Raw genomic sequence first — 57,671 nt, forward strand, 5'->3', positions numbered from 1 at the left:
TGAATGCGCGGGCAACGGGCAACAGTTCATCGTTAGACAGGTTTTGCAGCGTAGTCAGCAACTCCTGACGATGTTTTTCATTACCTGCGCGGGAAGACTTTGACAACTTGCGGATTGTTTCGACTTTATCAAGGATGTTTTCACCCAGTGCTTCCTTGATGGTATCGCCGAGAAGCTTGCCGAGCATACTGACGTTACTGCGCATTGCGGAATATTGTTCGTTCATAGTTACCCTGACCCATCCCTACCATTTTTGTAAGTTTATTTCACTTGACATATTTTGACGCACTGCCTCCATCTAGCCACGATAAGGCGGGTTCGTCAATTGACGATTCTTTCTTCTCCTTATTCTTTGTACTTGCATTGAGGCGGGCTTGGCAATTTGTGAAATTTAATTACAGAGGCGCGGATATTAGAGGGACTTATTAGCAGGGGAACGTCGCGGGGCGCAGCGGCCCCGCGAGCGCGGTTACGCCTGTTTGGACGCTCTGACGACCAGAATATAAGTCAGAGTAAAAGAAAGCACGATGGCGATAGCCATGCCGGAGACCGCGTAGCTAAAGTACGGGCCGATATAGGCTGGCAGGCTGAAAATACTCGACAAGATGTAGCCATACAGCCGGACACCGAAGTACGCGATAAAGGCCGAGGCGATGGAGCTGGCAATGGTTGCGGAGATAAACGCTTTTTTATACTTCGTCAGTACGCCGAAGAGTGCAGGTTCGGTAATACCGAGCAGCGCAGAAACACCAGCAGACAGCACGACGGATTTATCCTGACGGGTTTTGGCATGGAAGTAGATGGCAAACGTGGAACCCGCAATCGCCATATTAGCCATACACATCATTGGCATCAGCATATCAAAGCCCTGATTGCTGAAATTTTGCAGTGCAATGGGCGTCATCGCGTGATGCATGCCAGTCAGGATAGCGACAGGCCGAATCGCACCGACCACGAAACCAGCAAAGATAGACGACACATCGAACAGGCTCTGAATAAACAGTGCCAGCAGTTTACCGAGGTAGATCCCGAATGGCCCGATCACCGTGAGCGACACCAGTGCGGCGATAAACAGCGTCAGCGTCGGGGTAAACACGGTTTTCAGCACCGAAGGCATAATGCGATCGACCCAGCGGTGGATATAGCTCAGTGCCAGCACAGAGAAAATCACTGGGATGACGCTGGCGGCATAGTTGAACACTGGAATGGGCAGCACACCCATGAAGTAAAAGGCGCTGACCGCATTAGGGCTATTGCTGGCTAGTGCCTTCGCCGCTTCTATCAACGATGGATACATCAGGCAGGCTGCCACAGCCGCTGCTAGATATTCGCTTGTTTTAAAGATCCTGGCTGCGGAGATGGCGAGGAAGAAAGGTAAGAAATAGAACACACCGCTGGCGATCAGGTCGAGGACGATCACGGTATCGGTTTTGGCAGAGACCACTTTCAAGGCGATCAGCCCTGCCAGCAGCCCTTTGATCATACCGGCACCCGCGATGGCAGGCACGATCGGACCAAATACGCCGGAAACCGTATCCATGAACAGCGAAACCAGCCCCTTTTTCTGCTTCTGCACGTCTGGCTGCGATGTCGCTGTAGGCGAAAGCGTTGTGGAGGAAAGCTGGGCGTTCAGCAGTTCGTAATACTCATTGACCTGCGGCCCGATAATAATCTGAAACTGTTCACTCTGGTGTTGGGCACCTAATATGCCTGGCAGACTTTTGATGGCTTCAGTTTGCACTTTACTTTCATCAATTAAATCAAACCGAAGCCGCGTCATGCAGTGCCAGGCTTTATTAATATTTTCGCTTCCGCCAACCAGTTTAATGATTGACTGAATAACGTCATTTTTTCCCATGAAATAAACTCCCCGCATAGCCTTATGTTATTTTTGGCCGAATTATTTCCACCGATATTAAAAACTTAAAGAAGAAAAAACAAACCAATAAAACATGAAGTTCGTCACATGGTTAGTCTATAAGGGGCTTTTTGTTGCCATTATTCGATAATTGGTCTGGTTTTTTAATCAATTTAATGGATTTTTCAAACCAAAATAAATCTTTTAAATAATAGGTTTACAATAAAAGAAAAAATAAGTAGAAAACAAAAAAAGAAACTGATTTTAGACTGTGTTTTTGCCGGGTAAGGCTATTCCGGTAAATGCTCTGGAGGATATTTTTGTGTTGCCGACAATCATTACTGACATTGAATGTCTTGTTACCCGCCCCGACCGTCATAATTTAGTGACGGTGGTGGTTCACACGGATAAAGGCGTGACGGGTTATGGATGTGCGACCTTCCAGCAGCGCCCGCTGGCCGTCAAAGCGATGGTGGACGAGTACCTCAAACCGCTGCTGCTAGGACGAGATGCTAACCACATTGAAGATCTATGGCACATGATGATGGTCAACGCTTATTGGCGTAACGGTCCGGTTATCAACAATGCGGTGGCGGGCGTCGATATGGCGCTGTGGGATATCAAAGGCAAGCTGGCGGATATGCCGCTTTATCACCTGTTTGGTGGGAAATCTCGCGATGCTATTGCCGCTTACAGCCATGCTGCCAGCGATACGCTGGACGGGCTGTATCAGGACGTGGATCGGCTGTATGCGCAGGGCTATCGTCATATCCGCTGCCAGCTAGGATTCTATGGCGGTAATCCCGATGCGCTGCACAGCACGCGGCAGCCAACGGAGGGAGCCTATTACGATCAGGATCAGTACATGGCCAACACGCTCGCCATGTTCCGTGCGCTGCGTGAGAAATACGGCGATCGTTTCCACATCCTGCATGATGTCCATGAGCGTCTGTTCCCGAATCAGGCCGTGCAGTTTGCCAAAGCGGTAGAAGTTTATCGTCCCTATTTCATCGAAGACATTTTGCCGCCTGCGCAAAATGAGTGGCTGGCGCAGATCCGCAGCCAGAGCGCGGTGCCGCTGGCGACCGGGGAGCTGTTTAATAACCCCGCCGAGTGGCAGAATTTGGTGATTAATCGTCAGGTTGATTTCATCCGCTGCCATGTCTCACAGATTGGCGGGATTACGCCAGCGCTGAAACTGGGTGCGTTCTGTCAGAACTTTGGCGTTCGTCTCGCGTGGCATTGCCCGCCGGATATGACGCCGATCGGTGCGGCGGTCAACATTCACCTCAATATCCACCTGCATAACGCCGCGATTCAGGAATTTGTCGCTTACCCGGAAAATACCCGCAAGGTCTTCCCGCAGGCGGTGGAACCGGAGAAGGGCTATCTGTATCCGATTGAGCGCCCAGGTATTGGCGTGGGTATCGATCTGGACGCGGCGCGGCAGTTCCCCGTCGTCTATCGTCCGCACGAATGGACGCAGAGCCGCCTGCCGGATGGCACGATGCATACGCCCTGAGTGAATTATTACGGCGACTGGCGGAAATTCAGGTTATCGCGGTTGAAGGGGATGACGTAGGTGCAGGCGTAGTTGATATCAATGATATCGCTCGATTCGTACACGCGACCACCCTGTAAAATACCGCGATTAAGAATGTGCATCGCCGCTGTGCCTTTCTTGCAGCCCAGTAGCTCAGCCTGTGCTTTAGTGACGTTAACCGCCTGATAATGTGTCAGGTAGTGTGAAATCGCGTAGCCCTTGCTGAGCACATACTGCTGAATAGAGCTTTCAATAATCTTCTGACTCATGTCTGGGAAGTCTGCGGCGGGCATCTTCGATATCTCAATCTGCACCTTACGGTTATCGACATAACGTAATCGGCTGAATTCCCAGATGAACGTATTTTCGCTGATAGCAAAAACCTGCTGCTCTTCCCGAGTCGGCAGCCGCTTATGCAGGCTAAGCAGACGGAATGAAATCTGATTAAATTTCTTTTCGGTAATCGAGTTATACACCAGCGGGTTGCTGCGTACGCCCTGATTGATGAAGTTACCGGAGCCTTGCACCATATGGATTGCGCCGATGCTGGCGAGTTTTTCCAATGCCTGACGAATGGTGAAGCGCGACACGCCGTATTCTTCCGCCAACTGGCGTTCCGGCGGCAGCTTTTCCGGTAGCGGATCGGTGTGCTGATAGATTTTGCTCAGTAGATCCTGTGCGATGAAATCTTTCTTTTTCATTCTCTGTCTCAAAATGACCTTGCCAGCATGGCTGGCAAGGCCGCTTTCGTCGGATCAGTGGTGGCAGAAGTGATGAATCACCTGCGAGATCAGATCCCGCGTTGGTTTAATAAACTTGGTATCAATATATTCATCCGGCTGGTGCGCCTGTTCGATCGATCCTGGCCCCAGAACCAGCGTCGGGCACAGCGTCTGAATAAACGGCGCTTCGGTGCAATAGTTCACGATTTCCGTTTTCGTTCCCAGCAGCTTCTCCACGACGGACACCAGACGGTGATCGGGCGGGCACTCATAGCCAGGAATCGGAGGATGCAGCTCGCTGATGGTCAACCTGCCCGGCCAGCGCTGGCTTACAGGCTCAAGCGCTTCTGACAGCAAACCGTCCAGATCGTTGAGCGTAATGCCCGGCAGCGGACGGATATCCATATGCAGTTCACAGCAGCCGCAGATACGGTTAGCGGCATCGCCGCCGTGAATGTGGCCGAGGTTCATAGTCGGGTGAGGAATGTGGAAAATCGGATTGTGATAGCGTTCCTGTAGCGTGTTACGCAATACCAGCAGATGAGAAATGGCTTCGTGCATCAGCTCAATCGCGTTCACGCCGCGCGACGGATCGCTGGAGTGGCCAGACTGCCCCTGAATGCGGATCGCGTTAGACATATGGCCCTTGTGGGCACGCACCGGTTGCAGTGAGGTCGGTTCGCCGATGATGGCGCAGTCCGGGCGAATCTGCGTGGATTCGGAGAAATACTTGGCGCCGGCCATCGTCGTCTCTTCATCTGCCGTTGCCAGCACGTAGAGCGGTTTCGTCAGCTTGGTCGGATCGATATCGCGCAACGCATCCAGAATAAAGGCAAAGAAGCCTTTCATGTCCGCCGTACCCAGGCCGTACAGCTTGTTGTCATGTTCGGTCAGCGTGAACGGGTCACGCGTCCAGCGACCGTCGTCGAACGGGACGGTGTCGGTGTGGCCTGCTAACAATAAGCCACCTTTTCCTTCACCAATCCGCGCCAGCATATTAAATTTATTGAGGGTGCCGGGGACTGGTTGGACTTCCACGTGGAAGCCGAGATCGCCGAACCAGCCGGCCAGCAGGTTGATTAAGGTATGATTACTTTGATCGAGCGCGCTGTCGGTGGCACTGATGGACGGTGTGGCTATCAATGCCCGATATAGCTCAATAAAAGGGGGTAAATTCATCTTCACTGTTGACAGCCTCTGGTTAGGATAGTATCAATATTCATGCATTTATTTTGAATAAAAATACAATAATGCTCGGCGAAAGGAAACCCAAAGGTACGGCGATGACGATTCGTCACTTTCACTGAGTTTCGCGGGTGAACAGCGTACCGACGCTGGTGAGCCCTGTTACCTGTTCCATAGATAAGTAAGAAGGTATACGGATCCCATGCTGAATACGCTGATTGTTGGTGCAAGTGGTTATACCGGCGCTGAGCTTGCGCTCTACCTGAACCGTCACCCACAGATGAACATAACCGCTTTGATGGTTTCTGCGCAAAGTGTCGATGCAGGAAAATTGATTTCTGATTTACATCCGCAGCTCAAAGGCATCATCGATGTTCCGGTAAAACCGCTGACCGATGCGGAAGAAGCGGCGAAAGGCGTGGATGTCGTTTTTCTGGCGACCGACCACAAAGTCAGCCACGATCTGGCCCCTGTTTTTCTGGCGGCAGGCTGCACCGTTTTTGATTTGTCTGGCGCGTTTCGCGTACAAGATGCCGAATTTTATCGTCGTTACTATGGCTTTGAGCATCAGCACCCTGACTGGCTGGCAAAAGCGGTTTACGGGCTGGCCGAATGGCGTGCGGAAAGCGTAAAACAGGCACAACTGGTTGCCGTGCCAGGCTGTTATCCAACGGCTGCGCAGCTGGCGCTGAAGCCGCTGCTGGATGCCCAACTGCTGAACCCGGCTCAGTGGCCGGTGATTAATGCCGTGAGCGGCGTGAGCGGGGCGGGGCGTAAAGCGTCGCTGACCAGCAGCTTCTGTGAAGTCAGCCTGCAACCGTACGGCATTTTCAACCACCGCCATGAGCCTGAAATTTCAACGCACCTCGGCACGCCAGTGATCTTCACTCCGCATTTGGGCAACTTCGCTCGCGGTATTCTGGAAACTATCACCTGTCGCCTGCAACCGGGCGTAACCCAGCAGGATATCGCTGAGGCTTATCACAACGCTTATCACGATAAGCCGCTGGTTCGCCTGTACGATAAGGGCGTTCCGGCGCTGAAATCCGTTGTCGGCCTGCCGTTCTGCGATATCGGTTTCTCTGTTGATGGTGAGCACCTGATCGTGGTGGCAACCGAAGATAACCTGCTGAAAGGCGCGGCGGCACAGGCTGTGCAATGCATGAATATTCGTTTTGGTTTCCCTGAAACCCAATCGTTAATTTAATCACTACTGGTCCCGACATTTCGAGGCGCGAAGCATAATGAATCCGTTAATTATCAAATTAGGTGGCGTTTTACTGGATAGCGAAGAAGCGCTGGAACGTCTGTTCACTGCGCTGGTAGCTTACCGTCAGGAACACCAGCGTCCGCTGGTGATTGTGCACGGCGGCGGCTGTCTGGTGGATGACCTGATGAAGAAACTGTCGCTGCCCGTCGTGAAGAAAAACGGCCTGCGCGTCACGCCTGCCGATCAGATTGATATCATCACCGGTGCGCTGGCGGGTTCCGCCAACAAGACGCTGCTGTCATGGGCGAAGAAGCATGACATCAACGCGGTCGGCTTGTGTCTGGGCGATGGCGGCAGCACGACGGTCACGCAGTTAGATGAGTCTTTGGGCTTTGTGGGTAAGGCAGAAGCGGGATCGCCTGCGCTGCTGAACACGCTGCTGTCTGCGGGCTATCTGCCTGTTGTTAGCTCCATCGGCATTACGGCACAGGGCGACCTGATGAACGTCAACGCTGACCAAGCGGCGACGGCACTGGCGCAAACGCTGGGTGCGGATTTAATCCTGCTGTCTGACGTTAGTGGCATTCTGGATGGTAAAGGCCAGCGTATTGCCGAAATGACGGCAGGGAAAGCCGAGCAGCTGATCGCTCAGGGCATTATTACCGACGGCATGATTGTTAAGGTCAACGCCGCGCTGGATGCCGCTCGTGCGCTGGGTCGTCCGGTTGATATCGCCAGCTGGCGTCATGTTGAGCAGCTACCTGCGCTGTTCAACGGCGTAGCGATTGGCACGCGTATTCTGGCGTAAGTCGTTTCTGGGTATGGCATGATGCGATACCAACGTGAATTATATTTTTGGGAGTAAGGGTTATGGCTTTGTGGGGCGGTCGGTTTAGTCAGGCAGCAGATCAGCGTTTTAAACAGTTTAATGACTCACTGCGGTTTGATTACCGTCTGGCGGAACAGGACATCGTTGGCTCGATCGGCTGGTCGAAAGCGCTGGTGACGGTAAATGTGCTTAGCGAGCAGGAACAGCAACAGCTGGAACAGGCGCTGAATGCGCTGCTGGTTGAGGTACAGGCCGATCCTGAGATGATCCTGCAAAGCGATGCAGAAGACATTCACAGCTGGGTTGAACTGCGTCTGATTGAGAAAGTCGGCGATTTAGGTAAAAAGCTGCATACCGGTCGTAGCCGTAACGATCAGGTCGCGACGGATCTGAAACTGTGGTGCAAGGCGCAGATTGCTGAACTGCTGCTGTCGGTACGCCAGCTGCGTCAGGCACTGGTTACGACGGCGGAAGCCAATCAGGATGCGGTTATGCCGGGTTACACCCACCTACAGCGCGCACAGCCGGTGACGTTTGCGCACTGGTGTCTGGCCTACCATGAAATGCTGGCGCGTGATGAAAGTCGTCTGGAAGATACGCTGAAGCGTCTGGATGTCAGTCCACTGGGCTGCGGTGCGCTGGCAGGAACGGCTTATCCGATCGACCGTGAGCAACTGGCGGGCTGGCTGGGATTTGCCTCGGCCACGCGTAACAGTCTGGATACGGTTTCCGATCGCGATCATGTACTGGAACTGCTGTCTGATGCTTCGATCGGCATGATCCACCTGTCGCGTTTTGCCGAAGATCTGATCTTCTTCAACAGCGGTGAAGCGGCGTTCGTTGAGCTGTCTGACCGTGTGACATCCGGTTCTTCCCTGATGCCACAGAAGAAAAACCCGGATGCACTGGAGCTGATTCGCGGTAAATGCGGTCGCGTACAGGGCGCGTTGACCGGCATGATGATGACGCTTAAAGGCCTACCGCTGGCGTATAACAAAGATATGCAGGAAGACAAAGAAGGGCTGTTTGACGCACTGGATACCTGGCACGATTGCCTGATGATGGCGGGTCTGGTGCTGGAAGGCATTCAGGTTAAGCGTCCGCGCTGTAAAGAAGCGGCCGAGCAAGGCTACGCGAACTCGACAGAGCTGGCGGATTACCTGGTCGCGAAAGGCGTTCCGTTCCGTGAAGCGCACCATATCGTGGGCGAAGCGGTAGTTGAAGCCATTCGTCAGGGCAAAGCATTGGAAGCGTTGCCGCTGGCCGATCTGCAAAAATTCAGCGCCGTGATTGGCGAGGATGTGTACCCGATTCTGGCGCTACAATCCTGTCTGGATAAGCGTGCGGCACAAGGTGGCGTATCACCGCAGCAGGTTGCCAAAGCGATTAGTGATGCGAAGCAGCACTTAGCCTAAGTTGCCCTCTTCTGTTTCAGTTCCCCCAACGTGGTGTTTCGCGTTGGGGGATTTCTGCGTTACCGATCTGATTCTTCTGCAAATTATCATCTATCCATGTTCATATGGAATGCGGCTCGCATTTTTCTGCTCAGCGTCTTCCCCACCAGAATTGTTTCTGGACATCCATACAGTATCATTTTACCTTGACCGACAGCGTGAAAGGCCTGCGGAGGCAAAGTGGATATCAGCATATTTTATGGTCTGGGCGGCAGTGCGGTCGGGCTATTGGTCGGGTGGTTAATTGCCAGCCTGATTCATCAGCAGAAGTTGTCGCGGCATGACACCGAACAGCAGTTGCTGGCGCAGACATTGCAGCAGGCTCAGCAGTCACTCAGCGAACAGCAGCAGGCAAAACAGCAGGACGAACAGCGGCTACGGCAAAATGAGCTAGAGCTGCGCACGGTTCACGCTCAACTCTCTGCCAGCCATGAAAAGCTGCAACAGCTTGCTGAACTCCGCGAGGAATGTGTGCAGTTAAATCAGGAACTGCGAACGCTGCGTGAAATCAACAGCTCGCAGGAAGCGGAGCTGCGGGAAGTCACCATTCGGCTGGAAGAAACCCGTATGGCGGCGGAAGAAAAGCAGCGTCTGCTGGCAAACAGCGAACAGCGGTTGACGACGCAGTTTGAGAATCTGGCGAACCGGATTTTTGAACATAGCGGCCGCAAAGTGGATGAACAAAATAAACAGAGTCTGGATAAGCTGCTGATGCCGCTGCGTGAGCAGCTTGATGGTTTCCGCCGTCAGGTGCAGGAAAGCTTTGGTGCGGAAGCGCGCGAGCGTCACACGTTGGCGCATGAAATCCGCAATCTGCAACAACTGAACGCGCAGATGGCACATGAAGCTATCAATCTGACGAAAGCACTGAAAGGCGACAATAAGACGCAGGGTAACTGGGGCGAGGTGGTGTTAAGCCGCGTGCTCGAAGCCTCCGGCCTGCGTGAAGGCTACGAGTATCAAACTCAGGTTAGCGTGCAAACAGGCACAAATAGCCGCCTGCAACCGGATGTCATCGTGCGTTTACCGCAGGGCAAAGATGTTGTGATCGATGCCAAAATGTCGCTGGTGGCCTACGAGCGCTATTTTAATAGTGACGATGATGCAGAGCGGAGTGTGGCGCTGAACGAACATTTGCTCTCGGTTCGCAGCCATATTCGGCAGTTGAGCAGCAAAGATTATCAGCAGCTTCCGGGTCTGCGTTCGCTAGATTATGTGCTGATGTTTATTCCGGTCGAACCTGCCTTTCTGGTCGCTATCGATCGCCAGCCCGAATTGATCAACGAGGCGTTAAAGCACAATATTATGCTGGTCAGCCCGACCACGCTGCTGGTGGCATTACGCACCATCAATAATTTATGGCGCTATGAACAACAGAGCCGCAATGCACAGCAGATCGCTGAAAAAGCGTCGCGGCTGTACGATAAGCTGCGGTTGTTCGTAGACGACATGGAAGCGCTGGGGCAGAGTCTGGATAAAGCGCAGGGCACTTATCGTCAGGCGATGAATAAACTTTCCTCTGGGCGTGGTAACCTTATTGGCCAGGCTGAGGGGTTCCGTGCGCTGGGCGTAGAAATTAAACGCACGATCAGCCCGTCATTAGCAGAAAAAGCAACGGCCCATGAGCACGCTGAACGCGATGAATTACCGGATTCCGTAGCACCCGACGCTGTTTCACCAACCGTGGAAACGGAGGGCGAAGAAGGGGAATCCCCCTTAGCGACTCGTAACCTATCCTAAATAATTCGAGTTGCGTGAAGCCAACGCACAAGCAGCTTGAAGTATGACGGATATAAATAGGTATGGATTTCGCGGGCTTGGCTCCAGGCTATGCGAAATTAGTGCAGTGGGGTTTTTATACGGGTCTGGTACACTCTCACCATAAATGGGTAGACCCGAAATTTGACTGAAATAGTAGGCGGATAAGATGGCAAGTGAGCAGGAGAAAACGGCCGACTTTGGTTTTCGGACTGTCGCCAGGGATGAAAAAGAAGTCATGGTGGCTGAGGTTTTTCATTCTGTAGCAGCAAAGTATGACTTGATGAATGACCTGATGTCCTTTGGTATCCACCGTGTCTGGAAGCGTTTCACTATCGAATGTAGTGGGGTACGACGTAACCAGCGTGTTCTGGATCTTGCCGGAGGAACAGGAGATTTAACTGCCAAATTCTCCCGTATGGTTGGCGAAGGTGGTGAGGTCATTCTGGCGGACATCAACGCATCAATGCTGAAAGTGGGCCGCGAAAAACTGCGTAATAAAGGCATTATCGACAACATCAACTACGTGCAGGCCAATGCTGAAGCGCTGCCGTTCCCTGATGACTTCTTCGACTGCATTACTATCTCCTTTGGTCTGCGCAACGTGACGGACAAAAACAAAGCGCTGCGCTCAATGTACCGCGTGCTGAAGCCAGGTGGTCGGTTGCTGGTGCTGGAGTTTTCCAAGCCGATCATTAAACAACTGAGCACCGTTTATGATGCTTATTCATTCCATATCCTGCCGAGGATTGGCGAAGCCGTGGCGAGTGATGCTGGGAGCTACCGCTATCTGGCGGAATCTATCCGCATGCACCCCGATCAGGAAACGCTGAAAGGGATGATGGTCGATGCCGGTTTTGACAGTGTTAACTATTTCAACCTCACCGGTGGAATCGTTGCGCTGCATCGTGGGTTTAAATTCTGATTGGAAACGCCAATGCTGATAACGTCTTTTCTGACCGCTACGCTGGAAACCGCGCTGAATCAGCTGCTTTTTCACGATACAGTTTCTTGCGATCGTAGCATGAAGTCTGCACGCCAGCGCTTGCAGGGGAAAACACTTCAGATCGAGTTGGCTGAACTGGATGTGCCCTTGGTGCTGGTGTTTAACGAACAGCGGCTGGATGTGATCAGCCAATGGGGCGAGCCTGCGGATTGCTGCCTGAAAACACGCGTTCCGGTTCTGATGAAATTACGCGATCGTCAGCAGCTATCGTCGCTGATGCGCAGCGGCGAGCTGGTGATAGAAGGCGATATTCAAGTTGTTCAACAGTTCATCGTGCTGGTTGATCTGGCGGAGTTCGATCCGGCGGAGTGGTTGTCCCCCTATCTGGGCGATATTGTTGCTCAGGGGCTTACCCAAACGGCACAGAAAACCCTGAGTTTCCTGAGACGCTCATTACATCAGCAGCAACATTTCTTGTCTGAGACGCTAACGGAAGAATGGCGACTGGCCCCGGGAAAACTGGAAAACGCCTGGTTCCATGAGGAAATTGTTGCGCTGGATAAATCCGCCGATACGTTGTCCGAACGGCTGGCGAAGCTGGAGGCTTTACGATGACGCCCAGTGAATTACGCCGCCTTTACAGCATTGTGCGTGTGCTGTTGAGCTATGGTCTGGACGAGCTTATTCCTAAAATGCGACTGACGCTGCCGCTACGTGCGGGTCGTCATCTGTTGTTCTGGTTACCCAATCGTCACCGCAATAAGCCTTTAGGGGAACGCCTGCGTTTGGCGCTTCAGGAACTGGGGCCCGTGTGGATTAAGTTCGGACAAATGATGTCTACACGCCGCGATCTGTTCCCACCGGCTATCGCCGATCAACTGGCGATGTTGCAGGATAAGGTTGAGCCGTTTGATGGAAAACTGGCACGCGAACAGATTGAGCTGTCGATGGGCGGAATCCCTCTTGAAGAGTGGTTTGACGATTTTGATATTAAACCGCTGGCCTCTGCCTCAATTGCGCAAGTGCATACCGCCTGCCTGAAAAGTACCGGAAAAGAGATCGTTATCAAGGTCATTCGCCCGGATATTTTGCCTGTCATCAAGGCGGATATGCGCCTGATGAAACGCCTGGCGGGGTGGTTGCCTCACCTGTTGCCAGATGGTCGCCGCCTGCGTCCGCGCGAAGTGGTGCTGGAATATGAAAAAACGCTGCTTGATGAGCTGAACTTGCTGCGAGAAGCGGCAAACGCTATCCAACTGCGGCGTAATTTTGAGAATAGCCCGATGCTGTATGTGCCGGAAGTTTATTCGGATTATTGCAGCGAAAGCATGTTGGTGATGGAGCGAATCTACGGTATTCCTGTTTCTGATGTCGACACGCTGAAAGCTAATGGCACGGATATGAAGTTACTGGCAGAACGCGGCGTTCAGGTTTTCTTCACGCAGGTGTTCCGCGACAGTTTCTTCCACGCAGATATGCATCCCGGCAATATCTTTATCAGCTATGAGCACCCGGAGGACCCGCAATACATCGGTATTGATTGCGGTATCGTCGGTTCGTTGAACAAAGAAGATAAGCGCTATCTGGCTGAGAATTTCATTGCCTTCTTCAACCGTGATTATCGCAAAGTTGCCGAACTGCATGTGGATTCGGGCTGGGTGCCTGCGGACACGAATGTTGCAGATTTTGAGTTTGCTATTCGTACGGTCTGTGAGCCGATCTTCGAGAAGCCGTTGGCGGAAATTTCGTTCGGTCATGTATTATTGAATTTGTTTAATACGGCGCGTCGCTTCAATATGGAAGTCCAGCCGCAGTTAGTGCTGCTGCAAAAAACGCTGCTGTATGTTGAAGGCGTGGGTCGGCAGCTTTATCCGCAGCTCGATCTGTGGAAAACCGCCAAGCCGTTTCTGGAAAACTGGCTGAAACAACAGGTCGGTTTGCCTGCGGTTTTCCGTGCGCTCAAAGAAAAGGCGCCGTTCTGGGCTGAAAAATTGCCGGAAGTCCCTGAGCTGTTTTATGACGGGCTACGTCAGCATAAGATGTTAAAGCAAAGCGTCGATAAGCTGGCCTATGAGTTAAAGACGCGGCAGTCTCGTCAAGGACAGTCACGATATCTTTTGGGTATTGGCGCAACGCTGCTAATCAGTGGTACGTTGTTACTGATCAGCCGTGTTGAAGCCGATATGGTTCCCTCGGGATTGATGGCCGCAGGAATTGTTGCCTGGATTATCGGTTGGCGTCGAACTCGTTGAAGCAGATCATGATGCACGCCAGAATTACCCGATATAATAACGAGAATTCTGTCGTTCCCCTTTTCGAAAAGAGGTAAATGTTATGGGTGGTATTAGTCTCTGGAACCTGTTGATTATCGCAGTCATCGTCATCTTACTGTTCGGAACCAACAAGCTGAGAACGCTGGGTTCGGATCTGGGTGCATCCATCAAAGGTTTTAAGAAAGCGATGGGTGACGATCAACCGTCCACTAGCGCAGACAAAACGCAGCCAGATGCCGATTTCTCTACCAAGTCTATCGCTGACAACCAATCAGACGTCAAGCCGGGCGAAACGAAGAGCCAGCATAAAGAGCAGGTGTAATCTGTGTTCGATATCGGTTTTGGTGAATTGCTATTGGTGATGGTTCTCGGCCTGATTGTTCTCGGGCCGGAGCGTTTGCCTGTGGCAGTCAGAACGGTGGCAAGCTGGATCAGGACGCTGCGTTCGCTGGCGTCTACGGTTCAGAATGAACTGTCGCAGGAGCTGAAACTCCAGGAGTTTCAGGAAAGCCTGAAGAAAGTCGAAAAAGCCAGTTTGCAGAATCTGTCGCCTGAGTTGAAAGCCTCAATGGATGAACTTAAAGAAGCGGCAGAAGCGATGAAACGCGGCTATACCGAGACAGTGTCGCCGCAAAAGGTAGATGGGCACCAAACGCCAGAGGGTCATCGTGCAACGGTGGAACCGCAGCACAACATTCCGCTGAGCGATCCCGAAGCGGCCTATGATGGGGTTATTGAAGCGGAAACCGCTGTACGTCCACGTCCTGCAGCCAGCCAGCCTAAACCTGAAAGCTCTGCTGCTGAACACCACCATGATGATCGCAACGCCGCAAGTGCTGACGCTGTCGGCAACGATAATGTCAAACCTGAGCAGGCCCAGTTTTCTGCTGTTTCTGCCCGCCAACCGAGTGATAGTCGTTAGTTTATGGCCAATGAAGAGACTCAACCGCTAATTAGCCACCTGATTGAGCTACGCAAGCGGCTACTGAACAGCATTATCTGTGTGCTGGCGGTATTTATTGCGCTGGTGTTCTTTGCCAACGACATTTATCAACTGGTTTCTGCTCCGCTCATTGAGCAATTGCCTGCGGGTGCCAGCATGATCGCGACCGATGTCGCCTCACCTTTCTTTACGCCGATAAAGCTGACGATGATTGTCTCAGTATTTGTCGCTGCGCCGCTGGTGCTGTATCAGGTGTGGGCATTTGTGGCTCCAGCCTTGTATAAACACGAGCGTCGCTTAATGATGCCGTTGCTGGTTTCCAGCAGTCTGCTGTTTTATTCGGGCATGGCGTTCGCGTATTTTGTGGTGTTCCCGCTGGCGTTTGGTTTTTTTGCGAAAACCGCGCCGGTTGGCGTATTGATTGCGACAGACATCAATAACTACCTCGATTTTGTTATGGCGCTGTTCATGGCGTTCGGCATATCGTTTGAGGTGCCCGTTGCCATCGTGCTGCTCTGCTGGAGTGGTGTGGTGACGCCAGAAGACCTGAAGAAGAAACGCCCTTATATTTTGGTGGGCGCATTCGTTGTCGGGATGCTGCTGACGCCGCCGGACGTTTTCTCACAGACGCTACTGGCGGTTCCGATGTATCTGCTGTTTGAAATCGGTGTATTTTTCGCGCGGTTTTATGTTGGCAAAGGCCGACGAGCTGAAGCGGAAGAGCCATCGCCGTAACTAACGGTTCCCTGCGGCAGGACGGTAAAATGACCTCTCTTTGAGAGGTCTTATTTTTTATTCGCCAGAGTGAGAGTCATGTTTGATATCGGTGTCAACCTAACCAGTTCTCAGTTTGAAAAAGATCGGGAGCAGGTCGTCATCCGGGCAAAGCAAGCGGGTGTCAGTGGCATCTTGATCACGGGCACCAATGCCCAGGAAAGCCATCAGGCCATGTTACTGGCGCAAGCCTATCCCGATTACTGTTGTTCAACGGCGGGCGTTCATCCGCATGATGCCAGCCAATGGAATGGCGCTATCGCCGAACAACTCCACCAAATGGCAAACGCTGCTTGCGTGGTTGCTATTGGTGAATGCGGGTTGGATTTCAACCGTAACTTTTCGACGCCAGAAGAACAGGAAGGGGCATTCAGCGCACAGTTAGCGATAGCGGCTGAACGGTCCATGCCGGTTTTCCTTCACTGCCGCGACGCACATCCCCGCTTTATTTCTCTGCTGATGCCATGGCTGAGCCAGTTACCTGCCGCCGTGGTCCACTGCTTTACCGGTAATCGTCATGAATTGGATGAGTGTCTGGCTGCGGGGTTGATGATTGGCATCACTGGCTGGGTTTGCGATGAGCGTCGCGGACTTGAGCTGCGTGCCTTATTGCCGCATATTCCTGCCGATCGGCTGTTGGTGGAAACCGATGCACCTTATCTGTTACCCCGGGATTTACGCCCTAAACCGGCCTCCCGCCGTAACGAACCCTGTTATCTGCCTCATATTATTCGCCAGATTGCGGAGTGGCGTGGAGAAGATGCCACATGGTTGGGACAGACAACAGATGAAAATGCCCGCCGGGTTTTCCGGCTGGCCTGATTCAGGAGAATAATGACATGAGCACTGCTTTTCCCGGCACTTTCCCTGGCCGACGTATGCGCCGCATTCGTCGCCATGATTTCAGCCGTCGCCTGGTTGCTGAAAATCAACTGACGGTGAATGATTTGATTTATCCCGTTTTCGTGATGGAAGGGACAAATCATCGTCAGGAAGTTCCCTCCATGCCGGGGGTATACCGGATGACTATCGACGTGCTTCTGAAAGAAGCCGAAGAGATCGCTAAGCTCGGCGTTCCGGTACTGTCGCTGTTCCCCGTCATTGAAGCGGATAAAAAATCACTCTATGCCGAAGAAGCCTATAACTCGGATGGTCTGGTTCCTCGCACGATCCGCGCGCTGAAAGACGCTGTCCCTGAGCTGGGTTTGCTGACGGATGTGGCGCTCGATCCCTATACCACACACGGGCAGGACGGGATTATCGATGCGGATGGTTATGTGATTAACGACGTCACCAAGGAGATTTTGGTACGTCAGGCGCTGTCCCATGCAGAAGCCGGCGCAGAAATCATTGCGCCTAGCGACATGATGGACGGCCGCATCGGCGCTATTCGTGACACCCTTGAAGCACAAAACCTGATCAATACCCAGATCATGGCGTACTCGGCTAAATATGCATCGTGCTATTACGGGCCTTTCCGTGACGCCGTGGGCTCAGCGGGCAACCTGAAAGGTGGCAACAAGAAAACCTACCAGATGGACCCAGCTAACAGTGATGAAGCCTTGCAGGAAATCGCGCAGGATTTGCAGGAAGGCGCGGATATGGTGATGGTCAAACCGGGGATGCCTTATCTGGACGTGGTGCGTCGCGTCAAAGAGTCGTTCGGCGTGCCGACCTTTGCTTATCAGGTATCTGGCGAATATGCGATGCACATGGCGGCGATTCAGAACGGCTGGTTGCAAGAACAACCGGTAGTGATGGAGTCTCTGCTGTGCTTTAAACGCGCGGGTGCAGATGGTGTGCTGACCTATTTTGCCAAGCGTGCCGCACAGTGGCTGCACGATCAGCATATGCAACGCTAGGTCTGTTCTCATCCGGCGCGGGATAAACGCGCCGGGTAGGGCAAAGAGGCAAGGAGCGTCGGGCTATTTTTTCAAAGGATTAGGCTTTACGAAACTCACGGTTATCAATGCTCTGTCTGACCTGTTTGTTCAGCATATTCAGCAACAGCATCGAGCGGGCTTCGCCATCAGGCTCGGTGTAAATAGCCTGAAGACCAGAGAAAATACCGTCGGTAATAACCACGCTATCGCCAGGCTGTGGCGTCAGTGGGTCAATGATTCCCTGAATCGGGCGAAGTGACAATTCATCGATAACCTGCTGCGGAATGGTCGCTGGCAGCGCACCGAATCGCACAAAATTACTCACCCCACGCGTCGCGCTGATGGTGGTGGTGTGGATGCGTTCGGGATCGAACTCCACAAACAGGTAGTTTGGGAACAGCGGCTCACACACTTCGGTCCGTTTACCACGAACGATCTTATCCAGCGTGATCATCGGGCTCACGCAGTTGACATCTTGACGTTCCAGATGCTCTTTCGCTCGCAGCAGTTGACCACGTTTACAATACAGTAAGTACCAGGCTTCCATAATTTCGCAGACTTATGATTCCGACGAGCAAGCATAACAAAAGCGAGCACGGATAAAAAATTTTCGGCAGATATTTTTGTTACCACATTTTGGCGTTCGGATTCTTGATAGTGAGCAGATTCTTACTATAAATAGGCGTTGCGGGAAGCGACAGGTTGGCGAAGAGACTTTATAATAGCCAGAACGATAGACTGCCCCCGATGAATAGCATGAAATACCGTGACTTACGCGAGTTCCTCTCACTGCTGGAAGAGAGAGGGGAGTTAAAACGCATTACCCAGCCCATCGATCCCTACCTTGAAATGACGGAAATTGCTGACCGAACGCTGCGTGCGGAAGGTCCAGCCCTCCTGTTTGAGAACCCCAAAGGCTATGACATGCCAGTGCTGTGCAATTTATTTGGCACGCCGAAACGTGTTGCGTTGGGCATGGGGCAGGAAGAGGTCAGCGCACTGCGTGAGGTGGGCAAGCTGCTGGCGTTTTTGAAAGAGCCGGAGCCACCCAAAGGGTTCCGCGATCTGGTGGATAAAATGCCGAAGTTCCGTCAGGTATTGAATATGCCGACGAAGCGCCTGTCTTCTGCACCGTGTCAGGAACAGATTTGGCAGGGAGATGACGTAGACCTGCGGCGGATTCCGGTGATGCAGTGCTGGCCGGGAGATGCCGCGCCGCTGATTACCTGGGGGCTCACCGTGACGCGCGGGCCGCTTAAAGAGCGGCAGAATCTGGGAATCTATCGTCAGCAGGTGCTGGGTAAAAACAAACTGATCATGCGCTGGCTATCTCATCGCGGCGGCGCACTGGATTTTCAGGAGTGGTGTCAGGAAAATCCAGGGCAGCGTTTTCCGGTGTCTGTCGCATTGGGCGCTGACCCTGCGACGATCCTTGGTGCGGTGACGCCTGTCCCTGATACGCTATCGGAATATGCCTTTGCGGGGTTGCTGCGTGGGCATAAGACTGAAGTGGTGAAGTGCCTGTCGAACGATTTGGAAGTGCCTGCCAGTGCGGAAATTGTTCTGGAAGGCTATATTGAACCGGGAGAAATGGCGGCGGAAGGGCCGTATGGCGACCATACCGGCTATTACAATGAGGTCGATCACTTCCCAGTTTTCACCGTTACGCACATTACTCAGCGCCAGAATGCGATTTATCACTCGACTTACACCGGACGGCCACCGGATGAGCCTGCTGTTTTGGGTGTGGCGTTGAACGAAGTTTTCGTGCCGATCCTGCAAAAGCAGTTTCCTGAGATTGTCGATTTTTATTTGCCACCGGAGGGTTGCTCTTACCGTCTGGCGGTCGTTACCATGAAGAAACAGTACGCGGGCCATGCTAAACGCGTCATGATGGGTGTGTGGTCTTTTTTACGCCAGTTCATGTATACGAAATTTGTCATTGTCTGCGATGATGACGTTAATGCGCGTGACTGGAACGACGTGATATGGGCGATCACTACGCGTATGGATCCGGCACGCGATACGGTATTAGTAGAAAATACGCCGATAGATTACCTTGATTTTGCCTCGCCGGTTTCTGGCCTTGGCTCCAAAATGGGTCTGGACGCCACCAATAAATGGCCTGGCGAGACGCAGCGCGAGTGGGGTCACCCCATCAAGAAAGACCCACAGGTTTGTGCCCGCATTGATGAAATATGGGACGAATTGGCCATTTTTAGTGACAGAGAGCCCCGGCGTTAACGGCTGCTGCCCTGTTCTCAGTTTTGCTTTTATGACCCTATAGAGGGAATGCATGACAACATTGAGCTGTAAAGTGACTTCGGTCGAAGCCATAACCGATACGGTTTATCGCGTTCGTTTGTTACCTGAAGCGCCGTTTTCCTTTCGGGCTGGCCAGTATTTGATGGTAGTGATGGGCGATCGAGATAAACGTCCTTTTTCACTGGCATCGACCCCGATGGATAAAAACTTTATTGAATTGCACATTGGGGCGTCCGAACTGAATCTTTACGCGATGGCGGTGATGGAACGCATTCACAAGGAAAAAACCCTGACGGTCGATATCCCGCATGGCGAAGCCTGGCTGCGAGAAGAGAGTACGCGTCCGCTGGTGTTGATTGCGGGTGGAACCGGATTTTCGTATGTGCGTTCTATCCTGCTGACCGCGCTGTCGCAGCAACCCGAGCGCGATATCGCTATTTACTGGGGTGGGCGTGAATCCCAGCATTTGTATGACTTACCCGAGCTTGAAGGCTTTGCGGCTAAGCACCCCAATCTGCGGGTGGTGCCAGTCGTCGAACAGCCAGAAGAGGGATGGGATGGCAGAACGGGCACCGTTCTGAGCGCGGTATTGCAGGACTACGGCTCACTGGCAGAGCAGGATATCTATATTGCTGGCCGCTTTGAAATGGCGAAAATTGCCCGTGAACGTTTTTGTAACGAGCGCGGTGCGCTGGCAGCCCATATGTTCAGCGACGCATTTTCGTTTATTTAAAGCAGTTAAGGCATAAGCAAGTAAAAATAAAAATCCCACGGCTGTGGGATTTTTGGTTTCTGGCTGTTTTCTGACAGAGCTTTCCTGTGTTTAGACGCGCTCAAACACGGTCGCAATACCCTGTCCCAGCCCGATGCACATCGTCGCCACGCCAAACTGAGCATCGCGACTTTCCATCAGATTAATCAACGTGGTAGAGATGCGTGCGCCTGAGCAGCCGAGCGGATGACCCAGCGCAATCGCGCCGCCATTAAGATTGACCTTTTCATCCAACTGTTCCAGAAGCCCCAGATCTTTAATACAGGGTAGCGTCTGGGCGGCGAATGCTTCATTGAGCTCAAAGATGCCGATATCGGTCAGACTTAGTCCTGCCCGTTTCAACGCCAGTTTGGTCGCTGGGACGGGGCCGTAACCCATAATCGAAGGATCGCAGCCAACCACGGCCATCGCCCGGATACGAGCCCGTACGGATAAGCCTAACGATGCCGCGCGGGATTCACTCATGATCAACATGGCTGCTGCGCCATCGGACAGCGCCGAGGATGACGCGGCTGTCACCGTACCGTTAACCGGATCGAATGCCGGTTTGAGTGCGGCAAGGCTATCGACGGTGGTGTCTGGGCGAATGACCTCATCATAATCGAAGCGTTGCAGTGCGCCGTCTGCATCATGGCCCGCCGTGGGGATGATTTCACGACGAAACGCTCCTGACTGGGTGGCGCGGTGGGCGCGCTGGTGCGAACGTGCGGCGAACTGATCCTGCATCTCACGGCTAATATTGTGCATACGCCCCAGCATCTCGGCCGTGAGCCCCATCATACCCGCCGCTTTAGCTATGGTGCGGCTCAGCCCCGGATGAAAATCGACGCCATGATTCATCGGCACATGTCCCATATGCTCGACGCCGCCAATTAAGCAGACATTCGCGTCGCCAACCATAATGGCACGGGCCGCATCGTGGAGCGCCTGCATGGAGGAGCCGCACAGCCGGTTAACCGTGGTGGCGGGGACATTCATCGGAATTTCTGCCAGCAAAGCAGCATTACGGGCGACGTTGAAGCCTTGCTCCAGCGTCTGTTGCACACATCCCCAATAGATATCGTCGATCTCACGGGCATCCAGCGCTGCGTTACGGGTCAACAGGCTACGCATCAGGTGTGCGGACAGGTCTTCGGCTCTCACCTGACGGAAGGCTCCGCCTTTGGAGCGCCCCATCGGCGTGCGTACGGCATCAACAATCACTACCTTTTCCATATTTCCTGCCCTCATGCCGGTTGGCCGTAAGAAACGTCCGCGTGTGGCGCGACCGATGGGTAATAGCCTTCATTACTTTTGGCTTTTTGCTGCAAGCCGTCAGGCACCTGATAGATTGCACCGAGGTGTGCCAATTGTTGCGCCATCTCGACGTAGTGTTCGCTGCCTAGTGTATCCAGATAGCGGCAAGCTCCGCCGTGGAAGGGAGGGAAACCTAACCCGTATACCAGCGCCATGTCCGCTTCGGCGGGGCTAGCGACGATACCTTCTTCCAGACAGCGCGCGACTTCATTAATCATCGGGATCATCATGCGAGCGATAATCTCTTCTGCACTGAACGCTTTTTTCGGCTGGCTGATGTCCTTAAGCAGTGTTTCGACAGCCTCATCCTGTTCTTTACGCAACTTCCCCTTGCCATCGGTTTGATAACGGTAGAAGCCGTGACCATTCTTCTGTCCGAAGCGCTGGTGTTCAAACAGCACATCAATCGCATCGCGATAATCTTTCGCCATGCGCTGTGGGAAGCCCTCAGCCATCACGGCCTGAGCATGGTGAGCGGTATCAATACCGACAACGTCCAGCAGATAGGCTGGGCCCATCGGCCAACCGAATTTTTTCTCCATGACGTTATCGATCTCGCGGAAATCGGCACCATCTCTGAGCAATAAGCTGAACGCAGCAAAGTAAGGGAACAGCACCCGATTCACGAAGAATCCGGGGCAGTCGTTCACGACTATCGGCGTCTTGCCCATCTTACTGGCGTAAGCCACCACGCTGGCGATGGTGTTATCGCTGGTTTTGGGGCCGCGAATAATTTCGACCAGTGGCATGCGGTGGACTGGGTTAAAGAAGTGCATACCGCAGAAATTTTGCGGTCGTTTTAACGATGCTGCCAGTGTAGCAATCGGTATGGTTGAGGTATTCGAAGCCAGAATCGTCTTCTCGCTCACGTGCGATTCCGTTTCCGCGAGTACGCTGGCTTTGATTTTCGGGTTCTCAACCACGGCTTCAACGACGATGTCGGTACGCTCGAACCCAGCGTAATCCAGCGTTGGCTGAATGCTCGCCAGAATCGTTGCCATTTTCATTCCGTCCAGCTTGCCGCGCTCCATCTGCTTATTCAGTAGCTTGGCTGCCTCATTCATCCCCAGCGCGAGCGGCTTCTCATTGATATCTTTCATCCGAATTGGCACGCCTTTGAACGCGGATTGATAGGCAATGCCGCCACCCATAATGCCCGCACCTAGCACGGCGGCCTGCTGCGGCACGGATGTCTCGCCAATCAGTTTCTTCGCTTTGCCTTTAACATATTGATCGTTTAGGAAAATGCCAACGAGTGCGCGAGCTTCATTTGAACGCGCCAGTTGAACGAAATGCTGCGTTTCGAGCTGTAATGCGTCATCGCGCGTCATAGTCGCAGCGGCTTCGATGGTTTTTACCGCTAGCATCGGTGCCGGATAGTGTTTGCCCGCAGTTTGTAGCACCATCGCTTTGGCGGTGGTAAAGCTCATCATGGCTTCAATCTTATTGAGCTTCAGCGGGTCAAGTTTCGGACGTCGGTAAGCCTGCCAGTCCAGTGAGCCGTCAATCGCCTGTTTCAACATCTTGATGGCGGCGGGAACCAGCTTGTCATTGGCGACAACGGCCTGTACGAGTCCCACTTTTAAGGCATCGGCTGCGCTGATATCTTTGCCTGCGGCGATTATCTCCAGCGCGCTGTCCGCACCCAGCAGACGCGGTAGCCTTACCGTGCCGCCAAAGCCCGGCATAATCCCCAGTTTAGTCTCAGGCAGCCCGATGCGTGCATCCGTCGTTGCTAAACGAAAGTCGGTTGCCAGTACGCACTCACACCCGCCGCCCAACGCATAGCTATTAATTGCGGACAGTGTGGGAACGGGTAAATCCTCAAGGCGGCTGAAAATGCGGTTGGCGAAGACAAGCCATTCATGCAGCTTTTCGGCTGGTGCAGCAAAAAGAGAAAGGAATTCTGTAATATCGGCACCGACAATGAATGCTGGTTTGTCAGAACGTAGCAGTAAGCCCTTCAGGTTCGGCTGTTCCGCCAGAACGTCTAGCGCCTTACCCAGGCTGGCAACCGTGCGGGTATCTAGCTTGTTTACGGAGCCTGAGGCAGAAAATACCAGCTCGACAATGCCGTCCTCAAGCCAGTTAAGGTAGAGGGATTCACCTTGATAAAGCATGTTCATCTCCGCTGTTTGTGTGAGTGATCTGGTATGACCAGATAATCGAATTGTGGTTTTAATGTTAATTTTTTGCAAACGAGAGATTGATTTTTTGCCGAATCGATCACAAAGCACCGGACGCTGCCCTTGGGGAATGCCTGTGTTAAAATGGAGAGATCATGTCGTGACGTACAAGGATACTCATGGAAAAGCTGGCTTCTTTATATCATCACCATCTGGCTACGCTGCAAACGCGTGCTCAGGCGGTTTTAGCGCGCCATCAGCTTGACGCATTACTGATTCACTCTGGTGAGCTGTTGACCGTTTTTCTGGACGATCACGACTATCCTTTCAAAGTTAACCCGCAGTTTAAAGCGTGGGTGCCCGTTACACAGGTGCCGAATTGCTGGCTCTGGGTTGACGGCGTGAACCCGCCGAAGCTGTGGTTCTATTCGCCAGTTGATTACTGGCATAACGTTGCGCCGGTCCCCGAGAGCTTCTGGACTGAAGAGATTGAGATTACCGTGCTACGGAATGCCGATGATATCGGGCAGCAGCTTCCATCGCAGCGCGAGCGTGTTGCCTATATCGGCTACGCCCCGCAGCGTGCGCAGGATTTGGGCATTCGTGCGGATAATATCAATCCTCAGGGTGTGCTGGATTATCTGCACTATCATCGCGCTTACAAAACCGATTACGAGCTGGCCTGTATGCGTGAAGCGCAGAAGACCGCGGTTATCGGTCATCGTGCCGCGCATGAAGCATTTCTGTCCGGGATGAGTGAGTTTGATATTAATCTGGCGTATCTGACGGCTACCGGCCATCGTGATATCGATGTGCCTTACGGCAATATCATTGCGCTCAATGAACATGCGGCGGTGCTGCACTATACCCAGCTCGATCATCAGGTGCCTTCCGATGTCCGCAGCTTCCTGATTGATGCAGGGGCTGAATATAACGGCTATGCCGCCGATCTTACGCGTACCTATTCCGCACAGAGCGATGGCGCGTTTGCCCTGCTGATTAAAGATCTCAATCAGGAAATGCTTTCATTGATTGATACCGTTCAGGCGGGAGTGCGTTATACCGATTACCATATTCAGATGCATCAGCGGATTGCTAAGCTGCTGAAATCACATCAGTTGGTGCGGGATATCAGCGAAGAAGCCATGGTGGAGCAGGGGCTCACGTCGCCTTTCCTGCCACACGGTCTTGGCCATCCGCTGGGCTTGCAGGTGCATGATGTTGCCGGATTTATGCAAGACGATCGCGGCACACATCTGGCGGCGCCGTCGCAGCATCCTTACCTGCGTTGTACCCGTGTGCTTGAAGCTGGCATGGTCATGACGATCGAGCCGGGAATCTATTTCATCGAATCCTTGCTTGCTCCGTGGCGTGAGGGCGAATTGAGTCAGCACTTTGACTGGCAAAAAATCGAGGCGTTGAAACCGTTTGGCGGTATCCGTATCGAGGATAATATTGTCATTCATGAAGGGCGCGTGGAGAACATGACGCGCGACCTGAATCTGGCCTGATGCAAGCGTATCTCGTTCCTGCTGCGCCAGTGAGCTTCAGTGAGGAAATCAAGAAAAGCCGCTTTACGACGATCCTGGCGGCAACGCCGGGAATCGACGCGGCAAAGGCGTTTATCCAGCATGTCAGGGAAGAGCATGCTTCGGCGGGGCATCACTGCTGGGCGTTTGTTGCAGGTGCGCCCGACGATTCCCAACAGCTTGGCTTTTCTGACGATAGTGAGCCTTCCGGCACGGCGGGCAAACCGATGCTGTCGCAACTGATGGGAAGCGGTATCGGTGAGATTACGGCTGTGGTGGTACGTTACTATGGCGGAATCCCGCTGGGCACTGGCGGGCTGGTGAAGGCTTATGGCGGTGGTGTTCAGCAAGCGCTGAAACTGATATCGCTACAAGAGAAAGTATTGCAAAAAGAGTATGGCTTACACTGTGATTATGCGCTGTTGCCTCAGGTTGAATCACTGATCTTCCAGCTTGGTGGGAAAGTGCTGCATAGTGAATATGGCGTGGAAGTTGTATTGCGGTTCTCTATCCCTGTTAGGGGAACCGAAGAAGCGGCAACGAAATTGCGTGATTTAAGTCGCGGTGCGTTGCATTTATTGCCGGTTCCATAATAATCCCAGCGCTTTTTATGAATCATTAAGGAATTCCCTGCGATGCACTTGCGCGCCATAACCCGTATTGTCGGCCAGTTGGTTATCCTTTTTTCCGGGACGATGGTTATTCCCGGACTGGTGGCGTTAATTTACCGTGATGGCGCAGGCCGGGCGTTTACGCAGACATTTATTGTCGCGCTGGCGATTGGCATCATGCTGTGGCTACCAAACCGAAAACAGAAGCATGAACTGAAATCTCGTGAAGGGTTCCTGATCGTAGTCCTCTTCTGGACGGTGCTGGGAAGTGTCGGTGCGCTGCCTTTCCTGTTTGCTGAACATCCTAATTTGGGCGTAACGGATGCTTTTTTCGAATCGTTCTCTGGGTTAACGACAACGGGCGCCACTACGTTGGTCGGGCTGGATTCACTGCCTAAAGCCATTCTGTTTTATCGACAAATGCTGCAATGGTTTGGTGGGATGGGGATCATCGTACTCGCCGTTGCTATCCTGCCGATTCTTGGTGTCGGTGGGATGCAGCTTTATCGCGCGGAGATGCCGGGGCCGCTGAAGGAAAACAAAATGCGCCCGCGTATTGCCGATACGGCAAAAACGCTGTGGCTGATTTACCTCTTACTTACGATTGCCTGTGCTGTCGCGCTTTGGCTGGCTGGCATGCCGGTATTCGATGCGATTGGCCACAGCTTCTCTACGGTGTCTGTCGGCGGGTTCTCTACTCATGATGCGAGTATCGGCTACTTTAATAGCCCAACGATTAACACCATCATCGCGATATTCCTGCTGATTTCTGGCTGTAACTTTGGTTTGCACTTTGCTCTGCTGAGTGGCCGCAGCCTGAAGGTATACTGGCGTGACCCAGAATTCCGCATGTTCATCTTTGTTCAACTGTCGCTGGTGGCCGTGTGTACGATTGTCCTGTGGTTCCACCACGTTTATGACAGCGGGATGCAGACGATCAATCAGGCATTCTTCCAGGTTGTCTCTATGGCGACAACGGCAGGGTTTACGACGGACAGCATTGCATCGTGGCCGCTTTTTCTGCCGGTTTTGCTTCTGTGTTCCGCGTTTATTGGCGGGTGTGCGGGCTCAACTGGGGGCGGCTTGAAAGTGATTCGTATCCTGCTGCTTTTCCTGCAAGGATCGCGTGAGCTCAAGCGTTTAGTACATCCGAATGCGGTTTACACGATCAAGCTGGGGCACCGCGCGTTGCCGGAGCGCATCCTTGAAGCCGTATGGGGATTCTTTTCCGCGTATGCGCTGGTTTTTATTGTCAGCATGCTAGCCGTCATTGCGACAGGCGTTGATGATTTCTCTGCGTTTGCGGCGGTCGCCGCCACATTGAATAATCTGGGACCGGGTTTGGGTGTCGTCGCGGAGAATTTTACGTCGATGAATGATACGGCGAAATGGATTCTGATACTGACAATGCTGTTTGGTCGTTTGGAAGTCTTCACGCTTTTAGTGCTGTTTACGCCAACCTTCTGGCGGGAATAGTCCCCATAAGGATAAAGAACAATGAAAGCTTTGATCGTGTTTTCGAGTCGCGATGGGCAAACAAGAGCGATTGCCTCCTATATTGCGAATACGCTGAAAGGAATCCTGGAGTGCGATGTTGTTAACGTACTCAATGCGAATGATATCGATCTGAGCCAATACGATCGGGTCCTGATTGGGGCGTCGATTCGGTACGGGCGCTTTCATCCAGCAGTAAATCAATTTATCCGTAAGCATCTGACTTCTTTACAGCCGCTACCCAGCGCATTCTTCTCCGTGAATCTCACCGCACGTAAACCAGAAAAGCGCACAATACAAACCAATGCCTATACGCGTAAGTTCCTGCTGAATTCACCCTGGCAGCCGGATTTGTGCTGCGTGTTCGCTGGTGCCCTACGTTACCCACGCTACCGCTGGTTTGATCGAGTAATGATTCAACTGATTATGCGTATAACTGGGGGCGAAACGGATAGCACTAAAGAGATTGAATACACTGACTGGCAGCAGGTTGCCCGTTTCGCTCAGGATTTCGCCCAATTAGCGGCGAAAAATCCGGCATAACGGCGTCTTTTAATTCGCTTTGCTGAAAAAAAAATCACTCGGTAATTTTTTTGCATTTAGCGCTTGTCAGCGTGCGAGAAGTCCCTATAATGCGCATCCACTGACACGGCAACAGCGATACGCGGTTGTGGTGACAGCAAAAAGATTCAACGAAGCAGTCAGTAATGACTTGACTTCACAGCGGAAAAGCATAGTATATGCAGCCCGCGCCACCGATGAAGTGGCACCGCTCTTTAACAATTTAATCAGACAATCTGTGTGGGCACTCACAAGACCGTATCTTAACGATATAAAAAAGTCTTGAAGAGTGAACAACAGTAAAATTCATTACGAATGAACAGTTACTAATTCTTTGAGCATCGCTGACGAGTTCAGCAAATCAAACAAATCTTAAATTGAAGAGTTTGATCATGGCTCAGATTGAACGCTGGCGGCAGGCCTAACACATGCAAGTCGAGCGGTAGCACAGAAGAGCTTGCTCTTTGGGTGACGAGCGGCGGACGGGTGAGTAATGTCTGGGAAACTGCCTGATGGAGGGGGATAACTACTGGAAACGGTAGCTAATACCGCATAACCTCGCAAGAGCAAAGAGGGGGACCTTCGGGCCTCTCGCCATCAGATGTGCCCAGATGGGATTAGCTAGTAGGTGAGGTAATGGCTCACCTAGGCGACGATCCCTAGCTGGTCTGAGAGGATGACCAGCCACACTGGAACTGAGACACGGTCCAGACTCCTACGGGAGGCAGCAGTGGGGAATATTGCACAATGGGCGCAAGCCTGATGCAGCCATGCCGCGTGTGTGAAGAAGGCCTTCGGGTTGTAAAGCACTTTCAGCGAGGAGGAAGGCGGTAAGGTTAATAACCTTATCGATTGACGTTACTCGCAGAAGAAGCACCGGCTAACTCCGTGCCAGCAGCCGCGGTAATACGGAGGGTGCAAGCGTTAATCGGAATGACTGGGCGTAAAGCGCACGCAGGCGGTCTGTTAAGTTGGATGTGAAATCCCCGGGCTTAACCTGGGAACTGCATTCAAAACTGACAGGCTAGAGTCTTGTAGAGGGGGGTAGAATTCCAGGTGTAGCGGTGAAATGCGTAGAGATCTGGAGGAATACCGGTGGCGAAGGCGGCCCCCTGGACAAAGACTGACGCTCAGGTGCGAAAGCGTGGGGAGCAAACAGGATTAGATACCCTGGTAGTCCACGCTGTAAACGATGTCGATTTGGAGGTTGTGCCCTTGAGGCGTGGCTTCCGGAGCTAACGCGTTAAATCGACCGCCTGGGGAGTACGGCCGCAAGGTTAAAACTCAAATGAATTGACGGGGGCCCGCACAAGCGGTGGAGCATGTGGTTTAATTCGATGCAACGCGAAGAACCTTACCTACTCTTGACATCCAGAGAACTTTCCAGAGATGGATTGGTGCCTTCGGGAACTCTGAGACAGGTGCTGCATGGCTGTCGTCAGCTCGTGTTGTGAAATGTTGGGTTAAGTCCCGCAACGAGCGCAACCCTTATCCTTTGTTGCCAGCGATTCGGTCGGGAACTCAAAGGAGACTGCCGGTGATAAACCGGAGGAAGGTGGGGATGACGTCAAGTCATCATGGCCCTTACGAGTAGGGCTACACACGTGCTACAATGGCGTATACAAAGAGAAGCGACCTCGCGAGAGCAAGCGGACCTCATAAAGTACGTCGTAGTCCGGATTGGAGTCTGCAACTCGACTCCATGAAGTCGGAATCGCTAGTAATCGTAGATCAGAATGCTACGGTGAATACGTTCCCGGGCCTTGTACACACCGCCCGTCACACCATGGGAGTGGGTTGCAAAAGAAGTAGGTAGCTTAACCTTCGGGAGGGCGCTTACCACTTTGTGATTCATGACTGGGGTGAAGTCGTAACAAGGTAACCGTAGGGGAACCTGCGGTTGGATCACCTCCTTACCAAGAAGATGTGTGTTAAGTGAAGTGCTCACACAGATTGTCTGATGAAAATACTGAGCAAGCGCACCTGTTGATGCGATGAGTGTAAACTCATGCTGACGCGATAGTGCCGAATTTCTGATTCGGTACGGATTTTTCGTGTCCCCATCGTCTAGAGGCCTAGGACACTGCCCTTTCACGGCTGTAACAGGGGTTCGAATCCCCTTGGGGACGCCAATCCGATAATGAGTGAAAGACATTATCATGAATATCTTAAAGATGATTCTTCGGAGTCATGTTTACGATATTGCTCTTTAACAATCTGGAACAAGCTGAAAATTGAAACATGACAGCTGAACATGCATTGGTACCTGCGGGTATGAATGGTGTATCAGTGTGTCAATGAGTCTCTCAAATAATCGCAGCACGACAGTGACTTTGATTAATCAAAGACACCTTCGGGTTGTGAGGTTAAGCGACTAAGCGTACACGGTGGATGCCTAGGCAGTCAGAGGCGATGAAGGGCGTGCTAATCTGCGATAAGCGTCGGTAAGCTGATATGAAGCGTTATACCCGACGATACCCGAATGGGGAAACCCAGTGTGTTTCGACACACTATCATTACGTGAATACATAGCGTAATGAGGCGAACCGGGGGAACTGAAACATCTCAGTACCCCGAGGAAAAGAAATCAACCGAGATTCCCCTAGTAGCGGCGAGCGAACGGGGAGGAGCCCAGAACCTGAATCAGTTTGTGTGTTAGTGGAAGCGTCTGGAAAGTCGCACAGTAAAGGGTGATAGTCCCGTACACAAAAATGCACAAATTGTGAGTTCGATGAGTAGGGCGGGACACGTGACATCCTGTCTGAATATGGGGGGACCATCCTCCAAGGCTAAATACTCCTGACTGACCGATAGTGAACCAGTACCGTGAGGGAAAGGCGAAAAGAACCCCGGCGAGGGGAGTGAAATAGAACCTGAAACCGTGTACGTACAAGCAGTGGGAGCCTTGATTAATCAGGGTGACTGCGTACCTTTTGTATAATGGGTCAGCGACTTATATTCTGTAGCAAGGTTAACCGTATAGGGGAGCCGTAGGGAAACCGAGTCTTAACTGGGCGTTAAGTTGCAGGGTATAGACCCGAAACCCGGTGATCTAGCCATGGGCAGGTTGAAGGTTGGGTAACACTAACTGGAGGACCGAACCGACTAATGTTGAAAAATTAGCGGATGACTTGTGGCTGGGGGTGAAAGGCCAATCAAACCGGGAGATAGCTGGTTCTCCCCGAAAGCTATTTAGGTAGCGCCTCGTGAATTCATCTTCGGGGGTAGAGCACTGTTTCGGCTAGGGGGTCATCCCGACTTACCAACCCGATGCAAACTACGAATACCGAAGAATGTTATCACGGGAGACACACGGCGGGTGCTAACGTTCGTCGTGAAGAGGGAAACAACCCAGACCGCCAGCTAAGGTCCCAAAGTCATGGTTAAGTGGGAAACGATGTGGGAAGGCACAGACAGCCAGGATGTTGGCTTAGAAGCAGCCATCATTTAAAGAAAGCGTAATAGCTCACTGGTCGAGTCGGCCTGCGCGGAAGATGTAACGGGGCTAAACCATGCACCGAAGCTGCGGCAGCGACACTCAGGTGTTGTTGGGTAGGGGAGCGTTCTGTAAGCCGTCGAAGGTGACCTGTGAGGGTTGCTGGAGGTATCAGAAGTGCGAATGCTGACATAAGTAACGATAATGCGGGTGAAAAACCCGCACGCCGGAAGACCAAGGGTTCCTGTCCAACGTTAATCGGGGCAGGGTGAGTCGACCCCTAAGGCGAGGCTGAAAAGCGTAGTCGATGGGAAACAGGTTAATATTCCTGTACTCGGTGTTACTGCGAAGGGGGGACGGAGAAAGCTAGGTTATCCGGGCGACGGTTGTCCCGGTTTAAGCGTGAAGGTGGATGACTTTGGTAAATCCGGGTCGTCATTAACACTGAGGCGTGATGACGAGTCACTACGGTGATGAAGTAACCAATGCTACGCTTCCAGGAAAAGCCTCTAAGCTCCAGGTAACATCAAATCGTACCCCAAACCGACACAGGTGGTCAGGTAGAGAATACTCAGGCGCTTGAGAGAACTCGGGTGAAGGAACTAGGCAAAATGGTGCCGTAACTTCGGGAGAAGGCACGCTGATGGTAGGTGAAGTGACTTGCTCACGGAGCTGAAATCAGTCGAAGATACCAGCTGGCTGCAACTGTTTAATAAAAACACAGCACTGTGCAAACACGAAAGTGGACGTATACGGTGTGACGCCTGCCCGGTGCCGGAAGGTTAATTGATGGGGTCAGCCGCAAGGCGAAGCTCTTGATCGAAGCCCCGGTAAACGGCGGCCGTAACTATAACGGTCCTAAGGTAGCGAAATTCCTTGTCGGGTAAGTTCCGACCTGCACGAATGGCGTAATGATGGCCAGGCTGTCTCCACCCGAGACTCAGTGAAATTGAACTCGCTGTGAAGATGCAGTGTACCCGCGGCAAGACGGAAAGACCCCGTGAACCTTTACTATAGCTTGACACTGAACCTTGAGCCTTGATGTGTAGGATAGGTGGGAGGCTTTGAAGCGTGGACGCCAGTCTGCGTGGAGCCAACCTTGAAATACCACCCTTTAATGTTTGATGTTCTAACGTGGGCCCGTGATCCGGGTTGCGGACAGTGTCTGGTGGGTAGTTTGACTGGGGCGGTCTCCTCCCAAAGCGTAACGGAGGAGCACGAAGGTTAGCTAATCCTGGTCGGACATCAGGAGGTTAGTGCAAAGGCATAAGCTAGCTTGACTGCGAGAGTGACAGCTCGAGCAGGTGCGAAAGCAGGTCTTAGTGATCCGGTGGTTCTGAATGGAAGGGCCATCGCTCAACGGATAAAAGGTACTCCGGGGATAACAGGCTGATACCGCCCAAGAGTTCATATCGACGGCGGTGTTTGGCACCTCGATGTCGGCTCATCACATCCTGGGGCTGAAGTAGGTCCCAAGGGTATGGCTGTTCGCCATTTAAAGTGGTACGCGAGCTGGGTTTAGAACGTCGTGAGACAGTTCGGTCCCTATCTGCCGTGGGCGTTGGAAGATTGAGAGGGGTTGCTCCTAGTACGAGAGGACCGGAGTGAACGCACCACTGGTGTTCGGGTTGTGATGCCAATTGCATTGCCCGGTAGCTAAGTGCGGAAGAGATAACCGCTGAAAGCATCTAAGCGGGAAACTTGCCTCGAGATGAGTCTTCCCTGGGCACCAGATGCCCCTGAAGGGCCGTTGAAGACTACGACGTAGATAGGCTGGGTGTGTAAGCGTAGCGATACGTTGAGCTAACCAGTACTAATGACCCGAGAGGCTTAACCTTACAACACCGAAGGTGTTTTGAGATGGACTCAAAGAGATTTTGATAATCAGCTTGTTTTAGGATTGGTTCTGATGGTTATGCGAGAGCGAAAGCGAAGCATGACGGTTGGAATGAAACAGAATTTGCCTGGCGGCGATAGCGCGGTGGTCCCACCTGACCCCATGCCGAACTCAGAAGTGAAACGCCGTAGCGCCGATGGTAGTGTGGGGTTTCCCCATGTGAGAGTAGGGAACTGCCAGGCATCAAATAAGTGGAAAGCCTCTGTCGAAAGACAGGGGCTTTTTGCTATGGGAAATTTTTGGTGTATGTTGTTTATACCTTACTTGTGGTAAAAGGCAGTCGGTATCTTGCGTAGATCGGGTAAACTATGTGATATCTGAATTAGTAGGTATTTCCAGCATGGTGCCGAGCATTATTTCATTGAAGTCTCATAACTCTTTCTCATTATCTGTGTCTGCGTCTCGCATTACGGTAGCGGATACTCAAGAGAAATTGATCGAAGAATGGCGCGTCGCCTGCGCATCACAAGAGCCTGTTTTATTGCTAGGAGAAGGAAGTAATGTCCTTTTTCTGGAAGATTTTTTAGGTACTATTCTGCTAAATCGGCTCAAAGGTATAGATGTTCGAGAAGAGAACGATGGCTGGTATCTTCATATTGGTGCAGGTGAGAATTGGCATCAATTAGTTGAATATACGCTTAAATACGGCATTGCCGGGTTAGAAAATCTTGCGTTAATTCCTGGATGTGTGGGGTCTGCACCGATACAAAATATTGGTGCGTATGGTATTGAATTACAAAATGTCTGTGATTATGTGGAATTGCTGGATCTGACAGAAGGTAAGGTCATGCGCCTTAGCACTGAGGAATGCCAGTTCGGTTACCGTGAAAGCATATTTAAGCATCAATACCGCTCTGGGTTTGCGATTACCGCTGTAGGGCTTTTTTTAAAGAAAGAGTGGCATCCAGTACTTAACTACGGCGATTTGGCAAAACTGAATCCTGAAACTGTGACGCCACAGCAGGTATTTGATTCTGTCTGTCATATGCGTCGAAGTAAACTCCCAGATCCTGTAGTGACAGGTAATGCTGGTAGCTTCTTCAAAAATCCAATAATTACACAACAGCATGCCGAACGTATTTTACGAGAGTATCCGAATGCTCCTCAGTATTTACAAGCAGATGGTAACGTTAAATTGGCCGCTGGGTGGTTAATTGATCAGTGCAAGCTTAAAGGATTCCAGCTTGGTGGTGCAGCTGTTCACGAGAAACAGGCATTAGTTCTGATTAATAAGAATAATGCAAAAAGCTCAGATATTGTTGAATTAGCTCGTTACGTTCGCAATCAGGTTGCTGAAAAATTCTCCATACAGCTGGAGCCTGAAGTTCGCTTTATTGCTGCGTGTGGAGAGGTCAATGCCATCGAGGTATTATCATGAAAGATATTACGGTTCCTCTTAAATTAATTAAAATCCTCTCTGATGGTGAGTTTTACTCTGGTGAGCTACTTGGCGAAATGATGGGGATGAGCCGAGCTGCGATTAATAAACATATTCAAACTATACGTGATTGGGGAATTGATGTTTTTACTGTAACGGGTAAGGGCTATTCTTTGCCAGCGCCTATGCAGTTATTAGATGCAGACGTTATTCTTAAGCACCTACCAGAAGGTGGCGTGACGGTTTTACCTGTCGTTGATTCTACGAATCAGTACATTTTAGAACGATTGGATACGCTGTCATCCGGTGATGCATGCCTTGCTGAGTATCAGCAATCTGGGCGTGGTCGTCGGGGGCGGCAATGGTTTTCACCCTTTGGTGCGAATTTGTATTTATCCTTATATTGGCGTCTAGAACAGGGGCCAGCTGCAGCTGTTGGGGTGAGTCTGGTTATCGGTATCGTAATGGCCGAAGTGCTACATAAGCTTGGTGCTGATGGCGTTCGAGTTAAGTGGCCGAATGATTTGTATCTGAAGGATAGAAAGTTGGCTGGCATTCTTGTCGAACTTACCGGAAAAACGGGAGATGCTGCTAATTTGGTAATTGGTGCAGGCATTAATTTACAAATGAGAGAACCTGCTCCAGATACGATTAATCAAGGCTGGATAAATTTACAAGAGGCAGGTATAGAGATTAATCGTAATACTCTTGCTTCGACTCTTATTTCTGAATTAAGAAGTGCTTTGGTTATCTTTGAACTACAAGGTCTTGAACCATTCATTTCCAGATGGGAAAAATTGGATAACTATTTTAATCGCCCGGTCCGTTTGATTATCGGTAATCGCGAAATACATGGGATAGACCGAGGAATAGATCGCCAGGGTGCATTGTTATTAGAAAGCGATGGTCTGATAACACCGTATATTGGTGGGGAAATTTCTCTGCGCGGTGCATGAAAAAGGGGGGGTATCCCCCTTTTTCATATTCATTTTCTTAATCTAACACATTCAACGGCATGGTTAGCACTTTTAGTCATAATAAGACTAGCTCTCTCTCGGGTAGGGAGGATATTTTCTTTTAGATTAAGTCCATTAATTTCCTTCCATAATTGAGATGCAATACCGACAGCTTCTTCTTCCGTCAATTTTGCATAATTATGGAAATATGAATTTGGATTTGAGAATGCACCTTGCCTGAATTTCAAAAATCTATTTATATACCATGTCTGTAACAGTGTTTCAGGTGCATCCACATAAATAGAGAAATCCACAAAATCAGAAACAAAAACTCTATGTGGATCATGTGGATAATCCATTCCGCTTTGTAAGACATTCAAGCCTTCTAATATTAAAATGTCAGGTTGCTCCAGCACTTTATTATTATTAGGGACGATGTCATATGTCAGATGGGAATACGTTGGAGCGGTGACTTTGTGTGTCCCTGATTTTATATCAGAAACAAATTTCACCAAGCTATGCATATCGTATGACTGCGGAAAACCTTTTTTCTTCATCAAATCGCGTTCTTTTAGCACCTTATTTGGATGAAGAAACCCATCGGTTGTAATAAGTTCTACACTGCGGTGTTCCGGCCAGCGGCTTAATAACGCCTGGAGCACACGAGCTGTTGTACTTTTCCCTACAGCGACACTGCCTGCAATACCGATTATGTAAGGTATCTTTTGGCCATCAGTTCCTAAGAACTGCTCAAGCACAGCCTGACGTCGTAAATTAGAGCTGATATAGAAATTGAGCAGGCGAGATAGCGGCAGATAAATTTCCGCGACTTCGTCTAATGAAAGATCTTCGTTAATCCCTTTGAGCTTAACGATTTCTTCCTCTGTCAGCGTTAACGGGACGGAATCGCGCAAGGCGGCCCATTGGCTGCGGTTAAATTGTAGATATGGCGTGGCCAAGGATTGCTCTCTATTGCTCATAAGTCGTGTTCTGCCTGCTTCACAGGTAAGAAAAGGGACTCTCAGCCCAGCGAAGAAAACGGGCTATTAGTTTAGCCAACGCGATGATCGCGGCACCTTCTCTTATGTAATAAATTTTTGATAATGGGCAGGTTAACACTTTGCTGCTAGAAAGAAGAAGAGAAAATCGGTGCTATACCCGATGCTTCTATGTTTACGCATCGGGCGCTCGCTAACTAGCGATGGCTTTACCTAAACCATTCACGGCAAAGAGGCGCTTATAATAAATGGCCGTTGGGTGATAATAGCCATCGGGTGTGCAAGCATAGTCTGGCAATTCTCCCAGATGGCGATAGCCCAATGCACGGTAGAACGCTTCTGCGGGGGAACCTGCTTGAGTATCTAAGTAGAGTAATCCCCTCTGTTGTGAAAGCGCGCTCTGTTCCAATAGTTGAATGAGCAGTCGGCCTATTCCTGCTCTTCTTGTGCGACTGTGAACCAATAATTTTTGAATTTCAGCTCTGTTTTTCCCATTTGGCTTTTGACATAACTCAAGCTGTACGCTTCCGACGACGCCATCCTCATCTCGCGCTACCCATAACATGCGTTCACCGCTGGCGACAGATGTTTGCAAACTATGAAAATATTCTGTGGCTTCTTTGTGGGACAGTGGCGAGTGGTACCCAACAGAAGCACCTTTTTCTACAGCATCTATCAGTAGGCTAGCCAGTTCCTCACGATAGACAGGTAAGGTTGCGGCATTGAGTTGAACGGTTTTCATCGTATTTTTCCTCTTCGACAGAAATTTATTTCTAACCAAGCAAAATTCATTCCAGGTTCATTCCCTTAGAAAAGCGAGCAAAATAGCATCGGTCAGTGCAGTGCGTGCTCTTCTAAAGAGCAAAACCGTATTTTAGGTGCAAGAAGCATTGGCGGAAATTTGATGGCGAAACCTCCACTTTGCTGGATAGAATTGGTGGTTCTTTGCGCTAATTCTTACTGTTACTCTAGATTTATAGCCGGATTTGGATAAAATCTAAGCGATAGCGCATTTTACGCAATTTTTTTGTTGCATCGAGCGTTCTGTCTACCTAGAATGCGCAGCACTTGAAGCCGGCTTAGCTCAGTAGGTAGAGCAACTGACTTGTAATCAGTAGGTCACCAGTTCGATTCCGGTAGCCGGCACCATCAAGTACACAATTAGGTGGGGTTCCCGAGCGGCCAAAGGGAGCAGACTGTAAATCTGCCGTCACAGACTTCGAAGGTTCGAATCCTTCCCCCACCACCAAATTCAATCCTGGCGACAGGATATTCGATACGGTAGCAAGAGTAAGCCGGATCGACGAATGCGGGGTCTATAAAATCTTATTCCCCAATTTCAAAATCTACAGAAAAATTAGGTAGCCGAGTTCCAGGATGCGGGCATCGTATAATGGCTATTACCTCAGCCTTCCAAGCTGATGATGTGGGTTCGATTCCCACTGCCCGCTCCAAGATGTGCTGATATAGCTCAGTTGGTAGAGCGCACCCTTGGTAAGGGTGAGGTCGGCAGTTCGAATCTGCCTATCAGCACCACTTCCTTTTCCTCCTCCTGATTTTCTTTCTGTGAATAAATTCAGCAAGCTATCGCTTGGTTGATGTGGTGATACCACCGATTTATCCGTGTCTTAGAGGGACAATCGATGTCTAAAGAAAAATTTGAACGTACAAAACCGCACGTTAACGTCGGTACTATCGGCCACGTTGACCATGGTAAAACAACGCTGACCGCTGCAATCACTACCGTTCTGGCTAAAACCTACGGTGGTAACGCGCGTGCATTCGACCAGATCGATAACGCACCGGAAGAAAAAGCACGTGGTATCACCATCAACACCTCTCACGTTGAATACGATACCCCGTCTCGCCACTATGCGCACGTTGACTGCCCAGGACACGCCGACTATGTGAAAAACATGATCACCGGTGCTGCCCAGATGGACGGCGCGATCCTGGTTGTTGCTGCGACTGACGGCCCAATGCCTCAGACTCGTGAGCACATCCTGCTGGGTCGTCAGGTTGGCGTTCCTTTCATCATCGTGTTCCTGAACAAATGTGACATGGTTGATGATGAAGAGCTGCTGGAACTGGTTGAGATGGAAGTGCGTGAGTTGCTGTCTCAGTACGACTTCCCAGGCGACGACACCCCAGTGGTTCGTGGTTCTGCTCTGAAAGCGCTGGAAGGCGAAGCTGAGTGGGAAGCAAAAATCATCGAACTGGCAGGCTACCTGGATTCTTATATTCCAGAACCAGAGCGTGCGATTGACAAGCCGTTCCTGCTGCCAATCGAAGACGTATTCTCCATCTCCGGTCGTGGTACCGTTGTTACCGGTCGTGTAGAGCGCGGTATCGTTAAAGTGGGTGAAGAAGTTGAAATCGTAGGTATCAAAGATACTGCGAAATCTACCTGTACCGGCGTAGAAATGTTCCGCAAACTGCTGGACGAAGGTCGTGCGGGCGAGAACGTTGGTGTTCTGCTGCGTGGTATCAAGCGTGAAGAAATCGAGCGTGGTCAGGTACTGGCTAAGCCGGGTTCAATCAAGCCGCACACTCAGTTCGAATCAGAAGTGTATATCCTGAGCAAGGATGAAGGCGGCCGTCATACTCCGTTCTTCAAAGGCTACCGTCCTCAGTTCTACTTCCGTACGACTGACGTAACGGGCACCATCGAACTGCCAGAAGGCGTGGAGATGGTCATGCCGGGCGACAACATCAAAATGGTTGTTACCCTGATCCACCCAATCGCGATGGACGATGGTTTGCGTTTCGCAATCCGTGAAGGCGGCCGTACAGTAGGCGCGGGTGTTGTTGCTAAAGTTATCGCTTAATCGCTGATAACGTTTGACGCGACACGCGATAAAAGGGCATCATTTGATGCCCTTTTTCTACGCTGTCATGGTAGAACCTATCTCATCAGCGATTGTGAGATATAATCATTGGTGAGATAGGCTCTGTAGATACGGCGTAAATACCGAATTATTCGTTTTACAGAACATCTTTCGGTTTGGTTGCTCCGTGGTTACGGGGCAAAGTTATTTGTCTGAATCATTGTGACAGGTTGGTTTATGAGTGCGAATACCGAAGCTCAGGATAGTGGGCGTGGCCTGGAAGTGATTAAGTGGCTAGTAGTAGGTGCCTTGCTGGTCGTTGCGATTGTTGGCAATTATTATTACCGCGAATTTAGTCTTCCTCTGCGCGCATTGGCTGTTGTTATCCTGATCGCCGCAGCCGGTGGTGTGGCTCTGCTGACCACAAAAGGCAAAGCAACCGTAACGTTTGCTCGCGAAGCGCGTACTGAAGTACGCAAAGTAATTTGGCCGACTCGTCAGGAAACGTTACACACCACGTTAATCGTTGCCGCGGTTACTGCCGTGATGTCACTGATTTTGTGGGGACTGGATGGTATTCTGGTTCGTCTGGTATCGTTTATCACTGGACTGAGGTTCTAAAAGATGTCTGAAGCTCCAAAAAAACGTTGGTACGTCGTTCAGGCGTTTTCTGGTTTTGAAGGTCGCGTAGCACAGTCTCTGCGCGAGCACATCAAACTCCATAATATGGAAGAGCTTTTTGGCGAAGTCATGGTTCCTACTGAAGAAGTAGTTGAGATCCGTGGTGGTCAACGTCGCAAGAGCGAACGCAAATTTTTCCCTGGTTATGTTTTAGTGCAGATGGTTATGGAAGATGCGAGTTGGCATCTTGTGCGCAGTGTACCTCGTGTTATGGGGTTCATTGGCGGCACATCTGACCGTCCTGCTCCAATCAGTGATAAAGAAGTGGATGCGATTATGAATCGTCTCCAGCAGGTTGGTGACAAGCCTCGTCCGAAAACGTTGTTTGAACCGGGTGAAATGGTTCGCGTCAACGATGGTCCATTTGCCGACTTTAACGGCGTTGTTGAAGAAGTTGACTACGAGAAGAGCCGCCTGAAGGTGTCTGTCTCTATATTTGGTCGTGCGACACCTGTTGAACTGGACTTTGCTCAGGTCGAAAAAGGCTAATTGCCTGACAAGACTTGCTGAAAATAGCGACTTGCCTATGGCGCGAAATTAACCTATAATTTCGCGCCTTTTGTTTTTCAGTGGCCTTAACGGCGTCTGAAACGTAATACAAACCACGGGGAGCCTTTTACTAGGCGCTATTACCCAATCGAGGAAAGTTAAATGGCCAAGAAAGTACAAGCCTACGTCAAGCTGCAAGTTGCAGCTGGTATGGCTAACCCGAGCCCACCGGTAGGTCCGGCTCTGGGTCAGCAAGGTGTTAACATCATGGAATTCTGTAAGGCGTTCAATGCTAAAACTGAAAGCCTTGAGAAGGGTCTGCCGACTCCGGTTGTTATTACCGTTTATTCTGACCGTTCTTTCACCTTCGTTACCAAAACGCCTCCAGCAGCTGTTCTGCTGAAGAAAGCGGCTGGTATCAAGTCTGGTTCTGGCAAGCCGAACAAAGACAAAGTAGGTAAAGTAACGAGCGCTCAGGTTCGTGAAATCGCAGAAACTAAAGCTGCGGACATGACTGGTTCTGATGTAGACGCCATGGCGCGCTCTATCGCAGGTACTGCTCGTTCCATGGGCCTGGTAGTGGAGGATTAATAAATGGCTAAGCTGACCAAGCGCATGCGCGTGATCCGTGACAAAGTTGATGTAACTAAACAGTATGACATCAACGAAGCTGTTGCTCTGCTCAAAGAGCTGGCCACTGCTAAATTCGTAGAAAGTGTAGACGTAGCTGTTAACCTCGGCATCGATGCACGTAAATCTGACCAAAACGTTCGCGGTGCAACCGTTCTGCCTCATGGCACCGGTCGTTCTGTTCGCGTAGCAGTCTTCACCCAAGGCGCAAACGCTGAAGCGGCTAAAGCTGCTGGTGCTGAGTTTGTGGGCATGGAAGATCTGGCTGACCTGATCAAGAAAGGCGAAATGGGCTTTGACGTTGTTATTGCATCTCCAGATGCAATGCGCGTTGTTGGCCAATTGGGCCAGGTTTTGGGTCCACGCGGCCTGATGCCAAACCCGAAAGTGGGTACTGTGACTCCTAACGTTGCTGAAGCCGTTAATAATGCTAAAGCTGGTCAGGTTCGTTACCGTAACGACAAGAACGGCATCATTCATACCACTATCGGTAAGGTTGATTTCGATTCTAACAAATTGAAAGAAAACCTGGAATCTTTGCTGGTTGCGCTGAAAAAAGCAAAACCATCTCAGGCGAAAGGCGTGTTCATCAAGAAAGTTAGCTTGTCTACCACTATGGGCGCTGGCGTTGCCATCGACCAGAGCGGTCTGAACGCTGCTGCTAACTAATAGCTTTTGTTCCGCTTTACTCGGGTGTGATATTTACCTATAATTTTACGCCCGTTGTTCCTCAAGTGGAATAACGCAAGAATTTTTCGGTTGGAGCCTGGCCTATCCAGGCCTCCGTCCAAGACCGCAGGTGTTTCGTAAGAAACTTAATTCTCCTGCGTAGACGGTGACAGAGCCTAAATAACGTTTTTCTTTTTTATAAAGAATAATTTTTTACTGGATTCTGCTCACCGTGTTTCAACGCTTATCTCTAATTTTGGCGATAAGTGAAGTGAGTTCCGGAGAGTTTCTCCGGCTATATCCAGGAGCAAAAGCTAATGGCATTAAATCTTCAAGACAAACAAGCGATTGTTGCTGAAGTCAGCGAAGTAGCCAAAGGTGCGCTGTCTGCGGTTGTTGCGGATTCTCGTGGCGTTACCGTTGATAAAATGACCGAACTGCGTAAAGCAGGTCGTGAAGCTGGCGTTTACATGCGTGTTGTTCGTAACACCCTGCTGCGCCGCGTCGTTGAAGGCACTCAATTCGAATGCCTGAAAGACACGTTTGTTGGTCCGACCCTGATTGCATACTCTATGGAACACCCGGGCGCTGCTGCTCGTCTGTTCAAAGAGTTCGCGAAAGCGAATGCAAAATTTGAGGTCAAAGCTGCAGCCTTTGAAGGCGAGCTGATCCCGGCGGCTCAAATTGACCGTCTGGCAACGCTGCCGACTTACGAAGAAGCACTGGCACGTCTGATGTCGACCATGAAAGAAGCCGCTGCCGGCAAACTGGTCCGCACTCTGGCTGCTGTTCGCGATGCAAAAGAAGCTGCGTAATAGCGCTTTTTTTTCTAACGTACTTGCTAACGTATAAACTATTTCTGATTCTTAGGAACAATTGTTATGTCTATCACTAAAGATCAAATTCTGGAAGCAGTAGCAGCTATGTCTGTAATGGATGTTGTTGAGCTGGTTTCTGCTATGGAAGAAAAATTCGGTGTTTCTGCTGCTGCTGCTGTAGCTGTTGCTGCTGGCCCAGCTGAAGTTGCTGAAGAAAAAACTGAGTTCGACGTTGTGCTGAAAGCTATCGGCGCTAACAAAGTTGCTGTAATCAAAGCTGTTCGCGGCGCAACTGGTCTGGGCCTGAAAGAAGCCAAAGATCTGGTTGAGTCTGCACCAGCAGTGATGAAAGAAGGCGTGAGCAAAGATGACGCTGAAGCACTGAAAAAATCACTGGAAGAAGCTGGCGCAGAAGTTGAAGTTAAATAAGCCAACCTTTCAGGTTGCAGCCTGATTTATTAGGCTGATGGCTGGTGACTTTTTAGTCACCAGCCTTTTTGCGCTGTAGGGCATCAATGGGGTTTCACACTGTTTAGCCATTGATTTCCCCCAATATTTTTTTCTATTGACGACTTAATATACTGCTTTCCTGCATGGGCTCCATGCCTAAGCAAGAGTAACGAAATGGTTTAAGAGTAATAGAAAGACGTATTACGGAAAGTTCTCTATTTTCCGACCAACATAAATAGTGTTGCATGAACTGTCCTTGTTAGGGCAGACAGAGTGGTTCGACTTGTCAGCTAGCTGAGGAACCCTATGGTTTACTCCTATACCGAGAAAAAACGCATTCGTAAGGATTTTGGTAAACGTCCACAGGTTTTGGACATACCTTATCTCCTTTCTATCCAACTTGACTCGTTCCAGAAGTTTATCGAGCAAGACCCGGAAGGTCAGTACGGTTTGGAAGCTGCATTCCGTTCTGTTTTCCCTATAAAAAGCTATAGCGGTAATTCAGAGCTGCAATACGTTAGCTATCGCTTGGGCGAGCCAGTATTTGACGTTAAAGAATGTCAGATCCGTGGTGTGACGTACTCTGCGCCGCTACGCGTAAAACTGCGCCTGGTGATCTACGAGCGCGAAGCGCCTGAAGGCACCGTTAAAGACATCAAAGAACAAGAAGTTTACATGGGCGAAATTCCGCTCATGACCGATAACGGTACCTTTGTGATCAACGGTACTGAGCGCGTAATCGTGTCTCAGTTGCACCGTAGTCCAGGTGTGTTCTTCGATAGCGACAAAGGTAAAACCCACTCTTCAGGTAAGGTGCTGTATAACGCACGTATTATTCCTTACCGTGGTTCCTGGCTGGATTTCGAGTTTGATCCGAAGGATAACCTGTTTGTCCGTATCGACCGTCGTCGCAAATTGCCTGCGACCATTATCCTGCGCGCGCTGGGTTATTCCACCGAACAGATTCTCGATCTTTTCTTCGATAAAATTGTCTATGAAATCAATGGCAATAAATTGCAGATGGATCTGGTTCCTGAGCGTCTGCGTGGTGAAACCGCATCGTTTGATATTGAAGCGAACGGTAAAGTTTATATCGAAAAAGGTCGCCGCATCACTGCGCGTCATATCCGTCAGTTAGAGAAAGACGGTATTGAGCGTATTGAAGTGCCTGTTGAATATATCGCTGGCAAAGTACTGTCCAAAGATTATATCGACGAGAGCACCGGTGAACTGATCGGCGCAGCCAACATGGAGCTGTCGCTGGATCTGCTGGCTAAACTAAGCCAGTCTGGTCACAAACGTATTGAGACACTGTTCACCAACGATCTTGATCATGGTGCATACATGTCTGAAACCGTGCGCGTCGATCCGTCAAACGATCGTCTGAGTGCGCTGGTTGAAATTTATCGCATGATGCGTCCTGGTGAACCACCAACGCGTGAAGCAGCAGAAACGCTGTTTGAGAACCTGTTCTTCTCTGAAGACCGCTACGATCTGTCTGCGGTTGGTCGTATGAAGTTCAACCGTTCTCTGTTACGTGATGAGATCGAAGGTTCCGGTATCCTGAGCAAAGATGACATCATCGAAGTGATGAAGAAGCTCATTGATATCCGTAACGGTAAAGGCGAAGTGGATGATATCGACCACCTCGGCAACCGTCGTATCCGTTCCGTCGGCGAAATGGCAGAAAACCAATTCCGCGTTGGTCTGGTGCGTGTAGAACGTGCTGTAAAAGAGCGTCTGTCTCTGGGCGACCTCGATACGCTGATGCCACAGGACATGATCAACGCCAAGCCGATTTCGGCTGCCGTGAAAGAGTTCTTCGGTTCAAGTCAGCTGTCACAGTTTATGGACCAGAACAACCCGCTGTCCGAGATTACGCACAAACGTCGTATCTCCGCATTGGGTCCAGGCGGTCTGACGCGTGAACGTGCTGGCTTTGAAGTTCGTGACGTACACCCGACTCACTACGGTCGCGTTTGTCCTATCGAAACGCCGGAAGGTCCGAACATCGGTCTGATCAACTCCCTCTCCGTTTATGCGCAAACGAACGAATACGGTTTCCTTGAAACCCCGTATCGTCGTGTGCGTGAAAATGTGGTGACGGATGAGATCCATTACCTGTCTGCGATTGAAGAAGGTAACTTCGTTATCGCACAGGCGAACACCAATTTGGACGAAGAAGGCCGCTTCATCGACGAACTGGTTACCTGCCGTAACAAAGGCGAGTCCAGCTTGTTCAGCCGCGATCAGGTTGAATACATGGACGTTTCCACACAGCAGGTGGTTTCCGTCGGTGCATCCCTGATTCCGTTCCTGGAACACGATGACGCCAACCGTGCCCTGATGGGTGCGAACATGCAACGTCAGGCCGTTCCGACCCTGCGCGCTGATAAGCCGCTGGTTGGTACCGGTATGGAACGCGCTGTTGCGGTTGACTCCGGTGTAACTGCCGTAGCCAAACGTGGTGGTACAGTACAGTACGTGGATGCCTCTCGTATTGTAATCCGCGTTAATGACGATGAAATGTATCCGGGCGAAGCCGGGATCGACATCTATAACCTGACCAAATATACCCGTTCTAACCAGAACACCTGCATCAGCCAGATGCCGTGTGTGTCACTGGGTGAGCCGGTAGAACGTGGTGACGTTCTGGCAGATGGTCCGTCCACCGATCTGGGTGAACTGGCGCTGGGTCAGAACATGCGCGTGGCATTCATGCCATGGAATGGTTACAACTTCGAAGACTCCATCCTCGTTTCCGAGCGTGTGGTTCAGGAAGATCGCTTTACGACCATCCACATTCAGGAACTGGCCTGTGTGTCTCGTGACACCAAGTTAGGGCCTGAAGAAATTACTGCGGACATCCCGAACGTGGGTGAAGCAGCACTTTCTAAACTGGATGAGTCCGGCATCGTTTACATCGGTGCGGAAGTGACCGGTGGTGACATTCTGGTTGGTAAGGTAACGCCGAAGGGGGAAACCCAACTGACGCCAGAAGAGAAACTGCTGCGTGCGATCTTCGGTGAGAAAGCGTCTGACGTTAAAGACTCTTCTCTGCGTGTACCAAACGGTGTTTCCGGTACGATTATCGACGTACAGGTCTTTACCCGCGATGGCGTGGAAAAAGACAAACGTGCGTTGGAAATCGAAGAAATGCAGCTGAAGCAGGCGAAGAAAGACCTGACTGAAGAGTTGCAGATTCTGGAAGCGGGTCTGTTTGGACGTATCCACGCAGTGCTGGTTTCTGGCGGCGTAGAAGCTGACAAACTGGACAAACTGCCGCGCGAGCGCTGGTTGGAACTGGGTCTGACTGATGAAGATAAGCAGAATCAGTTGGAACAGCTGGCAGAACAGTATGATGAGCTGAAGCACGAGTTTGAGAAAAAACTTGAAGCTAAGCGCCGTAAAATCACCCAAGGCGATGATCTGGCACCTGGCGTGCTGAAAATCGTTAAGGTTTATCTGGCCGTTAAACGTCAGATCCAACCGGGTGACAAGATGGCAGGTCGTCACGGGAACAAAGGTGTTATCTCCAAGATCAACCCGATCGAAGATATGCCTTACGATGAGAACGGTACGCCGGTCGATATCGTACTGAACCCGCTGGGCGTACCTTCACGTATGAACATCGGTCAGATTCTGGAAACCCACTTGGGTATGGCTGCGAAAGGTATCGGCGAGAAAATCAACGCCATGCTCAAACAGCACGAAGAAGTGACCAAACTGCGTGAGTTCATCCAGAAAGCCTATGACCTGGGCGACGATGTGCGTCAGAAAGTCGACCTGAGTACTTTCTCAGACGAAGAAGTTATGCGTCTGGCTGAAAACCTGAAGAAAGGTATGCCAATTGCAACGCCAGTATTTGACGGTGCAAAAGAGAAAGAAATCAAGGAACTGTTGCAGATGGGCGGTATCCCTACCTCCGGTCAGATTACCCTGTACGATGGACGTACCGGTGAGCAATTTGAGCGTCAGGTTACCGTGGGCTACATGTACATGCTGAAACTGAACCACTTGGTTGACGATAAGATGCATGCTCGTTCCACCGGTTCTTACAGCCTGGTTACTCAACAGCCGCTGGGTGGTAAGGCGCAGTTCGGTGGTCAACGCTTCGGTGAGATGGAAGTGTGGGCGCTGGAAGCTTATGGTGCAGCTTATACCCTGCAAGAGATGTTGACCGTTAAGTCTGATGACGTGAACGGCCGTACCAAGATGTATAAGAACATCGTGGATGGCAATCATCAGATGGAACCAGGCATGCCGGAATCCTTCAACGTATTGTTGAAAGAAATCCGTTCGCTGGGTATCAACATCGAGCTGGAAGAAAAGTAATCCCAGCTCGTTGTATTGCTGGCATTCGTCATAGGGACACCTGAACGTTGTTTTTAACGACAATATTGTTGTTAACGGCATAGATCAGGTGTCTATCAGGTCTAACTCCGACAGGAGCCAATCCGTGAAAGACTTATTAAAGTTTCTGAAAGCGCAAACTAAGACCGAAGAGTTTGATGCGATCAAAATTGCTCTGGCTTCGCCAGACATGATCCGTTCGTGGTCTTTTGGTGAAGTTAAAAAGCCAGAAACCATCAACTACCGTACGTTCAAACCTGAACGTGACGGCCTTTTCTGTGCCCGTATCTTTGGGCCAGTAAAAGATTATGAGTGCTTGTGCGGTAAGTATAAGCGCCTGAAACACCGCGGTGTTATTTGTGAGAAGTGCGGCGTTGAAGTGACCCAAACTAAAGTACGTCGTGAGCGTATGGGTCACATTGAGCTGGCTTCTCCGACTGCGCACATCTGGTTCCTGAAGTCACTGCCTTCCCGTATCGGTTTGCTGTTAGATATGCCGCTGCGTGATATTGAGCGCGTGCTTTATTTTGAATCTTATGTCGTGGTTGAAGGCGGCATGACCAACCTTGAGCGCCGTCAGATCCTGACTGAAGAGCAGTATCTGGATGCGTTGGAAGAGTTTGGTGATGAGTTCGACGCGAAAATGGGCGCCGAAGCGATTCAGGCTCTGCTGAAGAACATGGATCTGGAACAGGAATGCGAGCAGCTGCGTGAAGAGCTGACCGAAACCAACTCTGAAACCAAACGTAAGAAGCTGACGAAGCGCATTAAGCTGCTGGAAGCATTCGTACAGTCTGGTAACAAGCCAGAGTGGATGATCCTGACCGTTCTGCCAGTACTGCCACCAGATTTGCGTCCGTTGGTTCCGCTGGATGGTGGTCGTTTCGCGACTTCCGACCTGAACGATCTGTATCGTCGCGTGATCAACCGTAACAACCGTTTGAAACGTCTGCTGGATCTGGCTGCGCCAGATATCATCGTACGTAACGAAAAACGTATGTTGCAGGAAGCGGTTGATGCCCTGCTGGATAACGGCCGTCGCGGTCGTGCGATCACCGGTTCTAACAAACGTCCTCTGAAATCTTTGGCCGATATGATCAAAGGTAAACAGGGTCGTTTCCGTCAGAACCTGCTCGGTAAGCGTGTTGACTACTCCGGTCGTTCCGTAATCACCGTTGGTCCATACCTGCGTCTGCATCAGTGTGGTCTGCCGAAGAAAATGGCACTGGAGCTGTTCAAACCGTTCATCTACGGCAAGCTGGAACTGCGTGGTCTTGCTACCACCATTAAAGCCGCCAAGAAAATGGTTGAGCGCGAAGAAGCTGTCGTATGGGATATCCTGGACGAAGTTATCCGCGAACACCCGGTACTGCTGAACCGTGCACCAACACTGCACCGTTTGGGTATCCAGGCATTTGAACCGGTTCTGATCGAAGGTAAAGCGATCCAGCTGCACCCGCTGGTTTGTGCGGCATATAACGCCGACTTCGATGGTGACCAGATGGCTGTACACGTACCGTTGACGCTGGAAGCCCAGTTGGAAGCGCGTGCGTTGATGATGTCGACCAACAACATCCTGTCCCCTGCGAATGGTGAGCCAATCATCGTTCCTTCTCAGGACGTGGTATTGGGTCTGTATTACATGACGCGTGACTGTGTTAACGCCAAAGGCGAAGGCATGGTGCTCACGGGTCCGAAAGAAGCTGAACGTGTTTATCGCGCTGGTCTGGCCTCTCTGCATGCGCGCGTTAAAGTGCGTATCACGGAAGAGATCAAGAGCATCGAAGGCGAGGTTACGCATCAGACGTCGATTATCGATACGACTATCGGCCGTGCCATCCTGTGGATGATCGTACCGAAAGGTCTGCCGTACTCGATCGTTAACCAGCCTCTGGGCAAGAAAGCGATCTCCAAAATGCTGAACACCTGTTACCGCATTTTGGGTCTGAAGCCGACAGTTATCTTCGCTGACCAGACTATGTACACCGGTTTTGCTTACGCGGCGCGCTCTGGTGCTTCCGTAGGTATCGATGACATGGTTATCCCGGAGAAAAAAGCCGAGATTATCGAAGAAGCCGAAACCGAAGTTGCCGAGATTCAGGAGCAGTTCCAGTCTGGTCTGGTTACCGCGGGCGAACGCTATAACAAAGTGATCGATATCTGGGCAGCGGCGAACGAACGTGTTGCGAAAGCGATGATGGAAAACCTGTCCGTTGAGGATGTGGTTAACCGTGATGGCGTGGTTGAGCAGCAGGTTTCTTTCAACAGCATCTTTATGATGGCCGACTCCGGTGCGCGTGGTTCTGCAGCACAGATTCGTCAGTTGGCGGGTATGCGTGGTCTGATGGCGAAACCAGATGGTTCGATCATCGAGACGCCAATTACCGCAAACTTCCGTGAAGGTCTGAACGTACTCCAGTACTTCATCTCGACGCACGGTGCGCGTAAAGGTCTGGCGGATACCGCACTGAAAACAGCGAACTCCGGTTATCTGACTCGTCGTCTGGTTGACGTTGCGCAGGATCTGGTTGTGACCGAGGACGATTGTGGTACCCACGAAGGTATCATGATGACGCCGGTTATCGAGGGTGGTGATGTTAAAGAACCACTGCGTGAGCGCGTACTGGGTCGTGTAACGGCTGAAGACGTGATCAAACCGGGCACTGCGGACATTCTGGTTCCACGTAACACGCTGCTGAATGAGCAGTGGTGTGACATGTTGGAAGAGAACTCCGTTGACGCCGTTAAAGTACGTTCAGTCGTAAGCTGCGAAACCGACTTTGGCGTGTGCGCCAATTGCTACGGTCGCGATCTGGCTCGTGGTCATATCATCAACAAAGGTGAGGCCATCGGGGTTATCGCGGCACAGTCCATCGGTGAACCAGGTACACAGTTAACCATGCGTACGTTCCACATCGGTGGTGCGGCATCGCGTGCGGCAGCTGAGTCCAGCATTCAGGTGAAAAACAAAGGTAGCCTGAAACTGAACAACGCGAAGTTCGTTATGAACAGCAACGGTAAACTGGTTATTACTTCACGTAATACCGAACTGAAACTGATCGACGAATTCGGACGTACCAAAGAAAGCTATAAAGTGCCTTACGGTGCAGTGATGGCGAAGGGTGACGGCTCAGAAGTTAGCGGTGGCGAAACCGTCGCAAACTGGGACCCGCATACCATGCCAGTGGTGACCGAGGTAAGCGGTTTCATCCGCTTTGCTGATATGATTGACGGTCAGACCATTACTCGCCAGACCGACGAACTGACTGGTTTGTCCTCTATCGTGGTTCTGGATAGCGCAGAGCGTACCGGTAGTGGTAAAGACCTACGTCCAGCACTGAAAATCGTTGATGGCAAAGGCGAAGATGTACTGATTCCAGGTACTGATATGCCTGCTCAATACTTCCTGCCGGGTAAAACAATTGTTCAGCTGGAAGATGGGGTTCAGATTGGTGCCGGTGATACATTGGCGCGTCTCCCTCAGGAATCCAGTGGTACCAAGGACATTACCGGTGGTCTGCCACGCGTAGCCGACCTGTTTGAAGCCCGTCGTCCGAAAGAGCCGGCTATTCTGGCAGAGATCAGCGGTATCATTTCCTTCGGTAAAGAAACCAAAGGTAAGCGCCGTCTGGTAATTTCTCCGTTGGATGGCAGCGATGCTTACGAAGAGATGATTCCGAAATGGCGTCAGCTTAACGTGTTCGAAGGTGAAGTTGTGGAGCGTGGTGACGTTGTTTCCGACGGCCCAGAGTCTCCGCACGATATTCTGCGTCTGCGTGGTGTACATGCAGTAACGCGTTATATCACCAACGAAGTTCAGGAAGTTTACCGTCTGCAAGGCGTTAAGATTAACGATAAACACATCGAAGTTATCGTTCGTCAGATGTTGCGTAAAGGCACCATCGTTAGCGCTGGTGGCACGGAGTTCCTGGAAGGCGAACAGGCAGAATTCTCTCGCATCAAGATTGCTAACCGCCAGTTGGAAGCGGATGGCAAGATTACGGCAACGTTCAGCCGCGATCTGCTGGGTATCACCAAAGCATCTCTGGCGACCGAGTCCTTCATTTCTGCGGCATCGTTCCAGGAAACCACTCGCGTACTGACCGAAGCCGCTGTTGCTGGTAAGCGTGATGAACTGCGTGGCCTGAAAGAGAACGTTATCGTAGGTCGTCTGATCCCAGCGGGTACGGGTTATGCGTACCATCAGGATCGTATGCGCCGCCGTCAGGCGGGTGAAGCGCCTGTCGTGCCTCAGGTGAGTGCCGATGAAGCTTCTGCTAACCTGGCCGAACTGCTGAACGCAGGCTTTGGTAGCAGCGACGACGAATAAGTCTTTTTGCGCTGCGCTATCATGCGGTAAATAACAGAAACCCCGACTATTATGGTCGGGGTTTTTTTTATGGCTGCTTCCCTGCGGACGACCCGTCGCAAGCGACGTTAAAAATTTCATCCCTGAAATTTTTTGTTGTACAGTAGTGTAAAGTAAATAGAACGGAACCGACATGGACACCTCAACTACGCCAACACTCTCACAGCCTGGCGGCTCATTACCTCAGCAAGATGACTCACTTTCTTCTGATAAAACCTTACAAACACAGTCAGTAAGCCATTCCCAACATCGTGCAAAACGTGCAGCCTGGGGCAGTTTTGTTGGTGCCGTTGTCGATTGGTACGATTTCCTGCTGTACGGAATTGTTGCCGCTCTTGTATTTAATACCGAATTTTTCCCACAAATTAGCCCGACGATGGGGACGCTGGCGGCATTTGGTACGTTTGGCGTTGGTTTCCTGTTCCGCCCGTTAGGCGGCATGGTGTTTGGCCACTTCGGCGATAAGCTGGGCCGTAAACGGATGTTGATGATTACGGTCTGGATGATGGGCATTTCTACTGCGTTGATTGGCCTGTTGCCGTCGTTTGATTCCATTGGCTGGTGGGCACCGGTGCTGCTGGTTACGCTGAGGGCAATTCAAGGATTCGCGGTCGGCGGCGAATGGGGCGGGGCGGCGCTGTTGGCGGTAGAGAATGCGCCTAAGAAGAAGAAAGCGTTTTACAGCAGCGGTGTACAGGTTGGTTTTGGGGTTGGGCTGTTATTGGCTACTGGGTCGGTATCGGTGGTGAGCAATTTGACGACCAACGAAGAATTTACCACTTGGGGCTGGCGTTTGCCGTTCTTATTCAGCCTGATTCTGGTGGCTATCGCCTGGTGGGTGCGTAACGGAATGGATGAGTCTCAGGAGTTTGAGGCGAATAAAACGCTGGGAGAAAGAGCAAGCAAACTGCGTTCGTTCCCTATCATGGAAGCACTGCGCCAGCATCCGAAGGCATTTTTGCTGATTATTGCGCTACGGCTTGGCGAACTGTTAACGATGTATATCGTCACCGCGTTTGCCCTCAATTACTCCACCACCCATCTTGGGTTATCGCGGGATATTTTCCTGAATATCGGGCTGCTGGTGGGGGCAATCAGCTGCGTATCTATTCCTTGCTTTGCCTATCTGGCGGATAGCTTTGGTCGCCGTCGTATCTATGTTACCGGTGCGCTGATTGGGGCCGCGAGTGCGGTGCCATTCTTTATGGCGCTGGAAAGCCATAACACACTGATGATTCTGTTCTTTGCCATCATGCTGGCGAATATTGCTCACGATATGATTGTTAGCGTACAGCAGCCGATGTTTACCGAGCTATTTGGTACGGCGTACCGCTATAGTGGGGCGGGTGTGGGTTATCAGGTCGCCAGCGTGGTTGGCGGCGGGTTTACGCCTTTTATCGCCGTTCTGCTGGTGCAGTTTATGGATGGTTCATGGCATGCGGTGGCAGCTTATCTTGCCGTTGGCTGCTTACTGTCGGCGATTGTCGGAATGCGGATGAAGGCAACACCGTCGGACGCCTTGCCTGACTAACCTCTTCACTTCACCAATCTCGCGTGCCGATACAGATGCAAAGTCTGTATCGGCACATCTTTACTGTTTTTTAGTCTACTGTTTCTGCCGTGGCGCTATCTGAACCGATCAAGATCGCTTCTTTTCAGCCCGATATCCTTGAGTCCGTCATCGCTCATGTTCCGTAGTATCTTCAGTGTTTGTGCTCTTCCCCGCCAGGCTTTCCACAAGCGGTACGGCAAAATCAGCATGAGCCAAAACGGTGACTCGCGGAACGGTTTTTGTGATCGATTCTCATGAAATTCCATATTTTCCCCCTCGCCAGTGAATGATCGCTATGATGAGGCGAAAGCTATTTTCAATACAGACTCAAAAAATTCATTTTTTTAGCATACAGATTGTGTGATATTGCATCTGAATGGTGATTTTTATCTGAATCTGTACTGGTTACTGCTGTGAATCTTGATAGGGAATGATACTGATGACGCGTTATCAACACCTGGCTGGGCTGTTAGAACAGCGGATCGAACAAGGGTTGTACCAAAGCGGGGAACGCCTGCCTTCTGTGCGGGCGCTGAGTACAGAACATGGTGTGAGTATCAGTACCGTACAGCAAGCCTATCATCTGCTGGAAACCCGACAGTTGATTATGCCGCAGCCGCGTTCGGGATATTTTGTCACGCCGCGCAAGGCAACGCCGCCCGTACCCGCGCTGACGCGTCCTGCCCAACGTCCGGTTGAAATTACGCAGTGGGAATCGGTGCTGGAGCTGGTGAACGTGCGTCTGGAAACCAATGTACTGAAATTTGGTAGCGGAATGCCGGATGTAAGCCAGCCGACCATCAAACCACTGTGGAAAGAGATGAGTCGCCTCTGCCAATATCAGGATCCTCGGGTTTTACAATATGACAGCGTGTATGGTGTGCCTGCGTTGCGCGAACAGATTGCTCGTCTTACCGTCGACTGCGGCTGCCAACTGACTCAAGATGATATTGTGATCACAACCGGATGTCAGGAAGCCTTATTTGTTGCCGTTCGCGCGGTTTGCCAACCCGGCGACATCGTGGCCGTTGAGTCACCAGCTTTTCCGGGTACGATGCAGATCCTCCGTGGGATGGATATCAAAGCGATCGAGATCCCGACCGACTCTGTAACGGGGATCAGTCTTGACGCGTTAAGACTGGCGCTGGATCAGTGGCCGATCAAAGCCGTACTTCTGGTGCCGAGCTGTAACAATCCGCTTGGCTTCATCATGCCTGACGCCCGTAAGAAATCGCTGGTGACGTTGGCGCAGCATTTTGATATCGCGATTATTGAAGATGATGCCTATGGCGAGCTGGCCTATGAATATCCGCGTCCCCGCGCGATAAAATCATTTGATGAAGATGGACGTGTACTGTTGTGCAGCTCGTTTTCAAAGAATCTGGCTCCCGGTTTGCGCGTTGGCTGGATTGCTCCGGGGCGCTATTTGGAGCGGGTGATTCATACAAAATACATCAGTACAGGATCGACGGTGGTGCAGCCCCAGCTAGCCGTGGCGGAATTTATTCGTAACGGACACTATCAACCTCACCTACGCCGCATGCGTGCTCAGTACAAAGCGAATCTGGATACGTTTACTTGCTGGGTTCGTGAGTATTTTCCGTCAAACATCTGTGTGAGCCGTCCACAGGGGGGCTTTCTGATGTGGATTGAACTGCCCGAATATTTTGATTCGCTCAAGCTCAGTCGTGAGGTCAGAAAAGCAGGCATACAGATAGCCGCTGGCTCGCTCTTCTCCGCCTCAGGGAAATATCGCAACTGTATTCGACTCAATTATGCCAATCGCTTTACGGAAGAAATAAGGGAAGGGCTTCGCATTGTGGGCAATGAAGTCGCGAAGATGATGCACACTTTTCCTGACCAGAACGTAACCTGATAATCTTAGGGAAGGGCCGATACGGGTAAGGATAAGCCCCGTATCGGCGGGTTGATGTGCAGAACCGATAAGTAGCGAACGGCTCCGGCCAGCAAGCTCCGTAATCATGCTCAGGCTTGCCAACGACGCTACTGTATTCTTCGTTGCAGGCCGTGACGATAGGCCGAATGCCATGTTGCGCGGCGCTATCCTGAGAATGTCACCTTCCGTGTAATTCTCATTTCAGCTTGCGAGCTGCATCCCAAATCATGCGTATCACGCATACCGATCGCTTAAGATCCGAGATGTCCCTGCGGGAACCTCATCACCGTGTTTCCCTCTCACTTCACGCTTCAGTGACCAATATCAGGCATATCGCCGCGTTACCTGCTCAATGACTATCTGCCTAAATAACTGTCCCAGTCTTTCCATACAGGCTGGAGACCTGCTCGTATGATGGCTTGCGCCACGTCTTCAGGGCGTCGTGAATCATGCGGTGAAAACTGTTCCAGTTCAGGATGGTCGTCGGCGTAGCCACCTGGCTGGGTTTTGGAAAATGCGCTGACGTTGTTAATCGCGATAGGAATGGCATGATCGCGAAAGAAAGGCGATTCACGCGTGGAAAGCGACAGCTCAATATCCGGCGACAGCAACCGGAATGCACAAATGACCTGCATGAGCTGTGCTTCATCCATGAGCGATGCCGGTTCAATGCCGCCCGTACAGGGGCGCAGACGAGGGAACGAGATAGAATAACGGCTCTGCCAGTAGTTCCGCTGTAAGTGCAACAGATGTTCCGCCACCATGTAGCAGTCGGTTCGCCAGCTATTGGACAGGCCGATTAAAGCGCCCAGCCCGATCTTGTCGATCCCCGCACGCCCAAGCCGATCCGGCGTGGCGAGTCGCCAATGGAAATCCTGCTTTTGTCCTTTTAGGTGATGCAGTTGGTAGGTCGCCGGATGATAGGTTTCCTGATAGACCATCACGCCATCCAACCCCAGCGTTTTCAACTCGGCATATTCGTCTTGCGACAGCGGCTGAACTTCAATCATCAGCGAACTGAAGAGCGGTCGGATCAGCGGAAAGACGCGACGAAAATAATCCATGCCTACTTTACGCTGGTGTTCGCCGGTCACGAGCAACAGGTGTTCAAACCCCAGTTCCTTGATGGCGGCGCATTCACGTAGGATCTCTGCCTCATCCAGCGTTTTTCGCTTGATGTGATTGCTCATTGAAAAGCCGCAGTAGGTGCAGTCGTTGGAGCAGAGGTTGGATAGATATAGCGGCACATAGAAACTCACCGCATTGCCGAAACGTTGCCGGGTGAGCTGCTGTGCCCGCTGGGCTAGCGGTTCCAGATAGGCGCTGGCGGCAGGTGAAATGAGCGCCATAAAATCGTCACGCGTCAGGTGTGGTGCAGCAAGCGCTCGCTCGACATCACGTGCGGTTTTACCGTTGATGCACAGCGTCAGATCATCCCAGTCGAGCTGTTCCCAGACGGTTTGAAAATCGACGCTCATCGCCCCACCCCTTCTGTTTGCTGATGCAGAAAACCGGTGAGCGGGCTGGTGGCGCTGGCGATAAACTGCTTACTTCCCAGCCCGGCCTGACGGGCAAGCCCACCAGCATCGACTGCCAGTCTGAATGCGTGTGCCATCGCCACAGGATCGCGGGCAACGGCGATGGCCGTGTTGACCAGTACGGCGTCGGCTCCCATTTCCAGTGCCTCGGCCGCATGGCTGGGTGCGCCAATGCCCGCATCGACAATAACCGGAACACGCGCCTGTTCGATGATGATGCGAAGAAAATCACGCGTTTGCAGTCCTTGATTGGAGCCGATCGGCGCGCCCAGCGGCATCACTGCCGCGCAGCCGACTTCTTCCAACCGTTTGCACAACACAGGGTCGGCACCACAGTAAGGCAGCACCGTGAATCCCTCTTTTACCAGCTGTTCGGCGGCTTTCAGGGTTTCGATAGGATCGGGCAGCAGGTATTTCACATCGGGGTGAATTTCCAGCTTCAGCCAACGAGTGCCCAGCGCTTCTCGCGCCAGTCGGGCCGCAAAAATGGCTTCGTCTGCGGTTTTGGCCCCTGAGGTATTCGGTAGCAGCTTAATACCGAGCTGGCGTAGCGGGGCGAGAATGGCGTCGTTGCCGCCGTTCAGGTCAACGCGTTTCATCGCCATGGTGACTAACTGAGAACCAGAAGCCTCAAGTGCTGCCAGCATCAATTCTGGCGTGGCGAATTTCCCAGTGCCGGTCAGCAGCCGTGAAGTTAATG

At 51.3% G+C, this 57,671-nt stretch carries 44 protein-coding genes, 5 tRNA genes and 3 rRNA genes (2 of these 52 only partly in view); 40 read left to right on the forward strand and 12 right to left on the reverse strand.

Annotated features, from left to right (window positions below; all coding sequences use genetic code 11):
- Both ppc and EIP93_RS01035 read right to left on the reverse strand, forming a co-directional pair.
- Nucleotides 1–226 carry the 5' end (the start) of a phosphoenolpyruvate carboxylase gene (ppc, locus tag EIP93_RS01030; RefSeq protein ID WP_103862757.1) on the reverse strand. It extends 2,414 nt beyond the left edge of the window, so 226 of the gene's 2,640 nt are visible here — the first part of the coding sequence; its start codon is at nt 224–226; its stop codon lies off the left edge, out of view.
- Between the two features lie 243 nt (nt 227–469).
- Nucleotides 470–1,858 (reverse strand): PTS transporter subunit EIIC, encoded by a 1,389-nt coding sequence (locus EIP93_RS01035; RefSeq protein ID WP_125232154.1) that lies wholly within the window; start codon nt 1,856–1,858, stop codon nt 470–472.
- Nucleotides 1,859–2,180: 322 nt separating this feature from the next.
- Here EIP93_RS01035 and EIP93_RS01040 point away from each other — a divergent pair, with 322 nt between their 5' ends.
- Nucleotides 2,181–3,380 carry a starvation-sensing protein RspA gene (locus EIP93_RS01040; RefSeq protein ID WP_109226214.1) on the forward strand — a complete coding sequence of 400 codons (1,200 nt, stop codon included), beginning with the start codon at nt 2,181–2,183 and terminating at the stop codon, nt 3,378–3,380.
- Between the two features lie 8 nt (nt 3,381–3,388).
- Here EIP93_RS01040 and EIP93_RS01045 read toward each other — a convergent pair whose 3' ends face one another.
- A complete protein-coding gene (locus tag EIP93_RS01045) occupies nt 3,389–4,102 on the reverse strand; it encodes a GntR family transcriptional regulator (RefSeq protein WP_010298630.1) in 714 nt (237 codons plus the stop codon).
- A 54-nt stretch (nt 4,103–4,156) separates the two neighbouring features.
- The gene (gene argE / locus EIP93_RS01050; protein WP_131526237.1) at nt 4,157–5,308 is read right to left on the reverse strand and encodes an acetylornithine deacetylase; all 1,152 of its coding nucleotides are present in this window, start codon (nt 5,306–5,308) and stop codon (nt 4,157–4,159) included.
- Between the two features lie 202 nt (nt 5,309–5,510).
- Between argE and argC the strand changes: the two genes are divergently transcribed.
- From argC to hemB, 12 genes are all read left to right on the forward strand, one after another.
- Nucleotides 5,511–6,515: an N-acetyl-gamma-glutamyl-phosphate reductase gene (gene argC / locus EIP93_RS01055; RefSeq protein ID WP_010298635.1), complete on the forward strand. Its 1,005-nt coding sequence runs from the start codon at nt 5,511–5,513 to the stop codon at nt 6,513–6,515.
- A gap of 37 nt (nt 6,516–6,552) precedes the next feature.
- Nucleotides 6,553–7,326, forward strand: a complete 774-nt coding sequence (argB, locus tag EIP93_RS01060) for an acetylglutamate kinase (RefSeq protein ID WP_125232155.1) — start codon at nt 6,553–6,555, stop codon at nt 7,324–7,326.
- 62 nt (nt 7,327–7,388) lie between these two features.
- Nucleotides 7,389–8,762, forward strand: a complete 1,374-nt coding sequence (gene argH, locus EIP93_RS01065; RefSeq protein WP_039482984.1) for an argininosuccinate lyase — start codon at nt 7,389–7,391, stop codon at nt 8,760–8,762.
- Nucleotides 8,763–8,981: 219 nt separating this feature from the next.
- Nucleotides 8,982–10,541 (forward strand): DNA recombination protein RmuC, encoded by a 1,560-nt coding sequence (rmuC, locus tag EIP93_RS01070; RefSeq protein WP_125232156.1) that lies wholly within the window; start codon nt 8,982–8,984, stop codon nt 10,539–10,541.
- Nucleotides 10,542–10,728: 187 nt separating this feature from the next.
- Nucleotides 10,729–11,484, forward strand: a complete 756-nt coding sequence (gene ubiE, locus EIP93_RS01075) for a bifunctional demethylmenaquinone methyltransferase/2-methoxy-6-polyprenyl-1,4-benzoquinol methylase UbiE (protein ID WP_010298645.1) — start codon at nt 10,729–10,731, stop codon at nt 11,482–11,484.
- Nucleotides 11,485–11,496: 12 nt separating this feature from the next.
- On the forward strand, nt 11,497–12,120 hold the full coding sequence (gene ubiJ / locus EIP93_RS01080) for a ubiquinone biosynthesis protein UbiJ (protein WP_039307271.1): 624 nt from the start codon (nt 11,497–11,499) through the stop codon (nt 12,118–12,120).
- Entirely contained in the window at nt 12,117–13,757 is a 1,641-nt protein-coding gene (gene ubiB / locus EIP93_RS01085) for a ubiquinone biosynthesis regulatory protein kinase UbiB (RefSeq protein WP_125232157.1), read from the forward strand. The genes ubiJ and ubiB overlap by 4 nt, the downstream gene beginning before the upstream one ends.
- 82 nt (nt 13,758–13,839) lie before the next feature.
- On the forward strand, nt 13,840–14,100 hold the full coding sequence (tatA, locus tag EIP93_RS01090; RefSeq protein ID WP_039364213.1) for a Sec-independent protein translocase subunit TatA: 261 nt from the start codon (nt 13,840–13,842) through the stop codon (nt 14,098–14,100).
- 3 nt (nt 14,101–14,103) lie between these two features.
- Complete coding sequence (gene tatB / locus EIP93_RS01095) at nt 14,104–14,700, forward strand: Sec-independent protein translocase protein TatB (RefSeq protein WP_125232158.1); 597 nt, start codon at nt 14,104–14,106, stop codon at nt 14,698–14,700.
- 3 nt (nt 14,701–14,703) lie between these two features.
- Entirely contained in the window at nt 14,704–15,456 is a 753-nt protein-coding gene (gene tatC, locus EIP93_RS01100) for a Sec-independent protein translocase subunit TatC (protein ID WP_102116972.1), read from the forward strand.
- 78 nt (nt 15,457–15,534) lie between these two features.
- Entirely contained in the window at nt 15,535–16,317 is a 783-nt protein-coding gene (tatD, locus tag EIP93_RS01105) for a 3'-5' ssDNA/RNA exonuclease TatD (RefSeq protein WP_125232159.1), read from the forward strand.
- Nucleotides 16,318–16,334: 17 nt separating this feature from the next.
- Complete coding sequence (gene hemB, locus EIP93_RS01110) at nt 16,335–17,357, forward strand: porphobilinogen synthase (RefSeq protein WP_103972328.1); 1,023 nt, start codon at nt 16,335–16,337, stop codon at nt 17,355–17,357.
- A gap of 79 nt (nt 17,358–17,436) precedes the next feature.
- Here hemB and rfaH read toward each other — a convergent pair whose 3' ends face one another.
- Nucleotides 17,437–17,925, reverse strand: coding sequence for a transcription/translation regulatory transformer protein RfaH (gene rfaH / locus EIP93_RS01115; protein WP_039474653.1), 489 nt, complete (start codon nt 17,923–17,925; stop codon nt 17,437–17,439).
- A gap of 200 nt (nt 17,926–18,125) precedes the next feature.
- Between rfaH and ubiD the strand changes: the two genes are divergently transcribed.
- Both ubiD and fre read left to right on the forward strand, forming a co-directional pair.
- Complete coding sequence (gene ubiD, locus EIP93_RS01120; RefSeq protein ID WP_103183499.1) at nt 18,126–19,622, forward strand: 4-hydroxy-3-polyprenylbenzoate decarboxylase; 1,497 nt, start codon at nt 18,126–18,128, stop codon at nt 19,620–19,622.
- Nucleotides 19,623–19,674: 52 nt separating this feature from the next.
- Nucleotides 19,675–20,376, forward strand: a complete 702-nt coding sequence (gene fre, locus EIP93_RS01125; protein ID WP_010298665.1) for an NAD(P)H-flavin reductase — start codon at nt 19,675–19,677, stop codon at nt 20,374–20,376.
- Between the two features lie 90 nt (nt 20,377–20,466).
- Here fre and fadA read toward each other — a convergent pair whose 3' ends face one another.
- Together fadA and fadB are read right to left on the reverse strand one after the other, a co-directional pair.
- The gene (gene fadA, locus EIP93_RS01130) at nt 20,467–21,630 is read right to left on the reverse strand and encodes an acetyl-CoA C-acyltransferase FadA (RefSeq protein ID WP_103943030.1); all 1,164 of its coding nucleotides are present in this window, start codon (nt 21,628–21,630) and stop codon (nt 20,467–20,469) included.
- Nucleotides 21,631–21,641: 11 nt separating this feature from the next.
- Entirely contained in the window at nt 21,642–23,831 is a 2,190-nt protein-coding gene (gene fadB / locus EIP93_RS01135; RefSeq protein WP_125232160.1) for a fatty acid oxidation complex subunit alpha FadB, read from the reverse strand.
- A 185-nt stretch (nt 23,832–24,016) separates the two neighbouring features.
- On the opposite strand from fadB, the gene pepQ reads away from it, so the two are divergent.
- From pepQ to birA, 10 genes are all read left to right on the forward strand, one after another.
- Entirely contained in the window at nt 24,017–25,348 is a 1,332-nt protein-coding gene (pepQ, locus tag EIP93_RS01140) for a Xaa-Pro dipeptidase (RefSeq protein WP_107332167.1), read from the forward strand.
- Nucleotides 25,348–25,959 (forward strand): IMPACT family protein, encoded by a 612-nt coding sequence (locus tag EIP93_RS01145; protein ID WP_125232161.1) that lies wholly within the window; start codon nt 25,348–25,350, stop codon nt 25,957–25,959. The genes pepQ and EIP93_RS01145 overlap by 1 nt, the downstream gene beginning before the upstream one ends.
- A gap of 42 nt (nt 25,960–26,001) precedes the next feature.
- Nucleotides 26,002–27,453, forward strand: coding sequence for a Trk system potassium transporter TrkH (trkH, locus tag EIP93_RS01150; protein WP_010298674.1), 1,452 nt, complete (start codon nt 26,002–26,004; stop codon nt 27,451–27,453).
- Nucleotides 27,454–27,474: 21 nt separating this feature from the next.
- The gene (hemG, locus tag EIP93_RS01155; protein ID WP_125232162.1) at nt 27,475–28,014 is read left to right on the forward strand and encodes a menaquinone-dependent protoporphyrinogen IX dehydrogenase; all 540 of its coding nucleotides are present in this window, start codon (nt 27,475–27,477) and stop codon (nt 28,012–28,014) included.
- Between the two features lie 392 nt (nt 28,015–28,406).
- Nucleotides 28,407–29,948 (forward strand): 16S ribosomal RNA (locus EIP93_RS01160).
- A gap of 140 nt (nt 29,949–30,088) precedes the next feature.
- Nucleotides 30,089–30,164: transfer RNA gene (locus tag EIP93_RS01165), tRNA-Glu, on the forward strand.
- A 232-nt stretch (nt 30,165–30,396) separates the two neighbouring features.
- A 23S ribosomal RNA gene (locus tag EIP93_RS01170) occupies nt 30,397–33,306 on the forward strand.
- Between the two features lie 125 nt (nt 33,307–33,431).
- A 5S ribosomal RNA gene (gene rrf, locus EIP93_RS01175) occupies nt 33,432–33,547 on the forward strand.
- The 16S, 23S and 5S rRNA genes sit together here with 1 tRNA gene alongside, the layout of an rRNA operon.
- A 158-nt stretch (nt 33,548–33,705) precedes the next feature.
- Nucleotides 33,706–34,743, forward strand: a complete 1,038-nt coding sequence (gene murB / locus EIP93_RS01180; RefSeq protein WP_103863057.1) for a UDP-N-acetylmuramate dehydrogenase — start codon at nt 33,706–33,708, stop codon at nt 34,741–34,743.
- Nucleotides 34,740–35,699, forward strand: a complete 960-nt coding sequence (birA, locus tag EIP93_RS01185; protein ID WP_103863056.1) for a bifunctional biotin--[acetyl-CoA-carboxylase] ligase/biotin operon repressor BirA — start codon at nt 34,740–34,742, stop codon at nt 35,697–35,699. Before murB ends, birA begins: the two co-directional genes overlap by 4 nt.
- Before the next feature lie 29 nt (nt 35,700–35,728).
- Here birA and coaA read toward each other — a convergent pair whose 3' ends face one another.
- Together coaA and EIP93_RS01195 are read right to left on the reverse strand one after the other, a co-directional pair.
- The gene (coaA, locus tag EIP93_RS01190) at nt 35,729–36,679 is read right to left on the reverse strand and encodes a type I pantothenate kinase (RefSeq protein WP_012772929.1); all 951 of its coding nucleotides are present in this window, start codon (nt 36,677–36,679) and stop codon (nt 35,729–35,731) included.
- Between the two features lie 211 nt (nt 36,680–36,890).
- Nucleotides 36,891–37,439: a GNAT family N-acetyltransferase gene (locus EIP93_RS01195; RefSeq protein WP_103863055.1), complete on the reverse strand. Its 549-nt coding sequence runs from the start codon at nt 37,437–37,439 to the stop codon at nt 36,891–36,893.
- 331 nt (nt 37,440–37,770) lie between these two features.
- Here EIP93_RS01195 and EIP93_RS01200 point away from each other — a divergent pair.
- The 14 genes from EIP93_RS01200 to shiA all read left to right on the forward strand — a co-directional run bounded on the left by EIP93_RS01200 (nt 37,771) and on the right by shiA (nt 53,515).
- Nucleotides 37,771–37,846 (forward strand) — tRNA-Thr (locus EIP93_RS01200).
- Between the two features lie 15 nt (nt 37,847–37,861).
- Nucleotides 37,862–37,946: transfer RNA gene (locus EIP93_RS01205), tRNA-Tyr, on the forward strand.
- A 130-nt stretch (nt 37,947–38,076) separates the two neighbouring features.
- Nucleotides 38,077–38,151, forward strand: a tRNA-Gly gene (locus EIP93_RS01210).
- Between the two features lie 6 nt (nt 38,152–38,157).
- Nucleotides 38,158–38,233, forward strand: a tRNA-Thr gene (locus EIP93_RS01215).
- A gap of 107 nt (nt 38,234–38,340) precedes the next feature.
- Nucleotides 38,341–39,525: an elongation factor Tu gene (tuf, locus tag EIP93_RS01220; RefSeq protein WP_095700750.1), complete on the forward strand. Its 1,185-nt coding sequence runs from the start codon at nt 38,341–38,343 to the stop codon at nt 39,523–39,525.
- Nucleotides 39,526–39,762: 237 nt separating this feature from the next.
- Complete coding sequence (gene secE / locus EIP93_RS01230) at nt 39,763–40,146, forward strand: preprotein translocase subunit SecE (RefSeq protein WP_095701239.1); 384 nt, start codon at nt 39,763–39,765, stop codon at nt 40,144–40,146.
- Nucleotides 40,147–40,149: 3 nt separating this feature from the next.
- Nucleotides 40,150–40,695, forward strand: coding sequence for a transcription termination/antitermination protein NusG (gene nusG, locus EIP93_RS01235; RefSeq protein ID WP_005970339.1), 546 nt, complete (start codon nt 40,150–40,152; stop codon nt 40,693–40,695).
- A gap of 162 nt (nt 40,696–40,857) precedes the next feature.
- Nucleotides 40,858–41,286: a 50S ribosomal protein L11 gene (gene rplK, locus EIP93_RS01240; RefSeq protein WP_005970337.1), complete on the forward strand. Its 429-nt coding sequence runs from the start codon at nt 40,858–40,860 to the stop codon at nt 41,284–41,286.
- Nucleotides 41,287–41,289: 3 nt separating this feature from the next.
- Complete coding sequence (gene rplA / locus EIP93_RS01245) at nt 41,290–41,994, forward strand: 50S ribosomal protein L1 (RefSeq protein ID WP_095701240.1); 705 nt, start codon at nt 41,290–41,292, stop codon at nt 41,992–41,994.
- A gap of 317 nt (nt 41,995–42,311) precedes the next feature.
- Nucleotides 42,312–42,809 carry a 50S ribosomal protein L10 gene (gene rplJ / locus EIP93_RS01250; protein ID WP_012772934.1) on the forward strand — a complete coding sequence of 166 codons (498 nt, stop codon included), beginning with the start codon at nt 42,312–42,314 and terminating at the stop codon, nt 42,807–42,809.
- Nucleotides 42,810–42,875: 66 nt separating this feature from the next.
- Nucleotides 42,876–43,241: a 50S ribosomal protein L7/L12 gene (gene rplL, locus EIP93_RS01255; protein WP_005970331.1), complete on the forward strand. Its 366-nt coding sequence runs from the start codon at nt 42,876–42,878 to the stop codon at nt 43,239–43,241.
- A 327-nt stretch (nt 43,242–43,568) separates the two neighbouring features.
- Nucleotides 43,569–47,597: a DNA-directed RNA polymerase subunit beta gene (gene rpoB, locus EIP93_RS01260; protein WP_103863031.1), complete on the forward strand. Its 4,029-nt coding sequence runs from the start codon at nt 43,569–43,571 to the stop codon at nt 47,595–47,597.
- 124 nt (nt 47,598–47,721) lie between these two features.
- Nucleotides 47,722–51,945: a DNA-directed RNA polymerase subunit beta' gene (gene rpoC / locus EIP93_RS01265; RefSeq protein ID WP_103863030.1), complete on the forward strand. Its 4,224-nt coding sequence runs from the start codon at nt 47,722–47,724 to the stop codon at nt 51,943–51,945.
- Nucleotides 51,946–52,117: 172 nt separating this feature from the next.
- Entirely contained in the window at nt 52,118–53,515 is a 1,398-nt protein-coding gene (shiA, locus tag EIP93_RS01270) for a shikimate transporter (RefSeq protein WP_125232163.1), read from the forward strand.
- Nucleotides 53,516–53,610: 95 nt separating this feature from the next.
- On the opposite strand, the gene EIP93_RS01275 is transcribed toward shiA, so the two are convergent.
- Nucleotides 53,611–53,802, reverse strand: coding sequence for a DUF1127 domain-containing protein (locus EIP93_RS01275; protein WP_103863028.1), 192 nt, complete (start codon nt 53,800–53,802; stop codon nt 53,611–53,613).
- Nucleotides 53,803–53,975: 173 nt separating this feature from the next.
- Between EIP93_RS01275 and EIP93_RS01280 the strand changes: the two genes are divergently transcribed.
- The gene (locus EIP93_RS01280; RefSeq protein ID WP_116362736.1) at nt 53,976–55,412 is read left to right on the forward strand and encodes an aminotransferase-like domain-containing protein; all 1,437 of its coding nucleotides are present in this window, start codon (nt 53,976–53,978) and stop codon (nt 55,410–55,412) included.
- A gap of 377 nt (nt 55,413–55,789) precedes the next feature.
- Here EIP93_RS01280 and thiH read toward each other — a convergent pair whose 3' ends face one another.
- Both thiH and EIP93_RS01290 read right to left on the reverse strand, forming a co-directional pair.
- Entirely contained in the window at nt 55,790–56,911 is a 1,122-nt protein-coding gene (gene thiH / locus EIP93_RS01285; RefSeq protein ID WP_103942996.1) for a 2-iminoacetate synthase ThiH, read from the reverse strand.
- A protein-coding gene (locus EIP93_RS01290; RefSeq protein WP_105880157.1) for a thiazole synthase crosses the window boundary here: on the reverse strand, nt 56,908–57,671 show its 3' portion. The gene runs 22 nt beyond the window's last position; only the last 764 of its 786 coding nucleotides appear in the window; its start codon lies off the right edge, out of view; its stop codon occupies nt 56,908–56,910. The genes thiH and EIP93_RS01290 overlap by 4 nt, the downstream gene beginning before the upstream one ends.

This window comes from Pectobacterium versatile (assembly GCF_003932035.1).
Lineage (GTDB): Bacteria > Pseudomonadota > Gammaproteobacteria > Enterobacterales > Enterobacteriaceae > Pectobacterium > Pectobacterium versatile.

Coding starts and splice junctions, on each gene's coding strand:
- EIP93_RS01035 (WP_125232154.1), bottom strand. CDS start 1,858: ATGGGAAAAAATGACGTTATTCAGTCAATCATTAAACTGGTTGGCGGA.
- EIP93_RS01045 (WP_010298630.1), bottom strand. CDS start 4,102: ATGAAAAAGAAAGATTTCATCGCACAGGATCTACTGAGCAAAATCTAT.
- argC (WP_010298635.1), top strand. CDS start 5,511: ATGCTGAATACGCTGATTGTTGGTGCAAGTGGTTATACCGGCGCTGAG.
- argB (WP_125232155.1), top strand. CDS start 6,553: ATGAATCCGTTAATTATCAAATTAGGTGGCGTTTTACTGGATAGCGAA.
- argH (WP_039482984.1), top strand. CDS start 7,389: ATGGCTTTGTGGGGCGGTCGGTTTAGTCAGGCAGCAGATCAGCGTTTT.
- ubiE (WP_010298645.1), top strand. CDS start 10,729: ATGGCAAGTGAGCAGGAGAAAACGGCCGACTTTGGTTTTCGGACTGTC.
- ubiJ (WP_039307271.1), top strand. CDS start 11,497: ATGCTGATAACGTCTTTTCTGACCGCTACGCTGGAAACCGCGCTGAAT.
- ubiB (WP_125232157.1), top strand. CDS start 12,117: ATGACGCCCAGTGAATTACGCCGCCTTTACAGCATTGTGCGTGTGCTG.
- tatA (WP_039364213.1), top strand. CDS start 13,840: ATGGGTGGTATTAGTCTCTGGAACCTGTTGATTATCGCAGTCATCGTC.
- tatC (WP_102116972.1), top strand. CDS start 14,704: ATGGCCAATGAAGAGACTCAACCGCTAATTAGCCACCTGATTGAGCTA.
- tatD (WP_125232159.1), top strand. CDS start 15,535: ATGTTTGATATCGGTGTCAACCTAACCAGTTCTCAGTTTGAAAAAGAT.
- hemB (WP_103972328.1), top strand. CDS start 16,335: ATGAGCACTGCTTTTCCCGGCACTTTCCCTGGCCGACGTATGCGCCGC.
- rfaH (WP_039474653.1), bottom strand. CDS start 17,925: ATGGAAGCCTGGTACTTACTGTATTGTAAACGTGGTCAACTGCTGCGA.
- ubiD (WP_103183499.1), top strand. CDS start 18,126: ATGAATAGCATGAAATACCGTGACTTACGCGAGTTCCTCTCACTGCTG.
- fre (WP_010298665.1), top strand. CDS start 19,675: ATGACAACATTGAGCTGTAAAGTGACTTCGGTCGAAGCCATAACCGAT.
- fadA (WP_103943030.1), bottom strand. CDS start 21,630: ATGGAAAAGGTAGTGATTGTTGATGCCGTACGCACGCCGATGGGGCGC.
- fadB (WP_125232160.1), bottom strand. CDS start 23,831: ATGCTTTATCAAGGTGAATCCCTCTACCTTAACTGGCTTGAGGACGGC.
- pepQ (WP_107332167.1), top strand. CDS start 24,017: ATGGAAAAGCTGGCTTCTTTATATCATCACCATCTGGCTACGCTGCAA.
- EIP93_RS01145 (WP_125232161.1), top strand. CDS start 25,348: ATGCAAGCGTATCTCGTTCCTGCTGCGCCAGTGAGCTTCAGTGAGGAA.
- trkH (WP_010298674.1), top strand. CDS start 26,002: ATGCACTTGCGCGCCATAACCCGTATTGTCGGCCAGTTGGTTATCCTT.
- hemG (WP_125232162.1), top strand. CDS start 27,475: ATGAAAGCTTTGATCGTGTTTTCGAGTCGCGATGGGCAAACAAGAGCG.
- murB (WP_103863057.1), top strand. CDS start 33,706: ATGGTGCCGAGCATTATTTCATTGAAGTCTCATAACTCTTTCTCATTA.
- birA (WP_103863056.1), top strand. CDS start 34,740: ATGAAAGATATTACGGTTCCTCTTAAATTAATTAAAATCCTCTCTGAT.
- coaA (WP_012772929.1), bottom strand. CDS start 36,679: ATGAGCAATAGAGAGCAATCCTTGGCCACGCCATATCTACAATTTAAC.
- EIP93_RS01195 (WP_103863055.1), bottom strand. CDS start 37,439: ATGAAAACCGTTCAACTCAATGCCGCAACCTTACCTGTCTATCGTGAG.
- tuf (WP_095700750.1), top strand. CDS start 38,341: ATGTCTAAAGAAAAATTTGAACGTACAAAACCGCACGTTAACGTCGGT.
- secE (WP_095701239.1), top strand. CDS start 39,763: ATGAGTGCGAATACCGAAGCTCAGGATAGTGGGCGTGGCCTGGAAGTG.
- nusG (WP_005970339.1), top strand. CDS start 40,150: ATGTCTGAAGCTCCAAAAAAACGTTGGTACGTCGTTCAGGCGTTTTCT.
- rplK (WP_005970337.1), top strand. CDS start 40,858: ATGGCCAAGAAAGTACAAGCCTACGTCAAGCTGCAAGTTGCAGCTGGT.
- rplA (WP_095701240.1), top strand. CDS start 41,290: ATGGCTAAGCTGACCAAGCGCATGCGCGTGATCCGTGACAAAGTTGAT.
- rplJ (WP_012772934.1), top strand. CDS start 42,312: ATGGCATTAAATCTTCAAGACAAACAAGCGATTGTTGCTGAAGTCAGC.
- rplL (WP_005970331.1), top strand. CDS start 42,876: ATGTCTATCACTAAAGATCAAATTCTGGAAGCAGTAGCAGCTATGTCT.
- rpoB (WP_103863031.1), top strand. CDS start 43,569: ATGGTTTACTCCTATACCGAGAAAAAACGCATTCGTAAGGATTTTGGT.
- shiA (WP_125232163.1), top strand. CDS start 52,118: ATGGACACCTCAACTACGCCAACACTCTCACAGCCTGGCGGCTCATTA.
- EIP93_RS01275 (WP_103863028.1), bottom strand. CDS start 53,802: ATGGAATTTCATGAGAATCGATCACAAAAACCGTTCCGCGAGTCACCG.
- EIP93_RS01280 (WP_116362736.1), top strand. CDS start 53,976: ATGACGCGTTATCAACACCTGGCTGGGCTGTTAGAACAGCGGATCGAA.
- thiH (WP_103942996.1), bottom strand. CDS start 56,911: ATGAGCGTCGATTTTCAAACCGTCTGGGAACAGCTCGACTGGGATGAT.